The following is a 51,920-nucleotide window of genomic DNA, read 5'->3' as shown; positions in this document are numbered from 1 at the left end:
GCCGGCTGGTCAAGGATTACGAGCGCTACGCCAGCACATTGGCGGGCCTCCACATGGTTGCCTTCGTCTGCGATATGCTCAGCAAAATCGAACGTACAATAATCAGTTCATAACACGCTCTAGGCCGGAGCATCGTCGCGCTCAAGAGCGGGTGAGGACATAGATCTGGAGCGCGACCTCGACGACGAGCAGGAAAGCGATGACGGCGAGGATCAGGGCCAGCACGGCCTGTCCGCGCGTGTCGAACAAGGCCAGGATCTGCGTGAGGACCACCCGCATCGACCGGGCGGTCGTCGGCCCCGGCGGAACGGAGCCCGGGCCGGGGAGCCTCCCCACCGGCCGGCCCCCCCCTTCGGGCTCGCGCGCGACAGGTTCGAACTCCGCGGGCCGGACGTCCTTCTGCGTGAAATCCTGGAGTTCGAAGCTCGGCCGGTAGGCGCCAACCGGCACCTGGATCCGCACCGGCCAGTACCGGCCCTCGTCGGCATAGACCTCGTCGAGGACGCGGCGCAGGCGGCCGGCCTCGACCCGCACGCTCGGATCGTTGCTCGGATCGAAGCTGTCGGCCCGGCCGAGGGCCTGGGTGGCGATGGTGTAGGCCTTGATCGCCTCGCCGCGCCCCGACAGCTCCTCCTCGACGATGTAGCTCAGGAAGGCGGCCAGCTTCTGCGACCGCCGGAATGCGGGGGCGCGCAGGCAGCCGTCGAGGCTGCGGCGCACGGCTTCGGCAGGGGCAGGTTCCGGGCCGGTCTCTTCGTTCATCACAGCTCGGTCCGGCCCGTCCATCGGTACGGAATGACCACTACAATCATTTGCATGAACGTTCGCTCCATACGTTCTGCGGATCATCGCCGGACGTCCGACCCCGCCGTACTGAGGTGTGACGCCGTAACGGAGCGTCGCCGCCGTCCCCATCGCTGCGATGTGCTGATCGTCGCGACGTCTCGCCGCGCCCGACGGCCGTGAAGGACCAGCGGCATTCGGCACTTTCCGCTTCGGCAATGCACCGGGCGAGTATTCGCTGGGGGCTTAACCGATCGCTAACCATGTTCGTCGGAAGCTCGGACGAAGCTGACCGCACCGAGGTGATCCATGCCGCAAGCTCAGACCCGCCCGCTGCCCACGGCGTTCGCGCGCTATCCGATCCCGCTCGAGCTGCTGGCCGTCCTGCATCGCGCCAGCGAGGACGACGTGGACGCCCTGGTCGCGCGCATGCCGGAGACCGGACGGGCGCGGCTGGCGGCCTACTGCACCGACAAGGACCACCTGCACCGGCTCGGCCTGCGCATCGCCGGCACCTGCGACGAGGCCGCCCTGGTGCGGGTCGTCGGGGCGGATGCGGGGGCGAGCCTCTACGCCCAGTCGCGGCCGGCCGGGATGCTGCCGAGCTGAGGCGCCCGCCGACCCGCATCACGACACCTCACCGTCGAGGGGCTGCACCGCGCGGCCCCTTTTCGCGTTGGCGAACACGCCTCGGCCGCGTCGCCCGACTCGCACCGGCCATCGGCTCCCGATCCAGGCACCAAGAAAAAAGGCCGCTCTTGCGAGCGGCCCGAAGTCTAGGGAGGAAACGCCCAAGAAGGGCAGCAAGGCCGCGACGCCATCGCGACCGTGCAATGCACAATCTAGCGTGCGACGCACAAAACGCAAGCGGTTTTTTCGGTTTCGCGCGCAACCGAAATGGATCGCGCCGCGGTACCCCGCTCAGGGTTTCGAAATCCGGTTTCGGATCGGCGCGTTCGCGGGTGCGCGCCCTGCGCGCCGCAGCCCAATGGGGAAGGCGCCGGAGCAGGAACCGCGCCCGCATGGGGACGGTTCTAGCCGGCACAACAACCCTCGGAGGAAACGCGATGACCCGTTTTACCGCGCTCGGTGCCGGACTGATCCTGCTCGCCGGGACGCTCGGGGCGGCCGCCGGTCCCTGCGCGCCCGGGCAGGCCGCGCGGACGATGGACAGGAGCTCGAACGTCGATCCGCCCGCCACCGCCTCGGTCACGCCCGGCGCGAAGGCCGAGTCGCCCGGCACGGTCGGGGCGATGCAGAATGTCGGCTCGCAGAACGCGACCTCGCCGGCCGATGTCAGCCGACAGTCGAAGGGCGAGAAGACCGCCGCGCAGCAGGCCAACGACTGCTGACGCCGGCCCTGCGATCCGATCCCGACGACGGCGCAGGCTCTCCTCGCGGGGGCCTGCGCCGCGCGTCCGAATCGTCGCAGCCGGGCTCGCGGCGGCATCCCGGCAGCGCCGGCCGCGTTGCTCCGGCAGCCGCCGGCTGCGCTGCGCCGTCCGGCATCGGAAGAGAACCAGAGACGACAGGAGAGGAGGATCGACATGGCCGACCGCACGCCCGAGATGGCCAGGGCCCAGATCGCCTACGCGCTTCAGGCCAAGCGCGAATCTCTTGCGGCAGCGAGCGACGCCCTCCGGGCGTCCCCCGAGGATGGCGAGGCGCGCCGCACCGTCGAGCGGCTGACCGAGGATGTCGGCCGCCTGGAGATCCAGCTGCGCGGCGCCGCCTGACCGAAGGCCGGACCGCGAAGGTTCAGGCGGGGGGCGAGCCCTTCAGGTAGCCCTTCGCCCGCAGGTATTCCCGCAGGACAAGACAGATCGCCTCGCCGCGGGATACCTGCTCCACGGCGGCGAACTCGGTCAGCGCCCGTGCGAGGTCGTCGGGGATGTGGAACGCCTCCTCGTCCCGGGCGGGCCCGGAGTCGCTGGGCGTCTCGGCTGGGTCGGTCATCGGGCGCCTCCGGCTCGGCTCCCGGGTATCGCGCCGCAGGAGCGATCGTTCCGCCCTACCGCCATCGGCCGACGCCGATTGGGCGGGGCTTTCGCCGGATGGTGCGCTTGCCCGGCCGACCCAGCCGGTGGACGATCGGCACGGCCCCGAGCGGGCGCGAGGAGACGCGGCATGGGGCTGGGCGCGATGGGGCTGGGCGCGATGGGGCAGGGCACGACGGGACCGGGCGCGCCGGACTTGTGGCGGCGCTCCGCCGGGCTGGCGGGGCTCGCCTGCCTGCCGGTGCTGGTCTGGCTGTCCTGGATCCCGAAGGACTGGGAGCTGCGCACCGGCGCCGCCGGCCAGCTGGAGCACCTCGCCGCCTATGCGGGCACGGCCGGCCTCCTCGGCCTCGGATTCCCCCGCGCGCCGGCCCGGCGGCTCGCCCTCGGCCTCGGCCTGCTCGCGGGCCTCCTCGAGATCGGGCAGATCTGGGTGCCGGGCCGTACCGCGCAGTTCGTCGACTTCGCGGCGAGTGCCGGCGGCGCCCTGCTCGGGCTCGCCGCCGCGGGTCTCCTGAACCGCCGGCTCGCGGCGGGGCAGGGGACCGTCAGGCCGCCCGCGCCATCCGCGGCCGGGCCGTCCGCGCGGGCAGCCGCACCGGCTCCTCCTCCGCCCCGCGCACGGTGAGGGCGAGGCTCACCGTCATGACGGCCTCGCCCGCCCGGTCGCGCACCCGCACCTTCAGGTCGGAGAGGTCGGCGCCGGGCAAGCCGGCACCGGCGAACGCGATCGCCGTCCGGGTCGCCTCGCCGCGGATCTCGTCCTGGCTGCACAGGATCAGCCCGATATCGTCCCGGCACTGCCAGGCACCGGCGCTCAGATCGAAGAAGTAGCGCTGCACACCGTCCTCCCCTCGTTCCGGGAAGAGATGTGCACGGACAGAGCCGTCTATGCTTTAACAAATTTGAAAGGATTGGTCCGGGTCGCTCGGCCTATCTGTGGTGCGTTGCACCCGGGCCTCGATCCCGTCGGTGTCGTGGTACCGCCACCCCGGCTCGAACGGGGGACCTCTAGATCCACAATCTAGCGCTCTAACCAACTGAGCTATGGCGGCTCGCGACGGGGGGCTGTGTAGTCCGGCCGGAGCGTCGTGGCAAGCGCCGATCGGCGGCTTTCGCACCGGAAGGCGGGAAACTGCGCCGGCTACCGCCGGAATCCCGATCGACCGGCCGGCTTCCACGCCCTAAACCGCTGCCGGCGCCCGCCCTTCCCCTCGAGAGCCCGCCCCGACGCGATGACGCCGAAATCCGAGACGGTCCGCCGCTCCCTCACGGAGAGCGCCCTCGTGCTGGCGCCCGGCGGCTTGCGCGCCTGGGTGCGCGGCGGCGAGATCGGCCTGATCCTGCTCGCGGCCCTCGTCGGCTGCGTGTCGGGGGGGCTCGTCAGCGCCATGGGCTGGGCGGCGCAAGCCGCCCACGAATGGCTGTTCGGTCTCGACCTCGACGAGCGCCTGAGCGCGACGGCCCGCGTGCCGCCGCTCGTGGCCATCGGCGTGCCGGCGCTCGGCGGCGCGCTGCTGGGCCTGGTGATCTGGCTCGGGAGCCGGATCCGGCGGGTGCCCGGCAGCCCGGTGATCGACCCGATCGAGGCCAACGCGCTCCATGGCGGCCGCCTCTCGCTGCGGGATTCGGTGCTGGTCGCGGTGCAGAACCTGATCTCGAACGGCTGCGGCGCCTCGGTCGGGCTGGAGGCCGGCTACACCCAGATCTCCGGCGGCGTCGCCTCGCGGCTGGGCCTGAGCTTCGAGCTGCGCCGCAACGACATGCGGGTGCTGGTCGGCTGCGCGGCCGCCGCCGCCATCGCGGCGGCGTTCGGGGCGCCGCTGACCGGCGCCTTCTACGCCTTCGAGCTCATCATCGGCACCTACGCCATCGGGTCGCTGACCCCGGTCGTCACCGCGGCGCTTGCCGGCGCCTTCGTGTCGCGCGCGCTCCTCGGGCACCAGACGGTCATCACCCTCGGGGCGACCCCGGCGGTCGGCCCGACCGACTACCTGCCGACGCTCGGCCTCGGGCTGATCTGCGCCGGGCTCGGCATCCTCATCATGCAGGGCGTGACGCTGGTGGAGGAGGGGGTGCGCCGCACGAGGCTGCCCCCGCTCGCCCGCCCGGTGCTGGGCGGCCTCGCGGTCGGGGCGCTGGCGCTCGTCGCGACGCCGCAGGTGCTCTCGGCCGGGCACGGCGCGCTTCACCTCAACCTGTCGGAGGACGGCGCGGCGGTGGGCGCGGCGGGGCTGATCCTGGTCTTCCTCGCCAAGGCGCTCGCCTCGGCGATCTCGATCGGCACGGGCTTCCGCGGCGGGCTCTTTTTCGCCTCGCTGTTCCTCGGCGCGCTCGCCGGCAAGATCTTCGTGATGCTCGCCCCGCCGCTCGTCGCCATGGTGCTGCCGCCGGTGACCTACGCGGTGGTGGGGATGAGCGCGCTCGCCGTCGCGGTGATCGGCGGGCCGATGACGATGACCTTCCTGGCGCTGGAGGTGACGGGCGACTTCCCCATCGCCAGCCTAGTGCTGGTCGCGGTGATCGCCTCCTCGCTCACCGTGCGCAAGACCTTCGGCTACTCCTTCGCGACCTGGCGCTTCCACTTGCGCGGCGAATCGATCCGCAGCGCCCACGACGTCGGCTGGATCCGCACCCTGACGGTGGGCCAGCTGATGCGGCGCGAGGTGCGCACGGTGCGCAGCGACACCACGCTCGCGGCGTTCCGGCGCGCCTTCCCGCTCGGCTCCGGCACCCAGGTCGTCGCCGTCGACGAGGCCGGGCTCTATGCCGGCATCGTGCTCGTCGCCGAGGCCCACGCCGCGCCGATCGACGACAAGGCCGCCGAGACCCGGGTCGCGGATCTCCTGCGCTACCGCGACCAGGTGCTGGTGCCGCAGATGAACGCCAAGGAGGCGGTCGCCCTGTTCGACAAGGCCGAGAGCGAGGCGCTGGCGGTGGTCGAGAGCCGCGAGGCCGCCCGGGTGATCGGCATCCTGAGCGAGAAGCACACCCTCAAGCGCTACAGCGACGAGCTCGACCGCCAGCGCCGGGCGAGCGTGGGGGAGGTGGCATGAGCCAGGGGTATTGCCGCTCCCATTGACCCCGAATGCCGGATGCGCGAGGCGGGGAGCACCATAAACAGGAGGAGACACCCATGCCGTCAGCCCAGCGCACCTACCGCATCGCCGTGATCCCCGGGGACGGCATCGGCAAGGAGACGGTGCCGGAGGGGGTGCGCGTGCTGGAGCAGGCGGCCAAGCGCCACGGCTTCACGCTGCAGCAGGACTGGTTCGACTTCTCGTCCTACGACTACTACGCCAAGCACGGCCGCATGATGCCGGAGGACTGGAAGGCGCAGATCGGCGGGCACGACGCGATCTTCTTCGGCGCCGTCGGCTGGCCGGAGAAGATCCCCGACCACGTCTCGCTGTGGAATTCCCTGATCCTGTTCCGGCGCGAGTTCGACCAGTACATCAACCTGCGCCCGGTCCGCCTGATGCCCGGCGTGCCGAGCCCGCTCGCCGGCCGCAAGCCCGGCGACATCGACTTCTGGGTCGTGCGCGAGAACACCGAGGGCGAGTATTCCTCGGTCGGCGGCCGCATGTTCCAGGGCACCGACCGCGAATTCGCCGTGCAGGAATCGATCTTCACCCGCCGCGGCACCGACCGGGTGCTGAAATTCGCCTTCGAGCTGGCGAGCAGCCGGCCGAAGAAGCACCTGACCTCGGCCACCAAGTCGAACGGCATCTCGATCACCATGCCGTACTGGGACGAGCGGGTGCAGGAGATGGCGCGCCACTATCCCGACGTCGCCTGGGACAAGTACCACATCGACATCCTGACCGCGCACTTCGTGCTGCATCCGGACTGGTTCGACGTGGTGGTGGCCTCCAACCTCTTCGGCGACATCCTGTCGGACCTCGGCCCGGCCTGCACCGGCACGATCGGCATCGCGCCGTCGGGCAACATCAACCCGGACCGGGACTTCCCGTCGCTGTTCGAGCCCGTCCACGGCTCGGCCCCCGACATCGCCGGCCAGGGGATCGCCAACCCGATCGGCCAGATCTGGTCCGGCGCGATGATGCTGGAGCATCTCGGGGAGAAGGAGGCCGCGGCCGAGATCGTCGCCGGCATCGAGCGCGTGCTCGCCGAGCGGACGCTCCGCACCCGCGACCTCGGCGGCAACGCCGACACGGCGGCCTGCGGGCTGGCGGTGGCCGAAGCCATCGGCTGAGTCTCGCGGGCGCCCGGCCGCACCGGGCGCCCGCAGGCCCCCGGGCGGTCCTACAACCGCGCCCGCGCGCTGCGCGGCGTCGACAACAGCAGGTGCGTCTCCGAGGTGGTCACGCCCGGCACCAGGCGCACCCGGCGCAGCATCTCGTCGAGTTCCGGCAGGCTGCCGGCGGCGACCTCCACGACGATGTCCCAGGTGCCGACCGTCGTGTGGACCGCGGTGATCTCGGCAAATCCCTTGAGCGCGTCGATCACGTCGCCGGCCTTGCGCCCCTCGACCGCGATGAGCGTGATCGCCCGCACCGCCGCCGGCATCGCGTCGGCGCGCAGGACCACCGTGTAGCCGACGATCTCGCCGTCGCGCTCGAGCCGGTCGAGCCGCGCCCGCACGGTGGCGCGCGACACCTTCAGGAGCAGCGCCAGTTCCGAGACCGGGCGCCGGCAATCGTGCCGCAGGAGGGTGATGAGACTCTGGTCGAGGGTATCCATTCCGGCACTCTGCGCAGTGTGGCTTGCCAGAATGCGCGATACCCTTGAAAAATTGACCAGCTCCCCGTGTTCAGAGTGACGCGGACGCTTGCTACCGTCGAGCCTGGTCGAGCGGGAGCGGGCGAGTGGCAGGCAGACACCCGGAGAGATGCGTCCTGGTCGGGGCGCCGGTGCAGTCGGGTACCGACCGGCTCGGCTGCGACATGGGGCCGAGCGCCTACCGCGCGGCGGGCCTGCCCGAGGCGATCTGCGACCTCGGCCTGCCCGTCGAGGATGCGGGCACGGTCGCGCCCGTGCCCTTCGCCGTGCCGGCGCATCCGAACCGCGCCATCCACCACCTCGCCGAGACGGCGGGCTGGACGCTGGCGCTGACCGAGGCCGCCTTCCGGCACAGCGCCGAGGCGCGGCCGATCTTCCTCGGCGGCGACCACAGCCTCTCGGCCGGCACCGTGGCGGGCATGGCGCGGCGGGCGGAGGACGAGGGGCGGCCGCTGTTCCTGCTCTGGCTCGACGCGCATGCCGACCTCCACACCCTCGACACGACGACGAGCGGCAACCTGCACGGCGTGCCGCTGGCCTACCTCACTGGGCGTCCGGGCTTCTCCAGCTACTTCCCGCCCCTGCGCGCCGCGCTCGATCCGGCCCGGATCTGCATGTTCGGCCTGCGCAGCGTCGATCCGGCGGAGCGCGGGGCACTGACGGAGAGTGGCGCCCGGGTGCACGACATGCGCGACATCGACGAGACCGGCATCGTTGCGCCCTTGCGCGACTTCCTGCGCGAGGTCGCGTCCGCGGACGGCCTGCTCCATGTCAGCCTCGACGTCGACTTCCTCGATCCCGGCATCGCGCCCGGCGTCGGCACCACGGTGCCGGGCGGGGCCACCTTCCGGGAGGCCCACCTGATCATGGAGCTGCTGCACGATTCCGGCCTGGTGCGCAGCCTCGACCTCGTCGAGCTCAACCCCTTCCTCGACGAGCGCGGCCGCACCGCCCTCCTGATGACGGATCTTGCCGCCAGCCTCTTCGGCCGCCGCATCCTCGACCGACCGACACGGAGCTTCTAGATGCCGGCCCTCAACGTCGTCCCCTTCGTCAGCGTCGACAACATGATGCGCCTCGTCCACGCCGTCGGCATCGAGGCGCTGCTCACCCGCCTCGCCTCGGCCATCGCGGAGGATTTTTCGCGATGGGACGCCTTCCACAAGACGCCCCGGATCGCCGCCCACAGCACGGACGGCGTCATCGAGCTGATGCCGACGAGCGACGGCCACACCTACGGCTTCAAGTACGTCAACGGCCACCCGAAGAACGCCGCCGGCGGGCGCCAGACCGTCACCGCCTTCGGGGTGCTGGCCGATGTCGGCAACGGCTACCCGGTGCTGATCACCGAGATGACCCTGCTCACGGCGTTGCGCACCGCCGCCACCTCGGCGCTGGCGGCGCGGGCCCTCGCGCGGCCGGGCTCGCGCACCATGGCCCTGATCGGCAACGGGGCGCAGGCCGAGTTCCAGGCCCTGGCCTTCCGGGCGCTCCTCGGGGTCGATACGTTGCGCCTCCACGACATCGACCCGGCGGCGACCGCCAAGTGCCGGCGCAACCTCGCGCGCTTCGGCTTCGACCTGACCACCTGCGCCAGCACCGCCGAGGCCGTGCACGGCGCCGACATCGTCACCACGGTGACGGCGGACAAGCGCAACGCCGTGATCCTCGGCGACAACCTGGTCGGGGAGGGGATGCACATCAACGCCGTCGGCGGCGACTGCCCGGGCAAGACCGAGCTGGCGCCGGAGATCCTGCGCCGCGCCGCCCTGTTCGTCGAGTACGAGCCGCAGACCCGCATCGAGGGCGAGATCCAGCAGCTGGCGCCGGACCATCCGGTGACCGAGCTGTGGCGGGTCCTCGCCGGCGAGGCGCCCGGGCGGGCGGATGCGCGCCAGGTCACGGTGTTCGACTCCGTCGGCTTCGCGATCGAGGATTTTTCCGCGCTGCGCACGGTGCGCGACCTCCTCGCCGAGCATCCCTACTACGAGGACCTCGACCTGCTGGCCGATCCGGACGATCCGCGCGACCTCTTCGGCATGCTGCTGCGGGCCGAGCCACCGCGCCTCGTCGCCTGACGCGCCCGGATCCGGCATATCCGCATTGCGAAATGAAACTTCCGAAGGTCTTCCGCGCCGCTTCCCTGAACTTGCTTCGTCTGTCTCCCATGACGAGCCGGATGGTTGTCTCCGCAGGCCTTCACCCGTTCCGGCGTCACCTTTCAGACGACGTCGGTTACCATCGGGAGATGAACGGACGCGTGCAGGAGGGGCAGGATTATGCCTGAACGCCGCTCTTCTTGATCGAGACGTTCTCCGGAAGCATCGGTCCGCAGTCGCATCGTCCTGCCGCAACGGATCGCGGGCCTTTGCAGCCCGTCATGCACAGGCCTTCCCCAGCGAAATTACCTACGCAGTTTCCGCAGTCGCTGCGTAAGGCTTTGTCAATCATCCGCTTTCCGGAAGCGCTTTGGTTAATGACCCGTCAAGTGTTCGAGCACGCGTCTCGACACGTTTTGAAACATCTGGCATCTCAAGACTGCGAACGGGACGCGAGGCCGGTCCCGGACTTGAGGAAGACCAGATGAAGACTCTCGACCTGAAGACCCTCGGTACTGTCGCTGGCGGCACGATCTGCGCCCCCGTCTGCCCGCCGCCCGCTCCGGTCTGCCCGCCGCCGGCCCCTTCCTGCGGCAGCTCCAAGTCTAAGAAGTGCTGATCGCCTCCGCGACAGCCTGATCTTGCGCAATCCGAGACGTACAGGAGAGATCATCATGAAGAAGCTCGACCTCGCCACCCTCGGCACCGTCGCCGGCGGCACGATCTGCGCCCCCTGCTGCCCCCCGCCGGCTCCGGTCTGCCCGCCGCCGGCCCCGTCCTGCGGCAGCTCCAAGTCGAAGAAGTGCTGATCGCCTCGGCGGCAGCCTGACCTCACGAACCCAACAACGGACAGGAGAGACCATCATGAAGAAGCTCGACCTCAAGACCCTCGGCACCGTCGCCGGCGGCACCCTCTGCGGCGTGTCCGTCTCGGTCGCGGTCTGCGCCCCGGCCCCGACCTGCGGCAGCTCCAAGTCGAAGAAGTGCTGATCGCCTCCGCGGCAGCCTGACCTCACGCAACACACCGTACAGGAGAGACCATCTTGAAGAAGCTCGACCTCGCCACCCTCGGCACCGTCGCCGGCGGCACGATCTGCGCCCCCTGCTGCCCCCCGCCGGCCCCGGTCTGCCCGCCGCCGGCCCCCTCCTGCGGCAGCGCCAAGTCGAAGAAGTGCTGATCGGCTGACGCCGGACCCGTGCGGGGCTTATGCTTGAGAAGGACGAGAGCCTGATGAGTACGGCCCCGCACATCCCCTGGACTTACGCGCAACTGGCGAGCCTGCCGCTCGTCTGGCGCCGGCGGGCCCTGCGCGCCCTCGTCGCGGGACGCCGCGTCCTCTCCGGCGACAAGGGCGACGGCTTTTCGGCGACCTTCGAGAGCGTCCTACGCCTGCCGCGCCGCGAGGCCCTGCGCCGCTCGCGCCAGGCCGCCCACCACGACATCGCCTCCGAGATCGAGTGGTGCGCCCTGCACAGGCGCCCGATCGCGGCGATCCGGCGCGACATCGAGCGGGTGCGGGTCGCCGACCCGGAGGTGATGGAGCGCGTCGCCGCCACCGGGCGGCCGGTGATCCTCGCCCCCCTCCACATGGGCGCCTACGTGCTCGGCCTCGCCGCCCTGATGCTGCGCCACTTCCCCGGCCGGCCGATGCTGGTCCTGCGTCAGCGCGACGACATGGCGATGGAGACCGAGGTGATCGAGCGCCTGCGCGAGACCGGCGCCGACATGCGCTTCCTGACCGTCGGCAACCGGGCCGACTTCCTGTCCGCGGTGCGCTACGCCCAGAAGGGGGCGGTGATCGTGACGTTCTGCGACCTCGACGCGTCCTACGGCGCGCCGGCCGAGATGCCGATGTTCGGGCTGCCCTTCCGCTTCGCCTTCGGCACCGACACCCTCGCGCGCCTCACCGGCGCCACCGTGGTGCCGCTCGCCACCACCATGGACGACCACGGCGACACGATCACCCTCGGCCGGCCCTTCGAGGTGCGCGGGACCGCGTCCGAGGAGCGGGCGCACGTCGCCGGCATCATGCGCCGGCACATCCAGGCCGCCATCGCCGCCCGGCCGGAGCAGTGGCATCTCTGGCCGATGCTCGCCGATTATTTACCCTCCTCTGTCACGGTGTCCGACAACTCTCCGGCAGGCGGGGAGGCGCCGCACGCCCTCGCGGCGTGACGTCTCGCGAGCGGATGGTCGATGAGCGAACCCGCGGCGCCTCCCCCCGCGGAGGCCAGTTTCCAGCGCCGGCGGCTCACCGGCAGCGTCCACCTCCAGCACGACCGCGGCAGCGTGTGGATGGCGTGGTTCTTCGGCGCCATCATCGTCGTCATCGTGGGCAGCTTGTTCCTCGGCCGCCTCGCCCGCTCCGAATCGGTGCGCGGCTACGTCTCGGCCGCCTCGGGCCTCACCCGCCTCGACGCCCAGGCCGCCGGCATCGTCCGGGAGATCGCCGTCCGCCAGGGCGACACCGTCACCCGCGGCCAGCGCCTGATGCAGGTGCAGCTGCGCGAGCAGACGACGGGCGGCGTCTCGACCGTCGGGGCGACCTTGCGCAGCCTCCAGGAGCGGCGCACCAGCCTGTCGGCCGAGCAGGCGCGCCTCTCGGCCTACCTCGATTCGACCCGCGGCGACCGCACCGACACCGAGCGCAACGTCACGGCGGTCCTGCGCGCCCTCGACGAGCAGGAGCGCACCCTCAAGGAGGGCTTGGCCCAGCAGGAGGAGATGGTCGCCCGCGTCGAGGCCTATCTCAAGCAGGGCTACGCCACCCGCGAGACCCTCAACGGCCAGCGCCGCGCCGCCCTCGACTACGCCCGCCAGATCGCCGAATTGCGCGCCCGCCGGGCCGAATTGCGCCAGAGCACCTCCGAGCGCCTGCGGGCGCAACGCACCGGCGACACCGAGAAGGCGGCCCAGCTAGCCAGCACCCGCAACGAGTTGAGCGCCATCGAGGCCCAGATCACCGCGCTCGGCGCCCAGTCGCGCATTGACGTGGTGGCGCCGACCGACGGCGAGGTCGCCGGTCTCTACGTCCAGCCCGGCGATTCGGTGACCGCCGACCAGGTGGTGGCGATCCTCGGCGACACGAAGGCCGATCCGCTGGTCGTGCTCGAGGTGCCGGCCCGCGCCATCGGGCTTGCCAAGGTCGGCCAGGAGGTGGTGCTCAAGTACGACGCCTTCCCGTTCAAGACCTTCGGCATCGCCAAGGGGACGATCACGGTGATTTCCGGCACGCCCTTGCGCAACCCGATGGTCGCCTCCGCCGACGACGGCACGGGCGAGGCTGCCGGCGCCGCGGCGGCGGCGCGCCAATCCGTCTACCGGGTCGAGGTGCGGCCCGAGTCGCGCACCATGCGCGCCTACGGCACCGACGAGCCGATCCGCATCGGCTCGACCCTCTCGGCCGACATCGTGGTCGAGCGGCGCCGGCTGATCGACTGGATGCTCGACCCGATCCGGGCGATGCGCGGGCGAGGATGATCCGATGACCGACTGGCTCAAGCGCGCGCTCACGCGCAAGCGGCGGGTGCGCTCGATCCTCCAGAACGAGGCCAACGAGTGCGGGCTCGCGGCGCTCGCGATGGTGGCGAACTACCATCGCCACGATATCGACCTCGCCTACCTGCGCGCGCTGTTCCCGCTCTCGCGCAACGGCATGACGCTCGCGAGCATCGTGCAGCTCGCCGACAGCCTCGACCTGGACGCCAGCGGCTACGCCCTCGACGGGGTGACCGAGCTGGCGCAGGTGGCGCTGCCGGCGATCCTGCACTGGCGCGGCAACCACTTCGTGGTGCTGGAGAAGATCTCCGGCGGAAAGTACCACATCCAGGACCCCGAATTCGGCCTGCGGATCTACGAGCGCGCCGACATGGAGCGCCTGTTCGGCGGCGTCGTGCTCGAATTCGCGCCGCGGATGGACTTCCGGGCGATCAAGGTCGGCGACCGGCTCAAGCTGTTCGACATCCTGCGCAGCGCCCGGGGCCTCGGCGGCACGGTGTGGCAGATCACGCTGGTCTCGGTGGCGATCTCGCTGCTCGGCCTCACCACCCCGGTGCTGCTCCAGATCGCGCTCGACGTGGTGATCCCGCAGGTCGACCTCGACCTGATGCAGATGCTGGCCGCCGGCCTCGTGCTGATGATGCTGTTCGAGGCGTTCGGGCAGTGGCTGCGCGGCTACATCGCCTTGCGCGCCTCGACCTTGCTCCAGCTCCAGTTCACCCGCAACGTCGTCGGCCACGCGCTGCGCCTGCCCTTGAGCTACTTCGAGCTGCGCCATCCGGGCGACTTCGTCACCCGGATCCAGTCGATCGACACGATCCGCACCTTCATGGTCGGCGGCCTCGTGACGTCGTTTGCCGATATCGGAACGTCGTTCCTGCTCGTCGGGCTGATGTACTACTACTCGCCCGCCATGGCGTCGATCACGCTCGCGACCCTCGCCGCCGTCCTGGCGATGCGCTTCGTCACCTTCCCGACCCTCGACCGCGCCACCGCCGGCTCGCTCGAGGCGCGCTCGCAGGAGCAGGCGAGCCTGATCGACGGGTTGCAGCGCATCGGCAGCCTGAAGGCGCATAACAGCACCGAATTGTTCGCCATGAACTGGTTCGAGAGCTTCGCGCGCTTCGCCAATCTCGACTTCCGGGCGAAGAAGGCCGGGCTCGACGCCGAGTTCCTGATGCACGTCGTCATCGCGATCAGCACCGTGGCGACGCTCTATCTCGGCATCACCGGCGTCATCAAGAACACGCTGACGATCGGCACGCTCTACGCCTTCATCGCGCTGCGCACCGATTTCTTCGACCGCGTCAACCACCTGACGTCGAGCCTGCTCCAGCTCGCCGCCCTCAAGGTCCACGTCGCCCGCCTCGACGACGTGATCGGCCAGGCGCCGGAGGAGGGCCTGCACGAGGCGACCTTCCACCGGGCGATCCGCAAGGAAGTGAAGGTCGAGAACGTCACGATCCAGTTCGGCCGCGGCGACCAGCCGATCCTGACGGGGGCTTCCCTCACCATCGACGTCGGCGGCTGCGAGACGATCGCGATCGTCGGCACCTCGGGCTCGGGCAAGTCGTCGCTGATGCGGATCCTCGCGAGCCTCACCGAGCCCGCCGCCGGCTCGGTCACGGTCGACGGCGCGCCGCTGAGCCAGTTCGGCAAGCGCGAGTACCGGGCCAATCTCGGCGTCGTCTTCGCCGATGACGGCCTGTTCGCCGGCACGGTGGCCGACAACCTGTCGCTGTTCGACCCCGCCGTGTCCCACGCCGAGATGGAGGCGGCCCTGGTCCGGGTGTCCTTACGCGAGGAGATCGAGCGGCTGCCGCAGGGCTACGCCACCCACGTCTCGGAGGAGGGCAGCGTGCTCTCCACCGGCCAGCGCCGCCGCCTGCTGCTCGCCCGCGCGATCTGCCGCCGGCCGCGGCTGATGCTCCTCGACGAGGTGACGGCGAACCTCGACCCGGCGACGGAGTTGGCCCTCGTCGAGAGCCTGAAGGGCGTGCGTGCCGCCAAGATCTTCATCACCCATTCCGAGCGCCTGCTCGATCAGGTCGACCGGGTCTTTCGGATCGAGAACGGCCGGCTGACGGAGGATCCGCGCCCGCCGGAGAAGCCCGGGGTGCCGGAGGCGGCGTGAGGGGTGCGCCGCTCCCCGAGAAGGTGAGCGGCGAATCGGGAAGAGTGGTTTCCCCATCGGCACCGACAGCGCACAAGGTTGGAGCTTGCAAGTGGACGCTTGTCGTGAGGCGCCCCTTTCCCGGACGACTGAAGCGTCAGCGGAAGGAGATCCGGGATCCAGCATAGGAAGCGCCGCGAAGCGGCTCTATCTTTGAAACGTTGCAGAATAAAGCCGCTTCGCGACTTCTTGCGCTGGATCCCGGATCTCCTTCCACTTCGTTTCAGTCGTCCGGGAAAGGGCGCGGGGTAGAAGTTAGACTGCGCTTCAGTCGACACGATCAGCCGCCTCTGCCGTACAGCGTGCGGCTGGAGGTGATCCGTCGGTGCAACCAGGGCTCCCGCGCCGAGACACTCTACCGAGCATCTTCCTCCGCCCGCGAGACCCGCAGCACCGGTGCGGGCAGCGGCCGCGCTACGGCCGCCGAACTCCCGCGCAAGGCGGGCGCCGCCTCGGCGGGTCCGCCCGCCAGCGAACGGCGCAGGGCCGGCGGCGGGGGCGGGGCGACCGAGTCGAACCGCCGCGCCGGCGGACCGCCGGGCGCGGCGTCGAGGAGTGCGGCAGCCGCCGCGAGCTGGAGCGACTGCCCGTCGCGCTCGTTCAGCACGACCTCCGCCGCCACCTCGGCACTGGCGAGCTCGCCGCGGATGTTCAGCTCGTCGAGGACGGTGCGAAAGCCCGCCGCCCGCTCGATGCCGAAACCCCGCATCGTCTCGCGCAACTCGCGGATCCGCGCCGTCAGCTGGGTGTACTGCTCGGCGGTGGCCTGGCGGCGCGCGAAGGCGATGCGGGCGGCCGTGAGAGTCGCGAGTTCCTTGTCCTGCGCCTCGTAGCCGCGCTGGCGCGCCAGCGCCGAGGCCTCGCCGATCCGCGGCAGGCTGCCGGGCTCGTAGATCGGCACGGTCGCGACCACCCGGGTCGTGGTGTCGGTGATCCGGTCGAGGACCGGGCTGTAGCCGAGCTGCGCGATCTTCGAGAATTGCAGGTTGACCTTGGGCAACAGGTCCGCGACCGCCGCCTTGGCCTGGTAGCCCGCGGCCTCCGCCTCGAGCTGGACCGCCGCGATGTCCGGATTGGCCTTGCGCACCAGCTCGGCATAGGCGTCGGCGCTGCGCGGCAGCCCGTCGGGCAGGCGCGGCGGCAGCATCCGCTCCGGCGCCATCCGGGTGAGCCGGGTGAAGTCGAGCCGGGACGCCGTGAGGTCGGCCTGGGCCCGCACGCGCAGGGCCTCGGCCTCCTGCACCCGCGAGCGGGCGAGCGCCACGTCGGTGCGGGTGGCGTCGTTGAGCTCGAACTGCTTGGTCGTGAAGGCCGCGATGCGCTGGATCGCGACGAGCTGCGCGTCGCGCGCCGCCAGGATCCGGGTGTCGCGCAGGACCGCGATATAGGCGATGGCGGTGTCGAGCAGCACCTGCTGGCGCCGGCCGATCAGCAGCAGCCGGCCCGATTCGGCCAGCGTCTTCGCCGTCTGGTAGCCGTTCCAGCGCTGGAATCCGTCGAAGAGCGGCAGGCTCGCCGACAGCCCGACCACCGTCGGCGCCCGCCGCGGCGTCGCGTCGAGCCCGACCACCGGGGGCGCGGCATCTGGCGAATAGGTGATGGCGCTCTTGATCGGCCGGTCGGCCGTGAAGGCGACCTTGGGCATGAAGGCGTCGATGGCACCGCGCAGGCGCTCCTCGGCGCCGTCCTGGCGCGCCCGCTCGGCCCGCAGCACGAAGCTCGATTCGAGCGCCGCGGCGGAGGCCTCCTCGAGGCTCTGCGCCCGCACCGCGCCCGCGGAGCCCGCCAGGATCGCCAGGACGCAGCCCAGCCTCTCCATCCTCGCGCGCCGCACCGACATCTGAGCTCCGCAAGACGGGGATCGCCGCCCGCCGCCCCAGGGTTCGGCCCGACGAGGACGCCGCGGACGGCCGCTCTCTTCTTCGCGCAACAGGGTGAACGAAGCCTTACCTACGGGCGTATACCGGTGCAGGCACCGGTTGCGCGGCGAAGGAACGCCGGATCCACAGATGCGACGGGCTCGTACTATTGGTAGGACAGCACCTGAATTGCGACTCGGAATGTAGATCTGCCGGTCGCGAACGAAAAAATCTGATAAATTGTTTGATTGGGATCTGTCGATTGCTCACATCCTCGGCGTCATTCCGGGCTCCGCTGACGCGGCCGCGGAACGACGCGGAGGGCGGCAAGGCTGTGGGGCACGTCGAAGGGTGCTGAGACCAGGACCGCCCAAGACTGATCCCGCCGAATACGCTGCGCGGCAGCACGCCCCGCACCGTGGTGCGGCCGACCTCCAGCCGCGCGGACAGGGCGGCCTCCGAGGCGAACCAGGGCCCGAGCGGCCGCTTGACCGCCGAAGCGTCGCGGTCCTTCATGCACGGCAATCGATAAGCTCGACCCGGTGAGGATACGCCCTTGGCCCCGATCGGCAGCATTGCCCCTTGCGCGGCGCGCAATCCATGAGCGCGGCGCCCCGGACCCGGCGGGTCGTCCAGTTCGGCACCAGCCGCTTCCTGCAAGCGCATGCCGACCTCTTCATCCACGAGGCGCGCGAGGCCGGCCAGGCGGCCGGACCGGTCGCGGTGGTGCAGACCTCGGGGAGTGCCGCCCGCGCCGGGCGCGTCGCCGCCTTCGGGGCGCCGCAGGGCTATCCGGTCGTCATCCGCGGCATCGTGGACGGCGCCCCGGTCGAGCGGCAGGTCTCCGTCACCAGCATCGACCGCGGCCTCTCGGCCACCGCCGACTGGGACGCCGTGACGGCCCTGTTCGTCGACGAGGCCGAGATCGTCCTGTCGAATACCGGCGATACCGGCTACGCGATTCCCGCGTCGGACCGCGGCGCGGGGTGGGTCGAGGCGCATCCCCCGGCCTCGTTTCCGGGCAAGCTCGCCCAGCTCCTCTACCGCCGCTGGCAGGCGGGCGGGCGGCCGCTCACGGTGCTGCCCTGCGAGCTCGTCAACCGCAACGGCCGGGTGCTCCAGGGCCTCGTCCTCGACCTCGCTGGCGAAGCCGGGCTGCCGGAAGGATTCCGCCGCTGGCTGCGCGAGGGCGCGACCTTCACCGACACCCTGGTCGACCGCATCGTCTCCGAGCCGATCGAGCCGGTCGGCGCCGTGGCCGAGCCCTACGCCCTGTGGGCGATCGAGCGCCGGCCCGGCCTCGTGCTCCCCTGCGAGCATCCCTGCATCGTGATCGCCGACGATCTCGAACCCTACGAGCGGCTGAAGCTCCACATCCTCAATCTCGGCCACACGGTGCTCGCCGAGATCTGGCAGCGCGAGGGCCGGCCCGAGCGAGAGACCGTGCGCGAGATCCTGGCTGATCCGGCGATCCGGGCGCGGCTCGACGCGCTCTACCGCGACGAGGTGGTGCCGGGCTTCGCCGCCCGCGGGATGGAGGCGCAAGCCGAGGCTTACGTCGCCGCCACCCTGGACCGCTTCCTCAACCCGTACCTGAACCACCGCCTCGCCGACATCGCCCAGAACCACGTCCAGAAGGTCGAGCGCCGCATCCCCGCCTTCCTGGCCTGGGTCGAGGAGGCGGGCGCCCGCCTGCCCGCGCCGGTGCTGCGGGCGCTCGCCGCGGCCTACCCGGCCTCGGGCGTGGGCTGACGGGCCGGAGCGAGCCGCCTTCCCGCTTCAAGACCGCGACGCCACAACCACGAAAGACCCATTCCGATGAAGGTGCTCCTCTGCGACGAGCCGAGCCGCCTGCGCGTGACCGAGCGGCCGGAGCCGGTCCCGGCCGAGGGCGAGGCGCTGGTGCGCATCCGCCGGGTCGGCATCTGCGGCACGGATTTCCACATTTACCAGGGCAAGCACCCGTTCCTGGAATACCCGCGGGTGATGGGCCACGAGCTCTCCGGCACGATCGAGCGGGCGCCCGCCGGCAGCGGGCTCGAGGCGGGCCAGACCTGCTACGTCGTGCCCTACCTGTCCTGCGGACGCTGCGTCGCCTGCCGCAAGGGCGTGACCAATGCCTGCCAGGCCATCAGCGTGCTCGGCGTCCACTGCGACGGCGGGATGGCCGAGTTGGTGAGCGTCCCGGCGCGGAACGTCGTGCCGGTGGGCGACACACCGCTCGACGACGCCGCGATGATCGAGTTCCTGGCGATCGGCGCCCACGGGGTGAAGCGCGGCGGCATCACGCGGGACGATCGCGTGCTGGTGGTCGGCTCGGGGCCGATCGGCATGTCGGCGGTGATCTTCGCCAAGGCGCGGGGCGCCCACGTCACCGTGATGGACCTGCGCGAGGACCGGCTCGCCTTCACGCGAGAGTCGCTCGGCGCCGACGCGCTGCTCCTCGCCGACGGCGAGGCCGAGGCGAAGGCCGGGGCGGCGACATCCGGCGAGTTCTACGATTGCGTGATCGACTGCACCGGCAACCGCGCGGCGATGCAGCGCGGCTTCGGCTTCGTCGGCCATGGCGGGGGCTACGTGCTGGTGAGCGTGGTGCGCGACGACATCGTGTTCTCGGACCCCGAGTTCCACAAGCGCGAGACCACCCTGTTCGCCAGCCGCAACGCCCAGCCCGACGACTTCGCCGAGGTGGTGCGCCAGATGCAGGCCGGCCGCGTGCCGACGCAGGCGCTGCGCACCCATCGCGGCGCGCTGGCGGACGGGCCGGAGCTGTTCCGCGACTGGCTGCGGCCCGAGGCGGGGGTGATCAAGGCGATCCTGGAACTCTGACCGAACCGCCCCGCAGGGTCCCTTTCCGTCCCACCCGCGACCTCGGGACGAGGTCGCGGGTGGGACGGAGGATGTCGATTGGTCAGACCAGCTCCCAACCCAGGTGAAGGCACCGGCCCGCGTCTTCGGGCATGCCGGCGGCATGGACCGACGCCATCTCACCACCGGAGACGGCCGCCTCTCCCCCGCCGACCCGCGCCTCTGGATCGTCCTCGCCATGGCGCTGGTCTTCGGGGCGCTGGGGGGCCTGTTCCTGGCGGCGCCCGCGCTGGGCGCGCTGATCTACGGCGTGCCGGCGCCCGAAGGCATCGGCCGCATCTACCTGCGGGCGATCGGGGCGCGGGACGCGGCCCTTGCCCTCTACCTCGCCGGCCTCGCCCTGCTCTCGACCCGGCGCGCCGTGGCGACCGTGCTCGCCGCGAGCCTCGTCATCCCGGCCTGCGACCTGGTGCTGGTCCTGTCCGCCGGCACCGCGGCGTGGTGGCAGGTGGCGTTGCACGCGGTGAGCGCCGGCGTGCTGGCGCTCGTCGCCCTGTGGCTCGCCGCTCCCCGTGTTCACTCGGCGTAATCCGGCTCCTCCCGGTCGAGCCGCCGGCGCACCGCCGCGAGGTGCAGCCGCGCCGATTCCGGATCGCCCTCGCGCATCTGGCGGTAGGCGGCCTCGGCGATGGCGGGGTCGACCGGCAGGACCGCGCGGCCGGTCGAGAGGGCGAGCACCTGCACCTCGGCCGCGCGCTCCAGGTAGTAGAGGTCGTCCCAGGCCTCCGCGATGGTGGGCCCGAGCACCATCACGCCGTGGTTCTTCATGAACACGATGTCGGCCTCGCCGACGCTGTCGGCGATGCGGTCGCCCTCCCGCTCGTCGAGGGCGAGCCCATTGTAGTTCCGGTCGAAGGCGGTGCGGCCGTAGAACTTGAGCGACGTCTGTCCGGCGAAGATCAGGGGATCGCCCTCGGTCATCGAGAGGGCGGTGGCGTAGGGCATGTGGGTGTGGAACGCCACGCGGGCGCGCGGGATGCGCTTGTGCAGGCGGGCATGGATGTAGAACGCGGTCGCCTCCGGCTGGCCTTCGCCCGAGACGACGTTGCCGTGGAAGTCGCAGACCAGGAGTTTCGAGGCCGTGAGTTCCGCGAAGGCGTAGCCGTAGGGGTTGACGAGGAAGAGGTCGTCGTAGCCCGGCACCATCGCCGAGAAGTGGTTGCAGATGCCCTCCTCGAGGCCGAGGCGCGCCGCCATGCGGAAGCAGGCCGCCAAGTCCTCTTTGGCGCGACGTACCTCGGGTCCGGCGAGGTCGGGCTGGTTGAGGCCGTCGGGAATCCGCTCGCCGGCCGGCGCGCCGAGTGCGTGAGCCATGATGCCACTTCCTCCAACAATCCGGCGGATCCTGGCGGAAGCCGGCCCCGCTTGTCCACGCTTGCCGGGACAGTCGAGATCAGCGCGCGGCGCGCAGATGCTCCAGGAGGGCGGGGGTGGCGTAGCCGTCCGCCGGCAGCCCGGCGGCGATCTGGTAGCGCCGCACCGCCTCGCGCAATTTCGGGCCCGCCCGGCCGTCGAACGGGCCGTCGTAGAACGCGCGTCCCGAGAGCCCGCGCTGGAGCGCGGCGAGCCCGGCCTGGTCGAGGCGCGGGCCGGTCGGCCAGGGGGCGGCGAGGGGAGGGCCCCCGGCGATCCGGTCGGAGAAGTGGCCGACGGCGAGCGCGTAGGAATCCGAGGTGTTGTAGGCGCGGATCGCCTCGAAATTGGCGGTGACGAGGAAGGCCGGCCCGCCGGCGCCGCCGGGCAGGAACAGGCTCGCCTCGCCCGCCTCCGGCAGGGCCGTGCCGTCGAGGGCCCGCACCCCGCGGCGGGCGAAATCGGCGAACGGGCCGCGGTAGCGCGCGAGGTCGAAGTCCGGCGGCAGGGTCACGGCGACGCCCCAGGGCAGGTCGCGGCGCCAGCCGGCCTGGCTGAGGAAGCGCGCGATCGACGCGAGCGCGTCGGGCGCCGAGTCCCAGATGTCGCGCCGGCCGTCGCCGTCGAAGTCGACGGCGCTGCGCAGGTAGGCCGAGGGCAGGAACTGCGTCTGCCCCATGGCGCCGGCCCAGGAGCCGCACATCCGCTCCGGTCTCACGTCGTGGTGCTCGAGGATCTCGAGCGCGGCGAGCAATTCGTCGCGAAACAGCTCGCCGCGGTGGCGCGCCTCGGCGAGGGTGGCGAGCGCGCGGATCACCGGCACCGTGCCGGCGCTGGCGCCGAAATCCGATTCGATGCCCCAGAAGGCCAGCACCACCGGACCGGGCACGCCGTAGGCCGCCTCGATCGCCTGAAGCGTCTCGGCCCGGCGCGCGGCTTCCGCGCGGCCACGGGCGATGCGGCCGGCGGAGACCGCGCCGGTCAGGTACTCCCAGACCGGGCGGCCGAACTCGCCCTGGCGGCGCAGGCGCGCCAGCACCGCCGGATCCGGGGTCACGCCCCGGAACGCGGCGTCGAAGGTCGCACGCGAGATTTTTCGCGATTGGGCCGCCGGCCACAGCTCCTCGACGAAGGTCCGGAAATCACCCGCGCCGACGGGGGCGGCAAGGACCAGGACGGCGCAGGACGCGAGAGCCGCGCGAAGAGCGAACCGGAGCATCGGTCAGACCCGGTTGCGCCGGCCCAGCGCCTCCTCCCAGGCGAGCGCCTGGGTCACGATCCCGCGCAGGTCGTCGTGCCGGGGCACCCAGCCGAGCTCGGCCCGGATGCGGTCGGCCCCGGCGACGATCCGCGACGGGTCGCCGGCCCGCCGCGGCGAGAGCTTGACCGGGAAGTCGACGCCGGAGACCGACTTCACCACGTCGATCACCTCCAGCACCGAGTAGCCGCGGCCGTAGCCGCAATTGAGCGTCAGGCTTGCTCCCCCCCCGCGCAGGTGGTTGAGCGCCGCGAGGTGGGCCGCCGCCAGGTCGGAGACCTGGATGTAGTCGCGCAGGCACGACCCGTCCGGCGTCGGGTAGTCGGTGCCGAACACCTCGAGTTGGCCGCGCCTGCCCAAAGCCGCCTGCGTGGCGACCTTGATGAGGTGGGTGGCGTTGGGGGTCGACTGGCCCGAGCGCCCGCGCGGATCGGCGCCCGCGACGTTGAAGTAGCGCAAGACCACGTAGCTGATGCCGTGGGCGCGGGCGGCGTCCTCCAGCATCCACTCGGTCATCAGCTTGGAGCGGCCGTAGGGGTTGATCGGGTTCGGGGTCAGGTCCTCGGGCACCGGCACGACCGCCGGCTCGCCGTAGACGGCCGCCGTCGAGGAGAAGATCACGTGGCGCACGCCTGCCCCGATCGCCGCCTCGAGGAGGGCCCGCGACTTCACCGTGTTGGCGAGGTAGTAGCCCAGCGGATCGGACACCGAATCCGGCACCACGATCTTGGCGGCGAAATGCGCCAGCGCGTCGATCTTGTGCCGGCGGATGGTCTCGGCGACGAGAGCCTGGTCGGCGACGTCGCCGCGCACCAGCGTGACTTCCGGCGGCAGCGCCCAGTCGAAGCCGGTCGAGAGATCGTCGAGGACCACCACGTCGTCGTGGCCGGCGTCGATCAGGGCGAGCACCATGTGGCTGCCGATGTAGCCCGCGCCGCCCGTGACAAGTACCGCCATTTCGCTCGCTCCCCGGCGTGAGACGGGTTGATCCATACCCCGCAATGCTTCAGCGTCAATTAAGCTGTCGGGTGGCAAGGCTGCTCGGAGGGAGGGTGTCCGCCGGGCGTGAGAGGCCCGGACATGCCCGCTTCCGCCGGGCGGTCCGGCAGCTCCTTGTTCACTGGATCACGCACGATGAAACGCATTCGCAAAGCCGTCCTCCCGGTCGCGGGCCTCGGCACCCGTTTCCTGCCGGCGACCAAGGCGGTGCCCAAGGAGATGCTGACGGTCGTCGACCGTCCGGTGGTCCAGCACGTGGTCGACGAGGCCCGGGAAGCCGGGATCGAGCACTTCATCTTCGTCACCGGCCGCGGCAAGGCGGTGATCGAGGATCATTTCGACATCTCCTACGAGCTCGACCGCACCCTGCAGGAGCGCGGCAAGACCGAGGCCTACGAGGCCCTGAAGAAGGACCTGCCGGCCGCCGGCCAGACCAGCTTCACCCGCCAGCAGGAGCCGCTGGGCCTCGGCCACGCGGTCTGGTGCGCCCGCGAGATCGTCGGCGACGAGCCCTTCGCGGTGATCCTGCCGGACATGCTCAGCCGCGGCAGCATGGTGCAGATGCTCAAGGCCTACGAGCAGCACGGCGGCAACATCATCGCCGTCGAGGAGGTCGCCCCCGACCAGACCCACCAGTACGGCATCGTCAGCGTCGGCGAGCAGTACGGCGACACCTTCGAGATCACCGGCATGGTGGAGAAGCCGCCGAAGGGCACCGCGCCGTCGAACTACATCATCTCGGGCCGCTACATCCTCCAGCCGGAGATTTTCTCCATCCTCGAGCGCGGCGAGCGCGGGGCGGGCGGCGAGATCCAGCTCACCGACGGGATGAAGCGCCTGTCGGAGACGCAGAAGTTCTACGGCATGCACTATCGCGGCAAGACCTACGATACCGGCTCGAAGCTCGGCTTCCTGGTCGCGAACCTCGCCTACGGCCTGGAGCGGCCGGAGCTGCGCGACGCGCTCAAGCAGGAGATCGAGGAGCTTCTGAAGAAGGGCTGAGGGCTGCAAAGTATTTTCCGACGAAGTGGAGGCCGGTTCGTCGAAGAAAATGCGGCATGATCAAAGACCCGAAGCGTCGCCAGGTCGCAAAGCGACCGGGCGACGCTTCTGGCCCCGCGCCCGGGCGCGGGGCCGCCTACTCGTCGTCGAACCAGTTGCGGCCGGGCTCGATGCAGCGGTAGCCGACGAGGCATTCCGGCGTGTCGCGGGTCGGCACGAAGGCGTTCTTGGTGATCTGCGTCGGCTCGCAGAAGCTGCGGTCGCGCACGAAGCGGTCGTAGGTGTAGCCGCCGGTGCCGAGCACCGCGGCGCCCCGGGCCGCGAGGAAGCTCCGCGCCTGGCCGCAGGTCATGGCAAGGGTCGAGGGGCGCCCCTGCTGCGCGAGCGCCAGAGTCGGAACCGTCGCGAGGGCAAGAGCAGCGCAGAGGATCAACGATCCGAGCTTTGTGCGATGGGCGAACACCAGGACGCTTCCACGTTGAGCAGATCTGTCTGGCGGCACCCCATTGTGCAAGACAAGACCCAGGATCCCCTCTCCAGGCGATGCCGGGCTTGCCCGGTATCGCTGCAAGATGTGGGAGAGGGGTAGGGGTGAGGATGACACGGTTCTGAGTCGAACTCAGACTGTTCCGCTGCCAGCACCACGCTCAGCGCTTTACACTGAAGCGTGACACCCTCACCCCCGGCCCCTCTCCCACACGGGAGAGGGGGGATCCTGCGCCTCTTATTTCCGCGACAGTTCTACGGTTTCGAGCGCGGCCAACGCGCGGGCGTTCGGCCCGGATCCCTCGGCCTACTGCGTCAATTGTCCCACGCTCAGGATCGCTCCCATCACCGAGATGATGAGCCCGCCGATCAGCCCGCCGATCGCCACGGTGACCAGCGGGGTGAGCAGCGCGAGCAGGCGGTCGATGCGCTGGCGGGTCTCGGTCTCGTGCATCTCGGCGGCGTGGATGAGGACGCTGCCGAGGCGGTTCACCTGCTCGCCGCTGGCGATCAGGTTCAGGGTCGAGGCGGCGTAGGGCTTGAGCGAGGACAGCCCCGAGGCGAGGCTGCCGCCCTCGCTGAGCCGCCGCCCGGCCTCGTCGAGGGCGCGGCGAAACACCCGGTTGCCGGCGAGCGGCCGGGTCGCCGCCACCGCGTCGGGGATCGGTACCTCGGCGGTTAGCAAGGTCCCGAGCACCCGGCAGAACCGGCCGCACTCGATGCCGACCACGATCTCGCGCACCAGCGGCATGCGGAGCGCGGCCTGCGCCCGCGCCGCCGCGAAGGCGGGCATCCGCCACGCCCGGGCGAGCCCGAGGACGACGAGCGCGAGCCCGCCGAGGAGGAACGGCCAGGTCGCCGAGAGGGTGTCGCCGAGCCAGCCGGCGGCGCGGATCGCGAAGGGCGGCGCCTGGCCGCTACCCTCGAAGAGGGGAGCCAGCGCCGGCACCAGCACGCCGACGATCATCGCCACGGTGCCGACCGCCATCGCGATCAGCAGCGCCGGATAGATCATCGCCGAGGTCAGGTGGCGCCGGACCGCGTCGCGGCGCTCGATCGAGGCGGTGAGCGAGCCGACCACGTCGACGAGGGTACCGGTGGCCTCGCCGGCGCGCACGATGTCGACCATGTCGCGGGGAAAGGCCTGGGGATGGGCCGCCATCGCCCGCGACAGCGAGGCGCCGGCCACCACCCGCTCCAAAAGGTCGGCGAGCACCGGCTTCAAGGCCGGGCCGGCCTGGCGCTCGACGAGGCGCAGGGCGCGGTCGACGGTGAGGCCTGCGCCGACGAGCGTGCCGAACTCGCGCAGGAAGGCGATGCGGGCGGCGTCGTTGACCCGGTCGCGCCCGAAGAGGTCGCGGCGCCAGAACGGCGCCGGCCCGGCCGCCGCCTGCTCGATCTCGTAGACCTGGAGCCCGTCGGCGCGAAGCTGCGCCACCGCGCGCGGGCGGGTCTCGGCCTCGATCGTGCCGGCGCGGGAGCGCCCGTCGGCCGCGTAGGCCTTGTAGGCGAAGCGCGGCATTTACACGATTCCTTCCAGCACCCGCCCGACCTCGTCGAGGGTCGTCTCGCCGTCGAGCACCCGCGCCCGGGCGCAATCGGCGAGCCCTGTCATCCCGGCGGCGCGCGCCCGGGCGGTAAGCGTCTGCTCGTCGGCGCGCTGGGCGATCAGCCCGCGCAACTCGCCGTCGAGGGGCATGATCTCCGAGGCGACCATGCGGCCGCGGTACCCCGTGCCGTTGCAGGCCGGGCAGCCGCGGGCGCGCTTGAGGCTCACAGGAACGTCCGGCGGGATGCCGAGGCGTAGGCGCTCCTGGGGCGTCGCCGGGGTCGGCTCGGCGCAGGATGCGCATAGCCGGCGTACCAGGCGCTGGGCGACGACGCCGTTGAGGACCGCGGCGATGAGGTAGGGCTCGACGCCCATGTCCATCAGGCGCGTCACGGTGGCGGGGGCGGAGTTGGTGTGCAGCGTCGAGATCACGAGGTGGCCGGTCAGCGCCGCCTGCACGGCGATGCGGGCGGTCTCGCCGTCGCGGATCTCGCCGACCATCACCACGTCCGGGTCCTGGCGCAGGATCGAGCGGAGGGCGGCGGCGAAGTCGAGGCCGATGCCGGGATGGGCCTGGACCTGGTTGACGCCGGCCATCCGGTACTCGACCGGATCCTCGACGGTGACGACCTTGAGGTGGGGGCCGTTGATCCGGCGCAAAGCCGCGTAGAGCGTCGTGGTTTTGCCTGAGCCGGTCGGGCCGGTGACGAGGACGAGGCCGTTCGGCCGGCTCGTCATCGCGGCGATCTCGTCGATCGCCGCCGCGTCGAAGCCGAGAGCGGAAAAGTCCTCGACCCGACGCGACCCGTCGAGGACGCGCAGCACCACGCTCTCGCCATGCGCCGTCGGCAGGGTCGAGACGCGGATGTCGACGTCCTGGCCGCGGTCGGGGGCCTGCATGCGCCCGTCCTGGGGCAGGCGCCGCTCGGCGATGTTGAGCCCGGCCTGGATCTTGATGCGGGTGGTGAGCGCGAGCTGCACCGACTTCGCCAGCCGCTCGGCTTCGACCAGCACGCCGTCGACGCGGTAGCGCACCCGCATGTCGCCTTCTTCCGCCTCCAGGTGGATGTCCGAGGCCGAGAGCTCGAAGGCCTTGCGCACCAGGCGCGCGGAGAGCCGCACGATCGGCGCCTGGCTCGCCACGTCGGCGAGGCGCGCGAGATCGTCGCCGTCGCTCGCCTCGTCGTCCTCGGCGACGTCGCCGTAGACGGCGCGATGCGCCCGCTCGAAGCTGCCGGGCCCGAGCAGGCAGGGCGAAACCGCGCGGTCGAGCAGGTGCTCCAGCGCCCGGACCGTCTCGCCGTCGAAGGGGTCGACGAGCGCCACGACGAGGCGGTCGGGCTCGGCGGAGAGCGGCAGCACCCGGGCGCGGGCGCAGTAATCGGAGGAGAGGAGGTCCGGCAGCACCGGCTCGCCCGGCAGGTCCTCCTGGCGCAGGATCGGCAGGCCGGTCGCCTCCGACAGGGCGGTGACGAGCGTCGTCTCGTGGACGAGGCCGAGTTCGGTCAGCAGCAGGGGCAGGGGGCGACGGCTTTGGCCCTCGAGGGCAGCGAGCGCCCGCTCGTGGCCGGCGGCGTCGAGCACGTCGCTCTCGGCGAGCCGGTCGACGAAGGCGCGCAGGTCGTCGGTGCGGCTGCGGGCGGCGTCGCGCCGGTCGATCCGCGCCCGCCGCGGCCGGGTCTTGCCCGCCCAGATGCTCAGCATCGTCCTGACCCAGAGACAGCTAAAGTTGAAGCCCGGAGAAACCGGTCGGCGCGGGGCCGCACCCGTGCATTCTCGCGCGGCGTCCTTAAGCGGACGGAAACGTCGCCGCGTTAGAGGTCTCGACCACGCCCGCCGCATCCTGGCGGGCGCCGGAGCCGACCGGTCTTGCGCGCGCCATCCCTCCCGTCCCCGGCCCAGGGCCTGCTGTCGTCGGCCGAGGCCGCTTTGCGCTCCGGCCTCGACGCGGCCTCGCACGGGCTCGGCCTCACCGAGGCCCGCGCCGACCGCGAGCCGGCGCTCCTGACCCTGCGGCTCGGGGCCCCGGGCGAGTCCGGCCTCTCGGTGATCGACCGGCGCGACGGGCAGGACCGGACCTATCGCCTCGACCTCCAGGCGGACGACCTCGCCGAGCGGATCGCGGCGATCCGGGGCGGCCGGCCGGGGGCCAGCGCGAAGATCGTGGTCGATCCCGCCGCCTGCTTCGTGCGCACCCTCGACCTGCCGGGCGCCGCCCTGCCGCGGATGCGCGCGGTGCTGGCGCAGGAGCTCGAAGCCGCGACCCCGTTCCGTGCCGACCAGGTCTTCTCCGACTGGTACGTCGAGGGCGAGGACCCTGAGACCCGCACCCTGCGGGTGCGCCACGTCGTGCTCAAGCGCGCCCGCCTCGCACCCCTGCTGGCGGCGCTGGCGGAAGCGGGGATGCGGGCGAGCGTCGTCGCGGTCGGGCCGGCGGAGGACCGGACGATGCCGGTCGACCTCCTGTCGAGCGGGCACCACGCCCTGCCGTCGCTGCTGCGCAGGACCGGCGACCTCGTGCTGGTCGTATCGACCGGCCTGTTCCTTCTCGGCGCCTTCCTCGGCCTGCGCCAGCACCAGGCGGCGACGCTCACCGCCCTCGACGACGCCTTCGCCACCGCCCGCCGGACCGCGGCCTCGGGGCTGCCGCCGGCGGTCCAGGCGGGGGCCGCCGCGATCCTGGCCGGGCGCGGCCTGCCCGTGGCGCGGGTCTGGGATTCGGTCGCGGCGGCGCTGCCGGGCACGGCCTCGGTGCAGTCGCTTCGCCTCGCGCCGGCGGGGCTCGAACTGACGCTTCTCGCCCAAGAGACCCCGGCCTCTCCCGCGCCGGCAATCCTCGCGGCCCTGGCGCGGCTGCCGGGCTTCGGCGCGCCCGAGCTGCGCCAGGACGCGCCGGCGGAGGGCGGCCGGCGCCTCGTCGTCGCGCTGCCGCGCCGCACCGGGGCCCGGCCGTGAGGCCGGCCCTCGCCGGACGGCCGCTCGTCGCCGGCCTCGCCGGACTGGTCCTCGTCGCCGCCTTCGGGCTCGGGCCAACGCTCGACGCGCTCGGCGCCCAGGACGACATCGCGTTCGCCCGCGAGCGCCTGGCCCGGGCGCAGGCCGCCTCCGCCGGTCCGCCGCCGGTGCCGCCCCTGTCGGCGGCGGACGAGGCCGGCCTCGTCCTCGCCTTCCGGGCCCGCCTCGACGCCCTGGCGGCCGAGCGCGTCGCGGTAGTCGACGGGGCCGGGCTCCAGCCCGATCCCGCGCGCCCGACCCTGCCGCGCCTCACGGCCTCGCTGCGGGGCTCCGCCGAGGGCCTGCACGGGCTGCTCCAGGCGCTCGAGACGGGCGCGCCCCTGATCGTGCCGGAGGAGACCGAGCTCGGCATCGAGCGCCCGGCCGATCCGGAGACCGGGCGCGCCACCGTGATGCGGCTCACCCTCACGGTGCGCGGCGTCCTGCTGCCCGCCCCGGCCGCCAAAAGCACGCCGTAAGGAGCGACCTTCCGTGGGACGGACCGGACCTCACCTGCGCGCGACCCTGGCGGCGACCGGGCGCGGCCCCCGCATCGCGTGCGGCTTGGCGGCCTGCACGATGCTCGCCGCCTTCGCCTGGCCGGTCGACGGGGGACCGGCGCCCCTGCCGCCCCGCGTCGCCGCCGCGATGCCGCCGGCGGACGAGACCGCCTTGCAGCGCCCCCTCTTCGATCCCGGCCGGCGTCCCTGGACCGCCCGGGGCGGGCGCGACATCCTGGACGGCGACCCGCCGCGGCCGGTCCTGACCGTGCGCGGCATCCTGCTCGACGGCGCCGCCGCCCGGGCGCTGATCGACGACGGCAGCGGCACCCAGGCCTGGCTCGCCCGCGGCGAGGGCCGGGGCGACTGGCGGATCACTGCGATCGGGCGCGACCAGGTCACCCTGGCCCAGGGCGAGCGCCGCTACGTCGCGACCTTCCTCGGTGCGCCCGCGACCCTGCGGCCGGTGGGGGCGAAGCCGGTGGCGGAGGCGGGGCAGTCCGCGCGGCCGTGAGGCAGGGCCGGGCGAGGCAGGTCGTGACGCCCGCCCGGACCCCGCGTACCGCCGGCATCGACGGCGGCGGCGAAGGTGATCGAGCCGTTCGGGAGGTTCGCCGGGCCTCTGCCGGGATGGGTCGCGGTGGTGAGCAGCACGTCGCGCGCCTGCTGGTTGGTCACCTCCCGACGGGAAGCGGGCCGGCGCGCGGGAACTCATACTCCTTGGGAGCATTGAGCCGGGCATTCCCGTCGCGAGGTGCCGGCATGACCCAGCAGATCCCGATCGGCCCCGATTCGGTCTCCGACGAGCCCGCCGGCCCGGACGGCACCCACGCCCTGCGGCCGGACCTCGCCTACCAGCGCCACGCCATCGTCAACGTCGCGTATCTCGGCGCGCCCGGGGCGGGCGACCGCGGCTGGGTACTGGTCGATGCCGGGATCATGGGCTCGCGCGGGTCGATCGAATCGGCCGCCGCGGCCCGCTTCGGCGCCGGTGCCCGGCCCTCGGCGATCGTGCTTACCCATGGCCATTTCGACCATGTCGGGGTGCTGGAGGACCTCGCCGAGGCCTGGGACGTCCCGGTCTGGGCGCACCCCCTGGAACGGCCCTATCTCGACGGCAGCGCTGCCTATCCGCCGCCGGACCCGAGCGTCGGCGGCGGACTCGTCGCCCGGCTCTCGCCGCTGTTTCCGACGAAGCCCGTCGATGTCGGCGCCCGCCTGCGCCTGCTGCCGGTGGACGGCAGCGTGCCGCCGTTGCCGGGCTGGCGCTGGCTCCACACCCCGGGCCACTCCCCCGGTCACGTCTCGCTCTGGCGTGCCGCCGACCGGACGCTGATCGCCGGCGACGCCTTCGTCGCCACGGCGCAGGAATCGGTCTACGCCGTCGCGACCCAGGCGCCCGAGATGCACGGCCCGCCGCGCTATCTCACCACCGACTGGGACGCCGCCGGGCGCTCGGTCGAGGCCCTGGCGCAGCTCGAGCCCGAGCTGGCGCTCACCGGCCACGGCCGGCCCCTGCACGGCCCCGGCCTGCGCCAGGCCCTGCACGACCTCGCCCGCGACTTTTCCGTGGTGGCGGTGCCGGAGACGGGGCGCTACGTCGAGGCGCCGGTGCGTGCCGGCGATCCGGCGGCGACGCGGGCGCCCTGAGCGGCGCTCTCCCCATTATTCACATCGCCCGCCACATCGGCGGGTCCGGGCGCGAACGCAGCTTGACCGGGACGGCCTCGCCGTGGCTTGTTCACGTTATGTTCTAACGTGAGTCGGCGGCAGCCGGCCTCGTGCAGCGGCGAGACGAAATCCATGAGCCACGAGCCGGCGGAACGACGGGACGGGCGGGCGCCCGGCGTCGAGACGATCGCCGTCGCCTACCTCACCGCCGCCGGGGGCGATGCGGGCCTGGCGCTGCGCCGGGCGATCGCCGACGCGCTCGCCGATCTCGGCGAGGCCGAGCGGCGCACGCGCCAGCGCGACCGGCTGATCTCGCGCGGCTACGTGCGGGCGGGGCCGGTCGCAGAGGTGAGGCGGCCCTGACGGGGCGCGGGTGTTCAGCCCTCCCCCGCAGAGGGGGGAGGGGTCGGGCGGCGCGCCTCACCTGCACATCGTCCGCCCGCCCGTCGCGCCGCGTGCGCGCCGGCACATCGGGCGCGCCCTCATCGACCGTAAAACTTCATCACAACCGGGACGTCCACCATGTCGATCCAAGTCATGCACCACGACGTCGTCCGCTACGACATCCGCCGCGACCGCGCCGGCTGGACGGTCTACGACGTGCGCTCCGGCGCCATCGCGGTGATCGACGAGGTGCTGCAGGTCGGCCTCGAGATGGACGAGGCCGACGCCGTGGCGGACGCGCTGAGCACCGAGACCCCGGCCGCCCCGTTCGCCGGGATCGCGCCGCGCTTCGCCTGGTTCCAGAACCCGGCGCGCCCCTGAGCCGTCAGGCCTGGAAGCTATTGAGCCGTCAGGCTGGAAAGCCTTCGGGCCATCAGGCCCGGAAGCCCTCGAACACCATCTGGTCGGCATGCGCCCGGGCGAGCCGCACCTGCGCCTCGCTGCGCACGGTCCAGGTCATCACCGGCATGCGACCGAGCAGGCGGCAGAGATGGGTCGCGGCGTTCGGCAGGTCGTCGACGCGCCAGGACAGGAAATCCGGCCGGCTCTCGGAGGCATGCAGCAGGTGCGCGAGCCCGTGCCGCTGCGCCTCGGTCAGCGCGGCGTAGGCCGGGTCGTCGTGGTGGCTCTCGGCCACGATGCCGCGCGGGATGCCGGGCGCGAGATCGGCGAGCGCCCCGACGATGGCGGGATCGAACGACTTGAGCGCCACCGGGCCGCCCTGGGCCGCGACGACCTCGGCGGTGCGGCGGGCGAGCGCGAGATCGCCGTCGAACCGGGTCTTCACCTCGACGACGAGCGGCGTGCGCCCGGCGATCGTCCGCAGAAACTCCGCCAGGGTGGGCACGCGCTCGGCGCTGCCGAGCACCGTCAGCTGCCTGAGATCGGCGGCGTCGCGCTCGCGCACCAGGCCGTCGGCCCCGGTGAGCCGGCCGAGGCCGGCATCGTGGAACACCATCGCCTCGCCGTCCCGGCTGAGCTGGACGTCGCACTCGATCGCGTAGCCGCCCGCGATCGCGGCCTCGGCGGCGGCGATCGTGTTCTCGGGGATGCCGGCGTTGCGGTCGTGCAGGCCGCGATGGGCGATCGGACGGGCGGTCAGCCAGTCGGGGGCGAGGCGGTCGTTCATCGAAGCATTTTCCCGACGAAGTGGGCACCGGTTCGTCGCAGAAAATGCGACAAGCCAAAGATCGAGAACAGCGCCCGGTCGCGGCGCGATCGGGCGCTGTTCTCGTCAGCGGACCTCGAACATGCCTTCGACCTCGACCACGGCGTCGAGGGGCAGCTCGGCGACGCCGATCGTCGAGCGGGCGTGGCGACCACGCTCGCCCAGCACCTGCACCATCAGGTCGGAGGCGCCGTTCATCACGCCCGCCACCGCCGAGAAGCCCGGCGCCGCGTTGATGAAGCCGCCGAGCCGCACGCAGGCCACCACCGCCTCGTCGAGGTTGCCGGCCGCCGCGCGCAGCTGCGCCAGCACGTTGAGGGCGCAGTGGCGCGCGGCCTCGGTGGCGGCCTCCGGCGAGACCTGGGCCCCGACCTTGCCCTTGTGGGCCGGATCGATCTGGCCTTGCGCGTTGAAGGGCAGCTGGCCCGAGATCACCACCAGGTTGCCGCTGCGCTGGAAGCCGACGTAGTTCGCCACGGGTGCCGCGGCCGGCGGCAGGGTGAGGCCGAGCTCCTTCAGGCGGTCGAGAATCGCGCTCATCTGTCTGGTCTCCCACCAGGCCCGCCCGGAGGTCCAAGGACCCGCGGGACGCGAAGGCCGGTCCGTCGTCCCGCGGCGCCCCCGCCGCGGCGCGGCCGGGACCGGCCGCCCGAGGGTCTGTGCCCGGAAGGAAGTCCGGCCGCAACCCCGGGCGAGAGCAGGCCGGGCCAGCGGACCGGCGTCATCTCGGCGTCATCTTCACGGGGCGGCGTTGACACAGCGCGCTCGTTCCATAGTATCCGCGCGCGCCGCCCTTCGAGGCGGCGCTTTGCTTTTTCGGTCGACCGACCCACTCGACCGCGACGGAGACGAGATCGTGACCTCCTCGCTGCTGCCGACCTACGCCCGGGCCAAGGTGTCCTTCGAGCGCGGTGAGGGCGCCTGGCTCATCGCGCGAGACGGCTCGCGATACCTCGATTTCGGCGCCGGCATCGCGGTCAACTCGGTCGGCCACGGCCACCCGCACCTCGTCGCGGCGCTGACCGAGCAGGCCCAGAAGGTCTGGCACGTCTCGAACCTGTTCGAGGTGCCGGAGGCCGAGCGGCTGGCCCGGCGGCTGACCGAGGCGAGCTTCGCCGACGTGGTGTTCTTCGCCAATTCCGGTGCCGAGGCCAACGAGGCCTGCATCAAGATGGCGCGCAAGTACCACGCCGCCGGCGGCCACCCGGAGCGCTACCGGATCATCACCTTCGAGGGCGCCTTCCACGGCCGCACGCTCGCCACCATCGCGGCCGGCGGCCAGCAGAAGTACATCGACGGCTTCGGCCCGAAGGTCGACGGGTTCGACCAGGTGCCGTTCGGCGACCTCGAGGCCCTCAAGGCCGCGATCACGCCCGAGACCGCCGCCCTGATGATCGAGCCGATCCAGGGCGAGGGCGGCCTGCGCGTCGTCTCGCACGAGTGGCTGCGCACCCTGCGCTCGCTCTGCGACGAGCACGGCCTGATGCTGATCATGGACGAGGTCCAGACCGGCATCGGCCGCACCGGCAAGCTGTTCGCCCACGAGTGGTCGGGCGTGACGCCGGACATCCTGTCCTCGGCCAAGGGCCTCGGCGGCGGCTTCCCCGTGGGCGCGTGCCTCGCCACCAGCGAGGCGGCCCGCGGCATGACGGTGGGCACCCACGGCACCACCTTCGGCGGCAACCCGCTCGCCATGGCGGTGGGCAATGCGGTGCTCGACGTCATCCTCGCGCCCGGCTTCCTGGAGCACGTGCGCCAGACCGGCCTGCTCCTGAAGCAGCGCCTCGCCTCCCTCAAGGACCGCCACCCCGACATCATCGACGAGATCCGCGGCGAGGGCCTGATGACGGGCCTGCGCCTCGTCGTGACGAACACCGAGTTCGCCGCCGCCGCCCGGGACGAGCACCTGCTGGTGATCCCTGCCGGCGACAACGTCGTGCGCCTCCTGCCGCCGCTGATCATCGGCGAGGCCGAGGTCGGGGCGGCACTGGACAAGCTGGAGGCGGCCTGCGCCGCCATGGAGACGAGGGGCCGGAGGGCCGCAGAGTGATGAACGCGCCCGTGAAGATCGCGCCGGCCCCCCGGCATTTCCTCGACCTGACCGATTTCTCCGGCACCGAGCTGCGCACCGTGCTCGGCGCCTGCGCCGACCTGAAGCGGCGCCGCCGCAAGGGCGAACCGCCGGCCGAGCGGCCGCTCGCCGGCAAGTTCCTCGGCATGGTGTTCGACAAGCCCTCGACCCGCACCCGCGTCTCGTTCGACGTGGCGATGCGGGAGCTGGGCGGCGAGACGCTGATGCTCACCGGCCGGGAAATGCAGCTCGGCCGCGGCGAGACCGTCGCCGACACCGCCCGGGTCCTGTCGCGCTACATCGACGCGATCATGATCCGCATCCTCGACCACGGCATGATGCTGGAACTGGCCGAGCACGCCACCATTCCGGTCATCAACGGCCTGACGAAGGACTCGCACCCGTGCCAGATCATGGCCGACGTGCTGACCTTCGAGGAGCATCGCGGGCCGATCAAGGGCCGCACCGTCGCCTGGTCGGGTGACTCCAACAACGTGCTGGCCTCCTGGGCCCACGCCGCGGCCCGGTTCGACTTCAAGCTCAACGTCGCCTGCCCGCCCGAGCTGCCGGTGCCGGAGAGCCTGATCGCCCGCGCCAAGGCCGAGGGTGCGGAACTTAACCTCACCCCCGACCCGTTCGAGGCGGTGGCGGGGGCCGACGCGGTCGTGACCGACTGCTGGGTCTCGATGGGCGACGAGGACGAGGCGCACCGCCACAACCTGCTGATGCCCTACCAGGTCAACGGTCGGCTGATGGCGGCGGCGGCCAAGGACGCGGTGTTCATGCACTGCCTGCCGGCGCATCGCGGCGAGGAGGTCACCGCCGAGGTGATCGACGGGCCGCAATCGGTGGTGTTCGACGAGGCCGAGAACCGGCTCCACGCCCAGAAGGGCATCCTGGCCTGGTGCCTCGGCGCGGTCGCCTGACGATCCGCATGGACGAAAGCCGGCACCCGCCGTCGTCGCCCGGGCTCCGCTGCGCGGCCCCGGGGTGAGGCGATGGGGGTGTTTTGCGGGTTCGTCGGGAGATCGACCGCCGTCTACGGCAGCGCTGCCCGCGGTCCCGTCCCCGTCGGCAGCGCCGCCAGCGCGTCGCGCACCGTCGCCTCGGTGAGGATCTGCGGCAGCACCGCGACGCCGCCGCGGCCGTCGTAGAGCAGGTAGAGCGGCACGCCCGAGCGGCCGTTGGCTTCCAGCACCCGGGTGATCTCCGGGTTCTGGTTGGTCCAGTCGCCCTTGAGCTGCGCCACGTCGTGCGCCTTGAACGCCTCGCGCACGGAGGCCGCCCGCAGGGTCGCGCGGTCGTTGACCTGGCAGGTGATGCACCACGCCGCCGTCATGTTGACGAAGACCGGGCGGCGCTCGGTGAGGAGCGCGTCGAGCCGGGCCTGGGTGAACGGCTCGATTCCGTCGGCGCTCGCGACCGCCACCGGGCCGGCGCGGTCCCGGTCGAGCGCCGCCATCAGCCCGGCGAGGCCGAGGAGGCCGAGGACCAGCGCCGCCAATCCCACCCGCCGGGCGACGCCGTCCGCCGTCGCGGTGCGGGCGGCAAGCCAGGCGCAGAACGCCACCAGCACCAGGCCGGTGAGCCCGGCCATCAGCCCCGCCGGCCCGACCTGCTGGCTCAGCACCCAGGTGAGCCACGCCACCGTGAGGTAGAGCGGGAAGGCGAGGAGCCCCTTCAGGGTCTCCATCCAGGCGCCGGGCCGCGGCAGGCGGCGCAAGAGCGCCGGCCAGGCCGCCAGCAGGGCGAAGGGGAGCGCGAGGCCGAACCCGAGCGCCGCGAAGACCGAAAGCGCCACCAAAGCCCCCTGCGTCAGCCCGTAGCCGACTGCCGCGCCCATGAACGGCGCGGTGCAGGGCGTGGCGACCACCGTCGCCAGCACGCCGGTGAAGAACGAGCCCTCGAGACCGGCGCGCCGGGTGAGCCCGTCGCCCAGCGCCACCGCCCGGCCGCCGAGATGCCAGACCCCCGACAGGCTCAGGCCCATGGCGAACAGCCCGTAGGCGAGGCCGGCCACCACCAGGGGCGATTGCAGCTGGAAGCCCCAGCCGATCTGCGCGCCGCCGGCCCTGAGCGCGATCAGCAGGCCGGCGAGCCCGAGGAAGCTCGCCAGCACGCCCACCGCGTAGGCGAGGCCGTGCAGCCGCACCCGGCCGTGGCTCTCGCCCGAATGGCGCACCAGGCTTAGGACCTTGATCGACAGGACCGGGAAGACGCAGGGCATCAGGTTGAGGAGGAGCCCGCCGAGGAAGGCGAGGAGCGCTGCCTGCCACAAGCCCTCGGCCTCGACCGGTGCGGCCGCGGCGACCGGCGTCGTCGCGGTGGAGGCGGCGCTCGCCGGTGCAGGGCCCGCCTCGCCGAGCGCGTAGGCGCGGCGGACCGGGCCGGATCCGGTGTCTTCCGTGAAGGTCAGGACCCCGTCCGCCCGGGGTGCCGGGGCGTCGGGCGCGGCCTGGCTGCTGCGCTGGAGACGGACGCGCAGGCCGGCGGCGTCGCTCGTCGCGACCTGCTCGGCGGCGTGCTCCAGGGCGGTCTCGGAATAGGGGAAGAACGCGACGTCGCGGGCCTTGAGGCCGGGCGCGTCGATCGTGAGCACCGGCGTCGCGCCGTCCTGGACCATCCGCACCGGCCAGGGTGCCGGCACCGGCAGTCGCTCGCGCCCCTGCGCGAACAGGCCGGCATGGCGGGGATCGGGCCGCGGGCTGGTGCCGGCGGGCGCCACCGGCAGGCTCGTCGACAGGGTGGCCTCGCCCGGCACGCATTCGCGCTCGCAGACGAGGTAGGAGACCTTGGCCTTCAGCGGGACCGGCCCGGCGCCGAGGCTGTCCGGTGCGGTCACCGGCACCGTCAGCAGCACCTCGCCCTCGTAGCCGAAATTCATCAAGTCGCCGACCGGGATCCGCTCCGGCGCCGGCCACGCCACGCTGCCTGCCGAGAATCCCGCCGGCAGCGTCCAGGCGATCTCCGGCGGCAGGCCGGAATCGCCCGGATTGCGCCAGTAGACGTGCCAGCCCGGCTTCATCGTCAGCCGCACGCCGGCGGTGAGCGTGGCGCCAGGGCCGACCGCGCCCTCCTGCGTCACCAGCTCGGCCCGGACGAGGTCGGCGTATTTCGAGGGACGCTGGCCCTGCGCCCCGGCGGCGCCGAGGGTGAGGCAGCACAGGAGAACGGCGAGGAGGGGCGCGAGGCGGGGCATGGCTCCCGGGTTACCCGGACTCTGGGGCGCTGGCGAGGCCGGCCGGATCGCGTTCGCGTGAGTGTCTCTCACAAAAAACTCCCGGTCACCGGCGTCGCTCGATGTGGCAGCGCCAGCGCAGCGGGAGTTTTGTGAGGTGCACTGAGGCGGCGCTCAAGGCCGCCAGGGCGGGGGATCGAGGGCGGCGGCGAGCGCGTCGAGGAAGCGCCGGGTGCGGGCGGCGCGGGCGCGGCGGGGCGCGCCGAGGAGCGCCGTCACCGGCGCGTCGGGCAGGGCGTGACCCGGCAGCAGGCGGACGAGGCGCCCGGCCCGCAGGTCGTTGGCGACGTCCCATTCCGAGCGCAGGATGATCCCCCGCCCGGCGAGCGCCCAGCCGCGCACCACCTCGCCGTCGTTGCTGGCAAGCCGCGGCTCGATGCGCACCCGCGCCTCCTCGCCATCGCGCCGGAAGCGCCACAGGGTCACGTCCTCGTCGTTCTCGCGCAGCGCGATGCAGGCATGGGCGCGCAGGTCGGCCGGGGCCGCGGGGGTGCCGTGGGCGGCGAGATAGGCCGGCGCGGCGCAGGCGATGCGGTCGTTCGGCGCCAGGCGCCGGGCGATCAGGCCGGGGGCGGCTTGCGCGATCTCGCCAACATGGACCGCGAGGTCGAAGGTGCCGGCCGGTACGCCGCCGAGACGGTCGGAGAGGGTCAGGTCGATCGCGACCTGCGGGTGCGCCGCCTGGAATGCCGCGACCACCGGGGCGACGTGGCGGCGGCCGAAGCCGAGCGGCGCCACGATCCGCAGGTGGCCGACCACCTGCCCGCGCCGGGCGGCCAGGGCCTCGTCGAGCTCGGCCAGCGAATCGAGGACCTGCCGGCCGCGCTCGGCGAGCAGCTCGCCTTCGTCGGTCAGGGCGAGGTGGCGCCCGGACCGGTCGACGAGGTGCACGCCGAGCCGCTCCTCCAGGGCGCGCAGGCGCTGCGTGACCGCCGGCGGCGACACGTCGAGGGCGCGTGCCGCGGCGGCAAGGGAGGGCGCCTCGGCCACGGCGAGGAAGAAGCGGACGTCGTCGGTCGCGAGCATTAAGCACAACCTTAATGCAGAAGGCAGGCTGCGTTAATGGCGCTCCCGGTCCAGCCATGGTTTGTCGGGGGAAACGACGCGACCCCGACGAGCGCCACTGCCATGCCCGCGACGAACCCGACCCCGCTGGACCACCTGGAGACCCCCTGCCTCCTCCTCGACGAGGCGCGCCTGCGCGCCAACGTCGCGCGGATGCGCGCGCATCTCGATCGTCTCGGCGTCGCGCTCCGGCCGCACCTGAAGACCGCCAAGTCCCTCGACGTCGCCCGCATCGCGATGGCCTCGCCCGAGGGCCCGGCGACGGTCTCGACCCTGCGCGAGGCGGAGTACTTCGCCGCCGGCGGCGTGCGCGACATGATCTACGCCGTCGGCATCACCCCGGCGAAGCTGCCCCGGATTGCGAGGATCCGGGCCGGCGGCGCCGACCTCGCGGTCATCCTCGACAGCGTCGAACAGGCGCAGGCCGTGGCCGAGCACGCCCGCGTCAGCGGCGACGCTCTGCCGGTGCTGATCGAGGTCGATGCCGACGGACACCGCTCCGGCGTCGCGCCGGGCGACTGCGACACCCTGGCGGCGATCGGCCGCTGCCTCACCGCCGGCGGCGCGGCCCTGCGCGGCGTCCTGCTGCATGCCGGCGACAGCTACGCCCTGAGCGATCCCGACGCGCTCGCGGCGGCGGCGGAGGCCGAGCGGGTCGCGGCGGTGACGGCCGCGGAGGCCTTGCGGGCGGCGGGCCTGCCCTGCCCGGTGGTCAGCGTCGGCTCGACCCCGACGGCCCGCTTCGCCCGCGACCTCACCGGGATCACCGAGGTCCGTGCCGGCGTGTTCATGCTCGGCGACCTTTTTCAGGCCGGCGTCGGCTCGGTCGCGGTCGAGGACATCGCGCTGTCGGTGCTCGCCACGGTGATCGGCCACCAGCGGGCGAAGGGCTGGATCGTCGTCGATGCCGGCTGGATGGCCCTCTCGCGCGACCGTGGCACGGCGCGCCAGGCGATCGACCAGGGCTACGGCGTGGTCTGCGACGCGGCCGGGCGGCCCTATCCCGACCTGATCGTGCGCGACGCCAACCAGGAGCACGGCATCCTGGCGGTGCGGCCGGGCTCGGGTGCGTCGCTGCCGGATCTCCCGATCGGCGCGCAGGTCCGCATCCTGCCCAACCACGCCTGCGCGACGGGCGCGCAGCACGACCGCTATCACGTCCTCGACGGGGAGGGCCGCGTCGCGGCCGTCTGGCCCCGCATCAACGGCTGGTAGGAGGCACCCCATGACCGAATCGATCACCCGCATCGCCACCGCCGCCGCGCCGAAGCCGGCCGGGCATTACGCGCAAGGCACCGCCTGGCGCGACCTCGTCTTCGTCTCAGGGCAACTCGCCGCCCGCCCCGACGGCAGCCACACCGCCGACCAGCCCTTCGACGTGCAGGTGCACCAGGCGATGGCGAGCCTGCTCGCCATCCTGGCGGAGGCGGGCAGCGGGCCGGAGCACATCCTGCGGGTGACCGCCTACATCGTCGGCGTCGAGAACTGGCCGGAATTCAACCGGATCTACGCCGAGATGCTGGGCGAGGCGAGGCCGGCGCGTACGGTCGTGCCGGTGCCGGAACTGCACCACGGCTACCTGGTGGAGGTCGAGGCGATCGCGGTGCGGGGCAGGTAAACGGCCGGCATTCCGGCCCGGTGCAAGCGGAAGTTCCGAGCAGATTCTGACAGGAGAGACCATGACGACCCACCGCTACGATGCCGTCCTGTTCGACCTGCTGACCGCGCTCCTCGACAGCTGGAGCCTGTGGAATTCGGTGGCCGGCGACGCCGATCTCGGCCGGCGCTGGCGGGCTGAGTACCTGCGGATCACCTACCGCACCGGCGGCTACGAGCCCTACGAAGCCCTCGTCGCGCGGGCCGCCGAGGCGGTCGGGATGCCGCCGGGCGCGGCCGATGAGTTGGCCGAGCGCTACGGCGGGCTGAAGCCCTGGCCCGGCGTGCCGGAGGCGTTGCGGGCGCTGAGTGCCGCCTCCGTGCCGCTCGGCATCGTGACGAACTGCTCGGAGGCGCTCGGCCGCGTCGCGGCGGCGTGCGTCGGGGTCGAATTCCCGGTGCTCGTCACGGCCGAGCGGGCCGGATTCTACAAGCCCGATCCGCGGACCTACCAGCTCGGGCTGCGGGAGATCGGTGCCGACGCGCCGCGCTGCCTGTTCGTCGCCGGCTCGCCCTACGACCTGTTCGGCACGGCGCGCGTCGGGCTGCCGACCTACTGGCACGACCGCTCCGGGATGGCCGCGCCGCCAGAGGCACCCGCGCCGCTCGCCCGGGCGACGACGCTGGACGGGCTGCCGGCCTTCGTTCTCGGTTAGCCCGCGTCCTCCGGCTCCGGGCCGCGGGTCACGTCGAGGGCCTTGCCGGCCTGATCCTTGGCCTGATCCTTGGCCTGCCCCTCGCCCTTGCCCACAATCCGCTCCGGCCCCTTCAGGGTCACGGTGGTGCCGGTGCGGGCGGCCTCGTAGATCGCCTCCATCAGGATCTGGTCCTGCAAGCCCTCCTCGCCGGGCGTGCGCGGGGTGCGGTTCTCCAGGAGGCAGGTCGCGAAATGGTCGATCTCGAGGGCGAACTGGTTCTTGGCGCCCAGCACCCGCTCCTCCTTCGCCTCGGCCTTGCCCTCGCGGTGGCTCAGGAACAGGCGCTGGCCCTCGTACGCGAAGGCGTTCTGGAGCTGGATCGCCCCGCCCTCGGCCTGGACGGTCAGCGAGCGGGTCTCGTGCGCGCCGTAGCTGGTGGAGCACAAAGCCAGGGCGCCGGAGGGGAAGCGCAGGGTGAAGGCCACCGTCTCCTCGACCTCGCGGTAGAGCGGGTCGTCCGGCGAGTGGATCTGCGCCTGGACCGAGACCGGCTCCTCGCCCATCAGCGCCCGCACGCCGTTAAGGCAGTAGAGCCCGATATCCGGCAGCGCGCCGCCGCCGGCGAGCGCCTTCTTCATCCGCCACTGCTCGGGCAGGCTCATGGTCTGGGTGTTGGTCGCCTCGATCAGCTTGACCTTGCCGTACTTGGCGCCGCGCACCAGCCGCACGACCTCGCGGTTGTAGGGCTCGTACTGGCAGCGATAGGCGATCATCAGCTTCACGTTGGCCTTGGCGCAGGCGTCGATCATCGCCCGCGCCTCCGCCGCCGAGGCCGCCATCGGCTTCTCGCACAGCACGTGCTTGCCGGCGCCGGCGGCGGCGATCACCTGGTCGCGGTGCACGGCGTTCGGGGTGACGATGTAGACCGCCTTCACCTCCGGGTTGCGGGCGAGCGCGTCCCAGCCGTCGTAGCCGTAGACCGCCTCGGGCTTGATGCCGTGTTGCGCCGCGACCGCCTTGGCCTTCTCGGGCGAGCCCGACATCAGGGCGACGGGCCTCGCCTTCCGGCATTCACCGAAGGCGGGCAGGATCTCTTCCAGCGACAGCCGGCCGAGACCGACGATCGCGAAGCCGACCCGCTCGCCCGGCGGCAGCGGCGCCGGCGGCGGCGCGGAGGGCCGGTCGGAGGGGCCGCGCCAGTTCGGGAAGGTCACCTTGCCGTTCTCGACCTTGCCGGTATCGACCGGCCGCTCGGGTCCGGGCACGCCCGACCCTTGCGCCGCCGCGCCCCCGATCCCGACCAGGGTGGCGCCGCCGGCCATCATCAGGCTGCGGCGCGAGAGGGCGGTGACATCGTCCGGCATCGGGCAACCATCCGTCGAGGGCCGAGAACGTTGACGGCCAAGAGCCTGCGCAACGTGTCGGGGGTGGGGGGGTTCCGTCGGAGACAGGCGGCGACCGAGACGAAGCCGTGATCGTCACGGAGCGCCGTCGACGAGCCTGCTGCCGGCCCGGTCACCGCGAGCAACCCGCGCTCAGACGGCGCAGCTGCGGATTATGTCAACTGGCGGTTGACAGTCGCGGGCCGCCGCTCCACGTTCGAGGAGGGCCGTGAACCGTCCGCGAACCCTGTGGCGCCGAGGCGGTTGCGTCGCGCAGAGGCGCGAGCGCCCGGCTCATCGTCGCTGCTCCTCGGGGAGATCGGCGCGGAAGGACTCGATGTTCTTGAGGAGCGATCCGCGGCGATGCTCGTCCACATCAAGAACAAGGCCCTCAGCGACTTCTGGCATCACGGCGATGCCTCCGGCATCAGGCCCGACTGGATCGGCCGCGTGCGCCTGATCCTCAACGCCCTGCACGCGGCACGCGCCCCGGGCGACCTGAAGCTTCCCGGTCTCGGCCTGCACGCGCTCAAGGGCGATCGGGCCGGCAGGTACGCCGTGACGGTATCCCGCAACTGGCGCATCACCTTCCGAATCCGGGAGGGCGATGCCGTCGAGGTCGATTTGGAAGACTATCATGGCTGACCGACACACCGACTGGAAGCCGAGCCACCCGGGCGAACTGCTGCGAGAGATCGTCCTCCCCGGGGTCGAGCAGTCCAAGACGGAGATCGCGCGCCTGCTCGGCGTCTCGCGCGAAACGCTCTACCGGATCCTCGACGAGGAACAGCCGGTCACGCCGACGATGGCGGCCCGCCTCGGCAAGCTGTTCGGTAACGGGCCTGGCCTGTGGCTGCGGATGCAGGCCGATTACGACACGTGGTGCGCCGAGCGGGAGGTCGACGTCTCCGGCATCCCGACTCTCGCCACGGGCGAGGCGGCGTAGTCGCTGGACTATGACCGCGACGCGAAAAAGGCCGGCCCTCCCGAGCCGGCCTTCCGAAAAGCTCAGATGCGAGGCGCGCTCACTCGCCCGCCATCATCTCCGGCGAGAAATGCCCGCACCAATCCTGGGCCGAGACCACCGGCCAGAGGCCGTGGCCCTGCGGCTCCGGCTGGCTCACCGGCGGGTTGAAGCGGCACAGGCCCTCCTCGCCGCCCTGGGCGGCGGCGCCGTTCAGCTTGTGGTCGTCGAAGTAGCGGCAGCTGCGGCAGTTCGCGGACGGGTTCGTCGCCATGCGGCATCTCCTTGCGATTTAGAAAACTTCCAATCGGGCAGTCAACGAGGTGGCCGGCGGCGGGTTCCCGCAGGGTCCGATGCGGCTTTCGACCACGGGGCATCCGCCGCTTCCGCCTTGAACAAATCAGGAACGAGGGCCAGGTTGCGGGGATGGACGACGCCCTGAAGAAGAAGCTCACGGTTCTCGCCGACGCGGCGAAGTACGATGCCTCCTGCGCCTCGTCCGGGGCGCCGAAGCGCAAGGCGGAGGCCGGCGGCCTCGGCTCCACCACCGGGGCAGGGATCTGCCACGCCTACACGCCCGACGGGCGCTGCGTCTCGCTGCTGAAGATCCTGCTCACCAATTACTGTCTGTTCGACTGCGCCTATTGCGTCAATCGCCGCTCATCGAACGTGCGGCGGGCGAAGTTCTCGGTCGACGAGGTGGTGACACTGACGGTCGAGTTCTACAAGCGCAACTACATCGAGGGGCTGTTCCTCTCCTCCGGGATCATCCGCTCGCCCGACCACACGATGGAGCAGCTGATCCGGGTCGCGAAGACCCTGCGGCAGCGCCACGGATTTCGCGGCTACATCCACCTGAAGACCATCCCCGAGGCGAGCCCGTGGCTGATCGAGCAGGCCGGGCTCTTCGCCGACCGGCTCTCGATCAACCTCGAACTGCCGACCGAGGCGAGCCTGGAGCGGCTGGCGCCGGAGAAGGACGGTGCCGCGATCCAGACCGCGATGGGACAGATGGGCGAGCGCATCCTTCAGGCCAAGGAGGAGCGCCGCCGCTTCGCCCCCGCCGGCCAGTCGACCCAGGTGATCGTCGGGGCCGATGCCAGCACGGACGAATCGCTGATCCGCACCAGCGCGCGGCTCTACGATCATTACGGCTTGAAGCGGATCTACTACTCGGCCTTCAGCCCGATTCCCGACGCCGCCTCGATCCTGCCGAGCAAGTCCCCGCCGCTGCAACGCGAGCACCGGCTCTACCAGGCCGACTGGCTGATGCGGTACTACGCGTTCTCGCCCGAGGACGTGGCGGGGGCGACCGAATCCGGCATGCTCGCCCTCGACGTCGATCCCAAGCTCGCCTGGGCCCTCAAGAACCGCGACCGCTTCCCCGTCGACGTCAACCGGGCCGACCGGGAAATGCTCCTGCGGGTGCCGGGCCTCGGCGTGCGGGCGGTGGACAAGATCGTGGCGGCGCGCCGCCACGCGACGTTGCGCCTCGACGACGTCGCCCGCCTGACCTCGGGCCTGAAGCGCGCCCGGCCGTTCCTGATCGCGGCCGACTACGCGCCGACGCGCCTCACCGACCGGCTCGACCTGCGCGCGCGGCTGGCCGAGCCGCCGCGCCAGCTGAGCCTGTTCTAGATGGGCCCGCGCACGATCCGCTTGGCGCCAGGGCCCGACCTCGACGGGTTTCGCGCCGCGGTCCGGCACCTCGTGCCGGCGGGGGTGGCGCCGGAGACGGTGGCCTGGATCGAGGGAGACGCGGGCTCGCTGTTTCCCGAGGATGCGCCGGGGGAGGCGGGTCCCGCGCTCGCCCTGCCGCGGGCGGTGGCAGCCCTCGTGGCGTCGGTCGTCATGCACCGCGATCCCGAGCGCTACGGCCTGCTGCATCGCCTGATCTGGCGGGTGGCGGAAGGAGAACGGCACCTCGCCGAGGTGGCGAGCGACCCGCTGGTCCATCGCCTGAACCTGATGCGCAAGGCGGTGGCGCGCGACCTGCACAAGATGCACGCCTTCCTGCGCTTCCGCCGCGCCGGTATGGCGACGGGCGGGCGCGAGCGTTTCGCCGCTTGGTTCGAGCCCGACCACCACATCCTGGCCGAGGCCGCGCCCTTCTTCTCGGCACGTTTCCCGTCCTTCGACTGGTCGATCCTCACCCCCGACGGCTCGGCCCACTGGGACGGGACTGCCTTGCGCTTCGGGCCGCCCGGGCGGCGCGAGGACGTGCCGGAGGAGGACGCGTTCGAGGCCGGCTGGACCGACTACTATTCCAGCACCTTCAACCCCGCCCGCACCAACCTCGCGGCGATGCGGGCCGAGATGCCGAAGAAGTACTGGCACAACATGCCCGAGACGGCGGCGATTTCCGGCCTGGTGCGGGAGGCCGGCCGCCGGGTCGGTGAGATGATCGCCCGCGCCCCCGAGGCGCCGGTCAAGCGCGTGCCCGCCCGGGCGCTCGCCGCGATGGCGGCGCAGGAGCCTGCCGACCTCGCCGCGCTGAACGCGGTGATCCGCGCCTCCGAGCCCCTGGTGCCGGGCGCGACGCAGGCGGTGCTCGGCGAGGGCCCTCTCGGCGCCGCGATCGCCTTCGTGGGCGAGCAGCCGGGCGACCAGGAGGATCTCCAGGGCCGGCCCTTCGTCGGCCCGGCGGGCCAGCTTCTGGCGCGGGCCTTGGCCGAGGCGGGGATCGACCGCGACCGGGCCTACCTCACCAATGCGGTCAAGCACTTCAAGTTCGAGCAGCGGGGCAAGCGGCGCATCCACCGGACGCCGAGCGCCGGCGAGGTGGCGCATTACCGCTGGTGGCTCGAGCGCGAGCTCGCCTTCGTGGCACCGCGGCTGGTGGTGGCGCTCGGCGCCACAGCCGTGCTGGCGCTCACCGGCCGGCCGGTTCCGGTCACCCGCGCCCGCGGACCCGCGACGTTCGGGGAAAAGCCCTATGCGGGCTTCGTCACCGTCCATCCCTCCTACCTGCTGCGCCTGCCGGACGCCTCGCGGGGCGAGGCCTACGCGGACTTCATCGCCGACCTGCGGCGGGCCTCCGCCCTCTCGGCCGCCCCGGTGCCCCGCCCCGGCCTCCTCGTCTGATACGAGATCCGGAAGATTGCTTCCGGATCTCGTATCACGAGCCGGCGCGGCGCCTGAGCGAAGCCGACTTCCGCATCGCGACGCGATCCCGCAGGGATCGCCTGAAGCGATCGATCGGAAGTCGTCCGACGCCTCGGGAAGCGCCGCCAGGAAACGTTGCATTGCGGCAACCAACCGCGTGCTGCCGAGTTTGTCGCCAGACCGAATCGGGAAACGAGGACCATGAGGCTGATCGTGTCCGCCCTCGCGGCGGGAGCTTGTCTGACGGGCGCCGTGGCGCCGGCCGTCGCCCGGACCAGCGCCAAGGCGCCGAACCGCTTCGACGGCACCTGGAGCGTCGAGGTTATCACCGAGAGCGGATCCTGCGACCGGGCCTACCGCTACGGCGTCATCATCCAGAACGGCCAAGCCCGCTACGCCGGCGGCGGCGACTTCACCGTCTCGGGCCGCGTGCAGCCGAGCGGCGCCGTGCGGGCGACGATCAGCCGGGGCGACGCCGCCGCCCAGGTGGTCGGCCGCCTCGGCAGCGAGGGCAACGGCAACGGCACCTGGAGCACCTCCGGCTCCACCACCTGCAAGGGCCGCTGGAACGCCGAGCGCCGCGGCTGACGGAACGGACGCCGCGGCGGACGAGCGCGCGCCGCGGCCGACCCGAAACGCCAGACCTGAACGGGAAAAGCTGCCGCTAAGCTTGGCGGCAGCGCTTCGGCTCGTCCGACAACCTGCATTTTCTCCGGGTTCCGCCCAAGATCCGCCCATGATCGGCACGAGGCTTGCCCGGTGAATGGCGGTTGATTCGGCCGAGGCCCGGATATGAGAGTTTTGCTGTACGGCGCGATCTGCACCCTGGCGGCGATGGAGATGGTCGCTGCGGCCCTGCCGGCCGTGGCCGCCCCGAACCCCCGCGCCGAGCATCGGCGCGCGGTGCTCACGCCCCTGGAACAGGCCGCGACGGAGTGCTTCGCCGAGACGATCGGCAACAACCCGGCAGCGCTCGCCCATGCCCGGGCCGGGCGCTGGTACGAGGCGGCCGGCGTGATCGGCTTCCTGTGCCGGCCCGAGGTCGACGCGATGACGAAGGCCCGCGACCACCTCGAGGGCCGCGGCGCCGGCGGCCGCTACTTCACCGGGCCGTATACCCGCCATCTCGGCCAGGAACTGGCCCGGCGGCTCGAGCCGTTGCTCACCACCAAGGCCGTCGCCACCGCCGAGCCGAGGGCGGACAGCGAGGCGCCGGCGGCGCCGGCCGAGGAGCCGTGACGGCGGCCGCCGCTCGATCGTCTCGGGATCCTGCATCGCGAAGCCGTCTTCGGTGCCCCGCTGCCGAAGTCCGCGGCCGGGCATCCGGCCTCGCTTGAGCGCGAGGCGCTGGTCAGGGATGCGTCTTCCTCGACACTACGCGATCTTGTTCGGCTGTCTCCACAGTATCGGCGTTATCCGGGTCATTCCGGGACCGCGCAGCGGAGCCCGGAATCCAGGCGCGCCGGTGTTTTCGAAGACGGTGGAACCCTCTCCGCTTGATCTGGAGCCATCCACGGTTCTGGATTTCGGTCTCCACTGCGCGGTCCCGGAATGACCGGGAGGGTCACAATTCTGTAAGAGCTAATCAAGCAGGCTCTCTCATGGACTTCGAGCCTCGGCGCCGTTGCGGCGAGTGCCGCTCAAAACTCGATACAATTGTCGCGAACGCCGAAACCACCCCTTAAGACAAGATTGACGGGACGGGTCGGCGTTAACATCGAGGTAGGGCCGATCACGGTTAGCTTGTCGGGAACGGATCGCCCGAAAGGATTTCGCCGTGATCGAGACCAGCACTATCGCCGCGGCGCTTCCGCCGGCCGCGATCGAACCCGTCCTCCGCACGACTCCCCCGCGCACGCCCCAGGCCGGCATCGACCCGCCCCTCGACCCGGCGGTGACCCTCGACCTGAGCCCGGATGCCCGGCGGGCGGTCGCGAACGACGCGGCACCGGCCGAGACGCCCGAGACCAAAGCCGATCGGGCCCATTACCGGCGCGACCCGGACAGCAAGCAGATCGTGTTCCAGGTCGTCGGTTCGGACGGGTCGGTCGTCGAGCAGCTGCCGTCGGAGGCCATCCTGCGGGCGCGGACCTACGCCCGCGAGGCCGAGGCCGCCCGCTCGACGGAGATCGGGACATCGGTGGCGCGGTCGGCCTGAGTCCCGCGATGGCGGAGCCGATCCCTCCCGGACCGGCCCCGATCCGGGAGGGATCGGCCTGGTGGCCGAGCATCGCGGCCGCCCCATATCCTGTAGGATCGCGGCCCGAGCGCCGACGGGCACGGACGACGAGGCGCATTTGGAGCCGGACGCCATGGCGACGACGCCCCCCTCCCTCGACGCCGCGACCTATGCCGACCTGCGCCAGGCGGTCGGCGACCAGGCGATGCCGGTGCTGCTCGGGCGCTTCCAGGCCCAGTTGCGGGACTGGTCGGTGCGGGGCGAGCCGGCGGCGCTCGGCGCCGCGGCGCACGGGGTGATCGCCTCCTCGGGGCTGATCGGCTTCACCCGGCTGTCGCGGCTCTGCGCCGCGCTCGAGATCGCCTGCCAGGACGGTGACCTCGAGGCGATCCGGACCTTGTCCGCCGACGTCGCCGCCGAGAAGACCTTCGCCGAGGCCGAGGTCGCGCGCCTGATCGCGGCGGGCTGACGGGTCACGCGACCCGCCGCGTGTCGGTCCAGGTCGCCCCGCCGGCGAGGCGGTAATCGACACTCTCCGAGAGCCGGCCGGTCGGCACCACCCGGACCGCCTCCGGCCGGGACAGCTCGTCGCAGCGCGCCAGCGCCTCGTCGATGTCGAGGGGAGGGGGCATCTCGCCGCCGAGGCGGCGCCACCACTGCACCGCCTTCTCGCGGGCGAAGCCCGAGGCTTCGAGGTCGAGGCGCACGGTCGTCTCGTCCTCGTCGCCGTCGAGCGCCACCGCCAGCACGTCGGAGCCTCGTCCCCGCGCCTCGCGCCGGAAGCGCCAGCCCGCCACCGGCCACCAGCGCGCATGGGCCTCGCGCACGACCGCGACGGTGGCGGCCGAGAGGATCGCGGTCTCGTCGTCCGCCACCGCCTCGTGCGGCATCTCGGCTTCGTCCTCCTCCTCTGGCTCGACCCAGCAGGCCTCGCAGGTGCTGGCATTGAGCGCGATCAGCGCGCCGCAGCCCGGGCACGGCTTGGCCTTCGGGCCGCTGGTCTCCCCCAGGAGCCGCGCCCGGGCTACGGCGTTCGCCGAGAGCACGTCGATCGGCCCGTGGCGGCGCACCAGGCCGGCATAGTCGAGGACCAGGGCGTCGGTCTTGCCGGGCGCACGGCGCAGGCCCCGGCCGACCTGCTGCACGTAGAGGCCGGTGCTCTGGGTCGGGCGGAGCAGCGCGATCAGGTCGACCTCCGGCACGTTGAAGCCGGTCGCCAGCACGCCGACCGAGGTGAGGCAGCGCAGGCGCCCGGCCCGGAAGTCGCGCACGATGCGGTCGCGCTCGCGCTTGCCCGTCTCGCCCGAGATCGACTCGCAGGAGAAACCCTCCGCCCGGATCGCGTCGCGCACCGCGTCGGCGTGCTTCACCCCGGCGCAGAAGGCGAGCCAGGCCCGGCGCTCGGCGCCGTAAGCCGCCATCTCGGCGACCGCCGCCTTCGTGATGACGTCGCGGTTCACCGCCGCTTCGAGCGCGCCGGGCACGTAGTCGCCGGCGCGCAGCGGCACGCCGCTGACGTCGAGAAGCGTGGCGGTCGCCTTCGAGACGAGCAGAGCGAGGTAGCCCTCGCGGATCAGGTCGCCGACCTGCGCCTCGTACACAATGGCATCGAAGACCCGGCCCTGGCCCTCGTCGAGCCGGCCGCTGTCGAGGCGGTAGGGCGTGGCGGTCAGCCCGACGAGGCGCATGGCGGGCGAGCGCGCCCGCACCGCGTCGAGGAAGCGGCCGTAGCGGGTCTCGGCGTCGCGGGGGATCAGGTGGGCCTCGTCGACGATCACCAGGTCGAAGCCGCCGATCGCCTCGACCCGGTTCCACACCGACTGGATGCCGCAGAACAGGATGGCCTTCGTCTCCTCGCGCCGGCCGAGCCCGGCCGAGACGATGCCGGCCGGCGCCTCCGGCCAGAGGGCCAGGAGCTCGGCATGATTCTGGGCGATCAGCTCGCGGGTATGGGTGACGACCGCGATCCGGGAGCCCGGGTCCCGCGCCATCGTCTCCCGCACCAGGGTGGCGATGACGAGGCTCTTGCCGGCCCCGGTCGGCAGCACGATCAGGCCGTTGCGGCCCCCGCGCGCCCAATCGGCCTGGAGCGCGTCGAGGCTCGCGCGCTGGTAGGGACGAAGCAGCATCGCGCCGCCATAGCCGGAGAACCGGCGCGCTTCCAGGCTTGACAGCGC

The 51,920-nt window shown here is 72.2% G+C and carries 55 protein-coding genes, 1 tRNA gene and 1 pseudogene; 38 read left to right on the top strand and 19 right to left on the bottom strand.

Annotation, left to right across the window (positions count from 1 at the left end; translation table 11 throughout):
• A pseudogene (locus ACS5PV_RS13775) lies at nucleotides 1–113 on the top strand (IS5/IS1182 family transposase); the annotation flags it as partial.
• 28 nt (nucleotides 114–141) lie between these two features.
• Here the strand turns inward: ACS5PV_RS13775 and ACS5PV_RS13770 are convergent.
• A complete protein-coding gene (locus tag ACS5PV_RS13770) occupies nucleotides 142–762 on the bottom strand; it encodes a hypothetical protein (RefSeq protein WP_455395879.1) in 621 nt (206 codons plus the stop codon).
• Between the two features lie 330 nt (nucleotides 763–1,092).
• Here ACS5PV_RS13770 and ACS5PV_RS13765 point away from each other — a divergent pair, with 330 nt between their 5' ends.
• The 3 genes from ACS5PV_RS13765 (at nucleotide 1,093) to ACS5PV_RS13755 (ending at nucleotide 2,519) form a co-directional block, all read left to right on the top strand.
• Nucleotides 1,093–1,392 carry a hypothetical protein gene (locus tag ACS5PV_RS13765; protein WP_455395878.1) on the top strand — a complete coding sequence of 100 codons (300 nt, stop codon included), beginning with the start codon at nucleotides 1,093–1,095 and terminating at the stop codon, nucleotides 1,390–1,392.
• A gap of 458 nt (nucleotides 1,393–1,850) precedes the next feature.
• Nucleotides 1,851–2,135 (top strand): hypothetical protein, encoded by a 285-nt coding sequence (locus ACS5PV_RS13760; RefSeq protein WP_455395877.1) that lies wholly within the window; start codon nucleotides 1,851–1,853, stop codon nucleotides 2,133–2,135.
• A 195-nt stretch (nucleotides 2,136–2,330) separates the two neighbouring features.
• Nucleotides 2,331–2,519, top strand: a complete 189-nt coding sequence (locus tag ACS5PV_RS13755) for a hypothetical protein (protein WP_455395876.1) — start codon at nucleotides 2,331–2,333, stop codon at nucleotides 2,517–2,519.
• 22 nt (nucleotides 2,520–2,541) lie between these two features.
• Here ACS5PV_RS13755 and ACS5PV_RS13750 read toward each other — a convergent pair whose 3' ends face one another.
• Nucleotides 2,542–2,739 (bottom strand): ribbon-helix-helix domain-containing protein, encoded by a 198-nt coding sequence (locus tag ACS5PV_RS13750; protein ID WP_455395875.1) that lies wholly within the window; start codon nucleotides 2,737–2,739, stop codon nucleotides 2,542–2,544.
• Nucleotides 2,740–2,910: 171 nt separating this feature from the next.
• Here ACS5PV_RS13750 and ACS5PV_RS13745 point away from each other — a divergent pair, with 171 nt between their 5' ends.
• On the top strand, nucleotides 2,911–3,408 hold the full coding sequence (locus tag ACS5PV_RS13745; protein ID WP_455395874.1) for a hypothetical protein: 498 nt from the start codon (nucleotides 2,911–2,913) through the stop codon (nucleotides 3,406–3,408).
• Here the strand turns inward: ACS5PV_RS13745 and ACS5PV_RS13740 are convergent.
• Together ACS5PV_RS13740 and ACS5PV_RS13735 are read right to left on the bottom strand one after the other, a co-directional pair.
• A complete protein-coding gene (locus tag ACS5PV_RS13740) occupies nucleotides 3,329–3,622 on the bottom strand; it encodes a DUF6894 family protein (RefSeq protein WP_455395873.1) in 294 nt (97 codons plus the stop codon). The two genes, ACS5PV_RS13745 and ACS5PV_RS13740, sit on opposite strands and share 80 nt — an antisense overlap.
• Nucleotides 3,623–3,758: 136 nt before the next feature.
• A tRNA-His gene (locus ACS5PV_RS13735) sits at nucleotides 3,759–3,835 on the bottom strand.
• A gap of 180 nt (nucleotides 3,836–4,015) precedes the next feature.
• Between ACS5PV_RS13735 and ACS5PV_RS13730 the strand changes: the two genes are divergently transcribed.
• The gene (locus ACS5PV_RS13730) at nucleotides 4,016–5,836 is read left to right on the top strand and encodes a chloride channel protein (RefSeq protein WP_455395872.1); all 1,821 of its coding nucleotides are present in this window, start codon (nucleotides 4,016–4,018) and stop codon (nucleotides 5,834–5,836) included.
• Nucleotides 5,837–5,916: 80 nt separating this feature from the next.
• A complete protein-coding gene (locus ACS5PV_RS13725) occupies nucleotides 5,917–6,996 on the top strand; it encodes a tartrate dehydrogenase (RefSeq protein ID WP_455395871.1) in 1,080 nt (359 codons plus the stop codon).
• A 50-nt stretch (nucleotides 6,997–7,046) separates the two neighbouring features.
• Here ACS5PV_RS13725 and ACS5PV_RS13720 read toward each other — a convergent pair whose 3' ends face one another.
• A complete protein-coding gene (locus tag ACS5PV_RS13720) occupies nucleotides 7,047–7,484 on the bottom strand; it encodes an Lrp/AsnC family transcriptional regulator (RefSeq protein WP_455395870.1) in 438 nt (145 codons plus the stop codon).
• Nucleotides 7,485–7,609: 125 nt separating this feature from the next.
• On the opposite strand from ACS5PV_RS13720, the gene rocF reads away from it, so the two are divergent.
• The 8 genes from rocF to ACS5PV_RS13680 all read left to right on the top strand — a co-directional run bounded on the left by rocF (nucleotide 7,610) and on the right by ACS5PV_RS13680 (nucleotide 15,255).
• A complete protein-coding gene (rocF, locus tag ACS5PV_RS13715) occupies nucleotides 7,610–8,548 on the top strand; it encodes an arginase (RefSeq protein WP_455395869.1) in 939 nt (312 codons plus the stop codon).
• Complete coding sequence (locus ACS5PV_RS13710; protein WP_455395868.1) at nucleotides 8,549–9,601, top strand: ornithine cyclodeaminase; 1,053 nt, start codon at nucleotides 8,549–8,551, stop codon at nucleotides 9,599–9,601.
• A gap of 695 nt (nucleotides 9,602–10,296) precedes the next feature.
• The gene (locus ACS5PV_RS13705) at nucleotides 10,297–10,431 is read left to right on the top strand and encodes a hypothetical protein (protein WP_455395867.1); all 135 of its coding nucleotides are present in this window, start codon (nucleotides 10,297–10,299) and stop codon (nucleotides 10,429–10,431) included.
• Between the two features lie 55 nt (nucleotides 10,432–10,486).
• On the top strand, nucleotides 10,487–10,612 hold the full coding sequence (locus ACS5PV_RS13700) for a hypothetical protein (RefSeq protein ID WP_455395866.1): 126 nt from the start codon (nucleotides 10,487–10,489) through the stop codon (nucleotides 10,610–10,612).
• 53 nt (nucleotides 10,613–10,665) lie between these two features.
• Nucleotides 10,666–10,800, top strand: coding sequence for a hypothetical protein (locus ACS5PV_RS13695; protein WP_455395865.1), 135 nt, complete (start codon nucleotides 10,666–10,668; stop codon nucleotides 10,798–10,800).
• A 53-nt stretch (nucleotides 10,801–10,853) separates the two neighbouring features.
• Nucleotides 10,854–11,798 (top strand): LpxL/LpxP family acyltransferase, encoded by a 945-nt coding sequence (locus tag ACS5PV_RS13690; protein ID WP_455395864.1) that lies wholly within the window; start codon nucleotides 10,854–10,856, stop codon nucleotides 11,796–11,798.
• A gap of 21 nt (nucleotides 11,799–11,819) precedes the next feature.
• Nucleotides 11,820–13,103 (top strand): HlyD family secretion protein, encoded by a 1,284-nt coding sequence (locus ACS5PV_RS13685; RefSeq protein ID WP_455395863.1) that lies wholly within the window; start codon nucleotides 11,820–11,822, stop codon nucleotides 13,101–13,103.
• Nucleotides 13,104–13,107: 4 nt separating this feature from the next.
• Complete coding sequence (locus ACS5PV_RS13680) at nucleotides 13,108–15,255, top strand: peptidase domain-containing ABC transporter (protein ID WP_455395862.1); 2,148 nt, start codon at nucleotides 13,108–13,110, stop codon at nucleotides 15,253–15,255.
• A gap of 394 nt (nucleotides 15,256–15,649) precedes the next feature.
• On the opposite strand, the gene ACS5PV_RS13675 is transcribed toward ACS5PV_RS13680, so the two are convergent.
• Complete coding sequence (locus tag ACS5PV_RS13675; protein WP_455395861.1) at nucleotides 15,650–17,134, bottom strand: TolC family protein; 1,485 nt, start codon at nucleotides 17,132–17,134, stop codon at nucleotides 15,650–15,652.
• A gap of 619 nt (nucleotides 17,135–17,753) precedes the next feature.
• Between ACS5PV_RS13675 and ACS5PV_RS13670 the strand changes: the two genes are divergently transcribed.
• The 3 genes from ACS5PV_RS13670 (at nucleotide 17,754) to ACS5PV_RS13660 (ending at nucleotide 20,550) form a co-directional block, all read left to right on the top strand.
• Nucleotides 17,754–18,905, top strand: coding sequence for a mannitol dehydrogenase family protein (locus ACS5PV_RS13670; protein ID WP_455395860.1), 1,152 nt, complete (start codon nucleotides 17,754–17,756; stop codon nucleotides 18,903–18,905).
• Between the two features lie 66 nt (nucleotides 18,906–18,971).
• Nucleotides 18,972–19,982: a zinc-binding alcohol dehydrogenase family protein gene (locus ACS5PV_RS13665; RefSeq protein ID WP_455395859.1), complete on the top strand. Its 1,011-nt coding sequence runs from the start codon at nucleotides 18,972–18,974 to the stop codon at nucleotides 19,980–19,982.
• A gap of 142 nt (nucleotides 19,983–20,124) precedes the next feature.
• The gene (locus tag ACS5PV_RS13660; protein ID WP_455395858.1) at nucleotides 20,125–20,550 is read left to right on the top strand and encodes a DUF4267 domain-containing protein; all 426 of its coding nucleotides are present in this window, start codon (nucleotides 20,125–20,127) and stop codon (nucleotides 20,548–20,550) included.
• On the opposite strand, the gene ACS5PV_RS13655 is transcribed toward ACS5PV_RS13660, so the two are convergent.
• The 3 genes from ACS5PV_RS13655 to galE form a co-directional block, all read right to left on the bottom strand.
• The gene (locus ACS5PV_RS13655; RefSeq protein WP_455395857.1) at nucleotides 20,538–21,335 is read right to left on the bottom strand and encodes an aldolase; all 798 of its coding nucleotides are present in this window, start codon (nucleotides 21,333–21,335) and stop codon (nucleotides 20,538–20,540) included. The genes ACS5PV_RS13660 and ACS5PV_RS13655 overlap by 13 nt on opposite strands.
• 79 nt (nucleotides 21,336–21,414) lie before the next feature.
• Nucleotides 21,415–22,593, bottom strand: coding sequence for a lytic murein transglycosylase (locus ACS5PV_RS13650; protein ID WP_455395856.1), 1,179 nt, complete (start codon nucleotides 22,591–22,593; stop codon nucleotides 21,415–21,417).
• 3 nt (nucleotides 22,594–22,596) lie between these two features.
• The gene (gene galE, locus ACS5PV_RS13645; protein WP_455395855.1) at nucleotides 22,597–23,589 is read right to left on the bottom strand and encodes a UDP-glucose 4-epimerase GalE; all 993 of its coding nucleotides are present in this window, start codon (nucleotides 23,587–23,589) and stop codon (nucleotides 22,597–22,599) included.
• A 177-nt stretch (nucleotides 23,590–23,766) separates the two neighbouring features.
• On the opposite strand from galE, the gene galU reads away from it, so the two are divergent.
• Entirely contained in the window at nucleotides 23,767–24,633 is an 867-nt protein-coding gene (gene galU / locus ACS5PV_RS13640; protein WP_455395854.1) for a UTP--glucose-1-phosphate uridylyltransferase GalU, read from the top strand.
• 136 nt (nucleotides 24,634–24,769) lie between these two features.
• On the opposite strand, the gene ACS5PV_RS13635 is transcribed toward galU, so the two are convergent.
• The 3 genes from ACS5PV_RS13635 to ACS5PV_RS13625 all read right to left on the bottom strand — a co-directional run bounded on the left by ACS5PV_RS13635 (nucleotide 24,770) and on the right by ACS5PV_RS13625 (nucleotide 28,372).
• Nucleotides 24,770–25,096 carry a hypothetical protein gene (locus ACS5PV_RS13635; RefSeq protein ID WP_455395853.1) on the bottom strand — a complete coding sequence of 109 codons (327 nt, stop codon included), beginning with the start codon at nucleotides 25,094–25,096 and terminating at the stop codon, nucleotides 24,770–24,772.
• Between the two features lie 330 nt (nucleotides 25,097–25,426).
• Complete coding sequence (locus tag ACS5PV_RS13630; protein WP_455395852.1) at nucleotides 25,427–26,641, bottom strand: type II secretion system F family protein; 1,215 nt, start codon at nucleotides 26,639–26,641, stop codon at nucleotides 25,427–25,429.
• A complete protein-coding gene (locus tag ACS5PV_RS13625; RefSeq protein ID WP_455395851.1) occupies nucleotides 26,642–28,372 on the bottom strand; it encodes a GspE/PulE family protein in 1,731 nt (576 codons plus the stop codon).
• 165 nt (nucleotides 28,373–28,537) lie between these two features.
• Between ACS5PV_RS13625 and ACS5PV_RS13620 the strand changes: the two genes are divergently transcribed.
• The 6 genes from ACS5PV_RS13620 (at nucleotide 28,538) to ACS5PV_RS13595 (ending at nucleotide 32,598) form a co-directional block, all read left to right on the top strand.
• Nucleotides 28,538–29,623: a hypothetical protein gene (locus ACS5PV_RS13620; protein WP_455395850.1), complete on the top strand. Its 1,086-nt coding sequence runs from the start codon at nucleotides 28,538–28,540 to the stop codon at nucleotides 29,621–29,623.
• Nucleotides 29,620–30,141, top strand: coding sequence for a GspMb/PilO family protein (locus ACS5PV_RS13615; RefSeq protein WP_455395849.1), 522 nt, complete (start codon nucleotides 29,620–29,622; stop codon nucleotides 30,139–30,141). The genes ACS5PV_RS13620 and ACS5PV_RS13615 overlap by 4 nt, the downstream gene beginning before the upstream one ends.
• Nucleotides 30,142–30,154: 13 nt before the next feature.
• Complete coding sequence (locus ACS5PV_RS13610; protein ID WP_455395848.1) at nucleotides 30,155–30,676, top strand: hypothetical protein; 522 nt, start codon at nucleotides 30,155–30,157, stop codon at nucleotides 30,674–30,676.
• 248 nt (nucleotides 30,677–30,924) lie between these two features.
• Complete coding sequence (locus tag ACS5PV_RS13605) at nucleotides 30,925–31,812, top strand: MBL fold metallo-hydrolase (RefSeq protein ID WP_455395847.1); 888 nt, start codon at nucleotides 30,925–30,927, stop codon at nucleotides 31,810–31,812.
• 153 nt (nucleotides 31,813–31,965) lie between these two features.
• Complete coding sequence (locus tag ACS5PV_RS13600; protein ID WP_455395846.1) at nucleotides 31,966–32,196, top strand: hypothetical protein; 231 nt, start codon at nucleotides 31,966–31,968, stop codon at nucleotides 32,194–32,196.
• Between the two features lie 159 nt (nucleotides 32,197–32,355).
• On the top strand, nucleotides 32,356–32,598 hold the full coding sequence (locus ACS5PV_RS13595; RefSeq protein WP_455395845.1) for a hypothetical protein: 243 nt from the start codon (nucleotides 32,356–32,358) through the stop codon (nucleotides 32,596–32,598).
• Nucleotides 32,599–32,650: 52 nt separating this feature from the next.
• On the opposite strand, the gene ACS5PV_RS13590 is transcribed toward ACS5PV_RS13595, so the two are convergent.
• Together ACS5PV_RS13590 and ACS5PV_RS13585 are read right to left on the bottom strand one after the other, a co-directional pair.
• Nucleotides 32,651–33,406, bottom strand: a complete 756-nt coding sequence (locus tag ACS5PV_RS13590; RefSeq protein WP_455395844.1) for a glycerophosphodiester phosphodiesterase family protein — start codon at nucleotides 33,404–33,406, stop codon at nucleotides 32,651–32,653.
• Between the two features lie 105 nt (nucleotides 33,407–33,511).
• The gene (locus ACS5PV_RS13585) at nucleotides 33,512–33,985 is read right to left on the bottom strand and encodes a RidA family protein (RefSeq protein ID WP_455395843.1); all 474 of its coding nucleotides are present in this window, start codon (nucleotides 33,983–33,985) and stop codon (nucleotides 33,512–33,514) included.
• 316 nt (nucleotides 33,986–34,301) lie between these two features.
• Here ACS5PV_RS13585 and ACS5PV_RS13580 point away from each other — a divergent pair, with 316 nt between their 5' ends.
• Nucleotides 34,302–35,495, top strand: a complete 1,194-nt coding sequence (locus ACS5PV_RS13580; protein WP_455395842.1) for an acetylornithine transaminase — start codon at nucleotides 34,302–34,304, stop codon at nucleotides 35,493–35,495.
• Nucleotides 35,495–36,442: an ornithine carbamoyltransferase gene (gene argF / locus ACS5PV_RS13575; RefSeq protein WP_455395841.1), complete on the top strand. Its 948-nt coding sequence runs from the start codon at nucleotides 35,495–35,497 to the stop codon at nucleotides 36,440–36,442. The genes ACS5PV_RS13580 and argF overlap by 1 nt, the downstream gene beginning before the upstream one ends.
• Nucleotides 36,443–36,555: 113 nt before the next feature.
• On the opposite strand, the gene ACS5PV_RS13570 is transcribed toward argF, so the two are convergent.
• Nucleotides 36,556–38,715, bottom strand: coding sequence for a protein-disulfide reductase DsbD family protein (locus ACS5PV_RS13570; RefSeq protein ID WP_455395840.1), 2,160 nt, complete (start codon nucleotides 38,713–38,715; stop codon nucleotides 36,556–36,558).
• A 153-nt stretch (nucleotides 38,716–38,868) separates the two neighbouring features.
• Nucleotides 38,869–39,780, bottom strand: coding sequence for a LysR substrate-binding domain-containing protein (locus tag ACS5PV_RS13565; protein ID WP_455395839.1), 912 nt, complete (start codon nucleotides 39,778–39,780; stop codon nucleotides 38,869–38,871).
• Between the two features lie 102 nt (nucleotides 39,781–39,882).
• Between ACS5PV_RS13565 and ACS5PV_RS13560 the strand changes: the two genes are divergently transcribed.
• From ACS5PV_RS13560 to ACS5PV_RS13550, 3 genes are all read left to right on the top strand, one after another.
• Entirely contained in the window at nucleotides 39,883–41,034 is a 1,152-nt protein-coding gene (locus tag ACS5PV_RS13560) for a DSD1 family PLP-dependent enzyme (RefSeq protein ID WP_455395838.1), read from the top strand.
• 10 nt (nucleotides 41,035–41,044) lie between these two features.
• A complete protein-coding gene (locus ACS5PV_RS13555) occupies nucleotides 41,045–41,437 on the top strand; it encodes a RidA family protein (RefSeq protein ID WP_455395837.1) in 393 nt (130 codons plus the stop codon).
• 61 nt (nucleotides 41,438–41,498) lie between these two features.
• Entirely contained in the window at nucleotides 41,499–42,131 is a 633-nt protein-coding gene (locus ACS5PV_RS13550) for an HAD-IA family hydrolase (protein WP_455395836.1), read from the top strand.
• On the opposite strand, the gene ACS5PV_RS13545 is transcribed toward ACS5PV_RS13550, so the two are convergent.
• Nucleotides 42,128–43,477: a Gfo/Idh/MocA family oxidoreductase gene (locus ACS5PV_RS13545; protein WP_455395835.1), complete on the bottom strand. Its 1,350-nt coding sequence runs from the start codon at nucleotides 43,475–43,477 to the stop codon at nucleotides 42,128–42,130. The two genes, ACS5PV_RS13550 and ACS5PV_RS13545, sit on opposite strands and share 4 nt — an antisense overlap.
• Before the next feature lie 381 nt (nucleotides 43,478–43,858).
• Between ACS5PV_RS13545 and ACS5PV_RS13540 the strand changes: the two genes are divergently transcribed.
• Together ACS5PV_RS13540 and ACS5PV_RS13535 are read left to right on the top strand one after the other, a co-directional pair.
• The gene (locus ACS5PV_RS13540; RefSeq protein WP_455395834.1) at nucleotides 43,859–44,140 is read left to right on the top strand and encodes a type II toxin-antitoxin system RelE/ParE family toxin; all 282 of its coding nucleotides are present in this window, start codon (nucleotides 43,859–43,861) and stop codon (nucleotides 44,138–44,140) included.
• Entirely contained in the window at nucleotides 44,133–44,441 is a 309-nt protein-coding gene (locus tag ACS5PV_RS13535; protein ID WP_455395833.1) for a HigA family addiction module antitoxin, read from the top strand. Before ACS5PV_RS13540 ends, ACS5PV_RS13535 begins: the two co-directional genes overlap by 8 nt.
• 79 nt (nucleotides 44,442–44,520) lie before the next feature.
• Here the strand turns inward: ACS5PV_RS13535 and ACS5PV_RS13530 are convergent, their stop codons facing one another.
• Nucleotides 44,521–44,733, bottom strand: a complete 213-nt coding sequence (locus tag ACS5PV_RS13530; RefSeq protein ID WP_455395832.1) for a hypothetical protein — start codon at nucleotides 44,731–44,733, stop codon at nucleotides 44,521–44,523.
• Between the two features lie 152 nt (nucleotides 44,734–44,885).
• On the opposite strand from ACS5PV_RS13530, the gene ACS5PV_RS13525 reads away from it, so the two are divergent.
• From ACS5PV_RS13525 to ACS5PV_RS13500, 6 genes are all read left to right on the top strand, one after another.
• A complete protein-coding gene (locus tag ACS5PV_RS13525) occupies nucleotides 44,886–46,097 on the top strand; it encodes a putative DNA modification/repair radical SAM protein (protein WP_455395831.1) in 1,212 nt (403 codons plus the stop codon).
• Nucleotides 46,098–47,543 (top strand): UdgX family uracil-DNA binding protein, encoded by a 1,446-nt coding sequence (locus ACS5PV_RS13520; RefSeq protein WP_455395830.1) that lies wholly within the window; start codon nucleotides 46,098–46,100, stop codon nucleotides 47,541–47,543. It abuts the gene before it with no gap.
• Between the two features lie 222 nt (nucleotides 47,544–47,765).
• Nucleotides 47,766–48,152, top strand: a complete 387-nt coding sequence (locus ACS5PV_RS13515) for a hypothetical protein (RefSeq protein ID WP_455395829.1) — start codon at nucleotides 47,766–47,768, stop codon at nucleotides 48,150–48,152.
• 204 nt (nucleotides 48,153–48,356) lie between these two features.
• Entirely contained in the window at nucleotides 48,357–48,803 is a 447-nt protein-coding gene (locus tag ACS5PV_RS13510) for a hypothetical protein (RefSeq protein WP_455395828.1), read from the top strand.
• A gap of 538 nt (nucleotides 48,804–49,341) precedes the next feature.
• Nucleotides 49,342–49,722, top strand: a complete 381-nt coding sequence (locus ACS5PV_RS13505; RefSeq protein ID WP_455395827.1) for a flagellar protein FlaG — start codon at nucleotides 49,342–49,344, stop codon at nucleotides 49,720–49,722.
• Nucleotides 49,723–49,876: 154 nt separating this feature from the next.
• Nucleotides 49,877–50,212 (top strand): Hpt domain-containing protein, encoded by a 336-nt coding sequence (locus ACS5PV_RS13500; RefSeq protein ID WP_455395826.1) that lies wholly within the window; start codon nucleotides 49,877–49,879, stop codon nucleotides 50,210–50,212.
• Between the two features lie 4 nt (nucleotides 50,213–50,216).
• Here the strand turns inward: ACS5PV_RS13500 and ACS5PV_RS13495 are convergent, their stop codons facing one another.
• Nucleotides 50,217–51,872 carry a DEAD/DEAH box helicase gene (locus ACS5PV_RS13495; RefSeq protein ID WP_455395825.1) on the bottom strand — a complete coding sequence of 552 codons (1,656 nt, stop codon included), beginning with the start codon at nucleotides 51,870–51,872 and terminating at the stop codon, nucleotides 50,217–50,219.
• Nucleotides 51,873–51,920: the final 48 nt, after the last annotated feature.

The sequence above is a fragment of the Methylobacterium sp. Gmos1 genome, from assembly GCF_053764715.1.
Note: the sequence above shows the minus strand (reverse complement) of the source record. Positions and strands in the feature narration are given on the sequence as shown.

Bases quoted from the DNA above. Each gene is read 5' to 3' on its own strand.
- ACS5PV_RS13725 (WP_455395871.1), top strand. From the start codon at position 5,917: ATGCCGTCAGCCCAGCGCACCTACCGCATCGCCGTGATCCCCGGGGAC.
- ACS5PV_RS13665 (WP_455395859.1), top strand. From the start codon at position 18,972: ATGAAGGTGCTCCTCTGCGACGAGCCGAGCCGCCTGCGCGTGACCGAG.
- ACS5PV_RS13705 (WP_455395867.1), top strand. From the start codon at position 10,297: ATGAAGAAGCTCGACCTCGCCACCCTCGGCACCGTCGCCGGCGGCACG.
- ACS5PV_RS13755 (WP_455395876.1), top strand. From the start codon at position 2,331: ATGGCCGACCGCACGCCCGAGATGGCCAGGGCCCAGATCGCCTACGCG.
- ACS5PV_RS13680 (WP_455395862.1), top strand. From the start codon at position 13,108: ATGACCGACTGGCTCAAGCGCGCGCTCACGCGCAAGCGGCGGGTGCGC.
- ACS5PV_RS13730 (WP_455395872.1), top strand. From the start codon at position 4,016: ATGACGCCGAAATCCGAGACGGTCCGCCGCTCCCTCACGGAGAGCGCC.
- ACS5PV_RS13625 (WP_455395851.1), bottom strand. From the start codon at position 28,372: ATGCTGAGCATCTGGGCGGGCAAGACCCGGCCGCGGCGGGCGCGGATC.
- ACS5PV_RS13605 (WP_455395847.1), top strand. From the start codon at position 30,925: ATGACCCAGCAGATCCCGATCGGCCCCGATTCGGTCTCCGACGAGCCC.
- ACS5PV_RS13745 (WP_455395874.1), top strand. From the start codon at position 2,911: ATGGGGCTGGGCGCGATGGGGCTGGGCGCGATGGGGCAGGGCACGACG.
- ACS5PV_RS13495 (WP_455395825.1), bottom strand. From the start codon at position 51,872: ATGCTGCTTCGTCCCTACCAGCGCGCGAGCCTCGACGCGCTCCAGGCC.
- ACS5PV_RS13535 (WP_455395833.1), top strand. From the start codon at position 44,133: ATGGCTGACCGACACACCGACTGGAAGCCGAGCCACCCGGGCGAACTG.
- ACS5PV_RS13560 (WP_455395838.1), top strand. From the start codon at position 39,883: ATGCCCGCGACGAACCCGACCCCGCTGGACCACCTGGAGACCCCCTGC.
- galU (WP_455395854.1), top strand. From the start codon at position 23,767: ATGAAACGCATTCGCAAAGCCGTCCTCCCGGTCGCGGGCCTCGGCACC.
- ACS5PV_RS13525 (WP_455395831.1), top strand. From the start codon at position 44,886: ATGGACGACGCCCTGAAGAAGAAGCTCACGGTTCTCGCCGACGCGGCG.
- ACS5PV_RS13765 (WP_455395878.1), top strand. From the start codon at position 1,093: ATGCCGCAAGCTCAGACCCGCCCGCTGCCCACGGCGTTCGCGCGCTAT.
- ACS5PV_RS13590 (WP_455395844.1), bottom strand. From the start codon at position 33,406: ATGAACGACCGCCTCGCCCCCGACTGGCTGACCGCCCGTCCGATCGCC.
- ACS5PV_RS13685 (WP_455395863.1), top strand. From the start codon at position 11,820: ATGAGCGAACCCGCGGCGCCTCCCCCCGCGGAGGCCAGTTTCCAGCGC.
- galE (WP_455395855.1), bottom strand. From the start codon at position 23,589: ATGGCGGTACTTGTCACGGGCGGCGCGGGCTACATCGGCAGCCACATG.
- ACS5PV_RS13500 (WP_455395826.1), top strand. From the start codon at position 49,877: ATGGCGACGACGCCCCCCTCCCTCGACGCCGCGACCTATGCCGACCTG.
- ACS5PV_RS13515 (WP_455395829.1), top strand. From the start codon at position 47,766: ATGAGGCTGATCGTGTCCGCCCTCGCGGCGGGAGCTTGTCTGACGGGC.
- ACS5PV_RS13540 (WP_455395834.1), top strand. From the start codon at position 43,859: ATGCTCGTCCACATCAAGAACAAGGCCCTCAGCGACTTCTGGCATCAC.
- ACS5PV_RS13550 (WP_455395836.1), top strand. From the start codon at position 41,499: ATGACGACCCACCGCTACGATGCCGTCCTGTTCGACCTGCTGACCGCG.
- argF (WP_455395841.1), top strand. From the start codon at position 35,495: ATGAACGCGCCCGTGAAGATCGCGCCGGCCCCCCGGCATTTCCTCGAC.
- ACS5PV_RS13650 (WP_455395856.1), bottom strand. From the start codon at position 22,593: ATGCTCCGGTTCGCTCTTCGCGCGGCTCTCGCGTCCTGCGCCGTCCTG.
- ACS5PV_RS13690 (WP_455395864.1), top strand. From the start codon at position 10,854: ATGAGTACGGCCCCGCACATCCCCTGGACTTACGCGCAACTGGCGAGC.
- ACS5PV_RS13595 (WP_455395845.1), top strand. From the start codon at position 32,356: ATGTCGATCCAAGTCATGCACCACGACGTCGTCCGCTACGACATCCGC.
- ACS5PV_RS13545 (WP_455395835.1), bottom strand. From the start codon at position 43,477: ATGCCGGACGATGTCACCGCCCTCTCGCGCCGCAGCCTGATGATGGCC.
- ACS5PV_RS13660 (WP_455395858.1), top strand. From the start codon at position 20,125: ATGGACCGACGCCATCTCACCACCGGAGACGGCCGCCTCTCCCCCGCC.
- ACS5PV_RS13760 (WP_455395877.1), top strand. From the start codon at position 1,851: ATGACCCGTTTTACCGCGCTCGGTGCCGGACTGATCCTGCTCGCCGGG.
- ACS5PV_RS13585 (WP_455395843.1), bottom strand. From the start codon at position 33,985: ATGAGCGCGATTCTCGACCGCCTGAAGGAGCTCGGCCTCACCCTGCCG.
- ACS5PV_RS13600 (WP_455395846.1), top strand. From the start codon at position 31,966: ATGAGCCACGAGCCGGCGGAACGACGGGACGGGCGGGCGCCCGGCGTC.
- ACS5PV_RS13675 (WP_455395861.1), bottom strand. From the start codon at position 17,134: ATGTCGGTGCGGCGCGCGAGGATGGAGAGGCTGGGCTGCGTCCTGGCG.
- ACS5PV_RS13700 (WP_455395866.1), top strand. From the start codon at position 10,487: ATGAAGAAGCTCGACCTCAAGACCCTCGGCACCGTCGCCGGCGGCACC.
- ACS5PV_RS13655 (WP_455395857.1), bottom strand. From the start codon at position 21,335: ATGGCTCACGCACTCGGCGCGCCGGCCGGCGAGCGGATTCCCGACGGC.
- ACS5PV_RS13770 (WP_455395879.1), bottom strand. From the start codon at position 762: ATGAACGAAGAGACCGGCCCGGAACCTGCCCCTGCCGAAGCCGTGCGC.
- ACS5PV_RS13570 (WP_455395840.1), bottom strand. From the start codon at position 38,715: ATGCCCCGCCTCGCGCCCCTCCTCGCCGTTCTCCTGTGCTGCCTCACC.
- ACS5PV_RS13750 (WP_455395875.1), bottom strand. From the start codon at position 2,739: ATGACCGACCCAGCCGAGACGCCCAGCGACTCCGGGCCCGCCCGGGAC.
- ACS5PV_RS13510 (WP_455395828.1), top strand. From the start codon at position 48,357: ATGAGAGTTTTGCTGTACGGCGCGATCTGCACCCTGGCGGCGATGGAG.
- ACS5PV_RS13565 (WP_455395839.1), bottom strand. From the start codon at position 39,780: ATGCTCGCGACCGACGACGTCCGCTTCTTCCTCGCCGTGGCCGAGGCG.
- ACS5PV_RS13630 (WP_455395852.1), bottom strand. From the start codon at position 26,641: ATGCCGCGCTTCGCCTACAAGGCCTACGCGGCCGACGGGCGCTCCCGC.
- ACS5PV_RS13555 (WP_455395837.1), top strand. From the start codon at position 41,045: ATGACCGAATCGATCACCCGCATCGCCACCGCCGCCGCGCCGAAGCCG.
- ACS5PV_RS13530 (WP_455395832.1), bottom strand. From the start codon at position 44,733: ATGGCGACGAACCCGTCCGCGAACTGCCGCAGCTGCCGCTACTTCGAC.
- ACS5PV_RS13520 (WP_455395830.1), top strand. From the start codon at position 46,098: ATGGGCCCGCGCACGATCCGCTTGGCGCCAGGGCCCGACCTCGACGGG.
- ACS5PV_RS13670 (WP_455395860.1), top strand. From the start codon at position 17,754: ATGAGCGCGGCGCCCCGGACCCGGCGGGTCGTCCAGTTCGGCACCAGC.
- ACS5PV_RS13710 (WP_455395868.1), top strand. From the start codon at position 8,549: ATGCCGGCCCTCAACGTCGTCCCCTTCGTCAGCGTCGACAACATGATG.
- ACS5PV_RS13720 (WP_455395870.1), bottom strand. From the start codon at position 7,484: ATGGATACCCTCGACCAGAGTCTCATCACCCTCCTGCGGCACGATTGC.